Annotated in this window: 43 protein-coding genes and 1 pseudogene (2 of these 44 only partly in view); 11 read left to right on the forward strand and 33 right to left on the reverse strand. The window is 46.3% G+C overall.

What is annotated here, in order from left to right; genetic code table 11:
* Positions 1-606, forward strand: the end of a protein-coding gene (locus ACDJ59_RS21145; RefSeq protein ID WP_413405518.1) for an RCC1 domain-containing protein. Its footprint begins 963 nt before the window's first position; only the last 606 of its 1569 coding nucleotides appear in the window; the start codon falls outside the window, past its left edge; the stop codon is at positions 604-606.
* Between the two features lie 162 nt (positions 607-768).
* Here ACDJ59_RS21145 and ACDJ59_RS21150 read toward each other — a convergent pair whose 3' ends face one another.
* From ACDJ59_RS21150 to ACDJ59_RS21210, 13 genes are all read right to left on the reverse strand, one after another.
* Complete coding sequence (locus ACDJ59_RS21150) at positions 769-4251, reverse strand: glycoside hydrolase family 2 TIM barrel-domain containing protein (protein ID WP_413405520.1); 3483 nt, start codon at positions 4249-4251, stop codon at positions 769-771.
* 256 nt (positions 4252-4507) lie between these two features.
* Positions 4508-6355 carry an IucA/IucC family protein gene (locus tag ACDJ59_RS21155; protein ID WP_413405522.1) on the reverse strand — a complete coding sequence of 616 codons (1848 nt, stop codon included), beginning with the start codon at positions 6353-6355 and terminating at the stop codon, positions 4508-4510.
* Positions 6315-7694: a type III PLP-dependent enzyme gene (locus ACDJ59_RS21160; RefSeq protein WP_413405524.1), complete on the reverse strand. Its 1380-nt coding sequence runs from the start codon at positions 7692-7694 to the stop codon at positions 6315-6317. Before ACDJ59_RS21160 ends, ACDJ59_RS21155 begins: the two co-directional genes overlap by 41 nt.
* The gene (locus ACDJ59_RS21165; RefSeq protein WP_413405526.1) at positions 7691-8467 is read right to left on the reverse strand and encodes an HpcH/HpaI aldolase family protein; all 777 of its coding nucleotides are present in this window, start codon (positions 8465-8467) and stop codon (positions 7691-7693) included. The genes ACDJ59_RS21160 and ACDJ59_RS21165 overlap by 4 nt, the downstream gene beginning before the upstream one ends.
* The gene (locus ACDJ59_RS21170; protein WP_413405528.1) at positions 8464-10464 is read right to left on the reverse strand and encodes an IucA/IucC family protein; all 2001 of its coding nucleotides are present in this window, start codon (positions 10462-10464) and stop codon (positions 8464-8466) included. The genes ACDJ59_RS21165 and ACDJ59_RS21170 overlap by 4 nt, the downstream gene beginning before the upstream one ends.
* Positions 10439-12226: an IucA/IucC family protein gene (locus ACDJ59_RS21175; RefSeq protein WP_413409878.1), complete on the reverse strand. Its 1788-nt coding sequence runs from the start codon at positions 12224-12226 to the stop codon at positions 10439-10441. Before ACDJ59_RS21175 ends, ACDJ59_RS21170 begins: the two co-directional genes overlap by 26 nt.
* Entirely contained in the window at positions 12204-13637 is a 1434-nt protein-coding gene (locus ACDJ59_RS21180; RefSeq protein WP_413405530.1) for an MFS transporter, read from the reverse strand. Before ACDJ59_RS21180 ends, ACDJ59_RS21175 begins: the two co-directional genes overlap by 23 nt.
* Positions 13631-14986 (reverse strand): diaminobutyrate--2-oxoglutarate transaminase, encoded by a 1356-nt coding sequence (locus tag ACDJ59_RS21185; RefSeq protein WP_413405532.1) that lies wholly within the window; start codon positions 14984-14986, stop codon positions 13631-13633. Before ACDJ59_RS21185 ends, ACDJ59_RS21180 begins: the two co-directional genes overlap by 7 nt.
* Positions 14987-15152: 166 nt before the next feature.
* Positions 15153-16175, reverse strand: coding sequence for a hypothetical protein (locus ACDJ59_RS21190; RefSeq protein ID WP_413405534.1), 1023 nt, complete (start codon positions 16173-16175; stop codon positions 15153-15155).
* 573 nt (positions 16176-16748) lie between these two features.
* Entirely contained in the window at positions 16749-17570 is an 822-nt protein-coding gene (locus ACDJ59_RS21195; RefSeq protein ID WP_413405536.1) for an ABC transporter ATP-binding protein, read from the reverse strand.
* A gap of 13 nt (positions 17571-17583) precedes the next feature.
* Positions 17584-18627, reverse strand: a complete 1044-nt coding sequence (locus ACDJ59_RS21200; RefSeq protein ID WP_413405538.1) for a FecCD family ABC transporter permease — start codon at positions 18625-18627, stop codon at positions 17584-17586.
* On the reverse strand, positions 18624-19637 hold the full coding sequence (locus ACDJ59_RS21205) for a FecCD family ABC transporter permease (RefSeq protein WP_413405540.1): 1014 nt from the start codon (positions 19635-19637) through the stop codon (positions 18624-18626). The genes ACDJ59_RS21200 and ACDJ59_RS21205 overlap by 4 nt, the downstream gene beginning before the upstream one ends.
* A gap of 97 nt (positions 19638-19734) precedes the next feature.
* Positions 19735-20748 carry an ABC transporter substrate-binding protein gene (locus ACDJ59_RS21210; RefSeq protein ID WP_405171702.1) on the reverse strand — a complete coding sequence of 338 codons (1014 nt, stop codon included), beginning with the start codon at positions 20746-20748 and terminating at the stop codon, positions 19735-19737.
* A gap of 425 nt (positions 20749-21173) precedes the next feature.
* Here ACDJ59_RS21210 and ACDJ59_RS21215 point away from each other — a divergent pair, with 425 nt between their 5' ends.
* Positions 21174-21752: a hypothetical protein gene (locus tag ACDJ59_RS21215; RefSeq protein WP_413405543.1), complete on the forward strand. Its 579-nt coding sequence runs from the start codon at positions 21174-21176 to the stop codon at positions 21750-21752.
* A gap of 263 nt (positions 21753-22015) precedes the next feature.
* Entirely contained in the window at positions 22016-23788 is a 1773-nt protein-coding gene (locus ACDJ59_RS21220) for an alpha-glycosidase (protein WP_413405545.1), read from the forward strand.
* 480 nt (positions 23789-24268) lie between these two features.
* On the opposite strand, the gene ACDJ59_RS21225 is transcribed toward ACDJ59_RS21220, so the two are convergent.
* The 3 genes from ACDJ59_RS21225 to ACDJ59_RS21235 form a co-directional block, all read right to left on the reverse strand.
* Positions 24269-25648, reverse strand: a complete 1380-nt coding sequence (locus ACDJ59_RS21225) for an ANL family adenylate-forming protein (protein WP_413405547.1) — start codon at positions 25646-25648, stop codon at positions 24269-24271.
* Positions 25642-27060: a hypothetical protein gene (locus tag ACDJ59_RS21230; RefSeq protein ID WP_413405549.1), complete on the reverse strand. Its 1419-nt coding sequence runs from the start codon at positions 27058-27060 to the stop codon at positions 25642-25644. The genes ACDJ59_RS21225 and ACDJ59_RS21230 overlap by 7 nt, the downstream gene beginning before the upstream one ends.
* A gap of 69 nt (positions 27061-27129) precedes the next feature.
* The gene (locus ACDJ59_RS21235) at positions 27130-27744 is read right to left on the reverse strand and encodes an alpha/beta hydrolase (RefSeq protein ID WP_413405551.1); all 615 of its coding nucleotides are present in this window, start codon (positions 27742-27744) and stop codon (positions 27130-27132) included.
* Positions 27745-28191: 447 nt separating this feature from the next.
* Here ACDJ59_RS21235 and ACDJ59_RS21240 point away from each other — a divergent pair, with 447 nt between their 5' ends.
* On the forward strand, positions 28192-30348 hold the full coding sequence (locus ACDJ59_RS21240; protein ID WP_413405553.1) for an alpha-amylase family glycosyl hydrolase: 2157 nt from the start codon (positions 28192-28194) through the stop codon (positions 30346-30348).
* A gap of 326 nt (positions 30349-30674) precedes the next feature.
* Here ACDJ59_RS21240 and ACDJ59_RS21245 read toward each other — a convergent pair whose 3' ends face one another.
* The 4 genes from ACDJ59_RS21245 to ACDJ59_RS21260 form a co-directional block, all read right to left on the reverse strand.
* The gene (locus ACDJ59_RS21245; protein WP_413405555.1) at positions 30675-31961 is read right to left on the reverse strand and encodes an MFS transporter; all 1287 of its coding nucleotides are present in this window, start codon (positions 31959-31961) and stop codon (positions 30675-30677) included.
* Positions 31962-32109: 148 nt separating this feature from the next.
* Positions 32110-32946 carry a sugar ABC transporter permease gene (locus tag ACDJ59_RS21250; RefSeq protein WP_405158605.1) on the reverse strand — a complete coding sequence of 279 codons (837 nt, stop codon included), beginning with the start codon at positions 32944-32946 and terminating at the stop codon, positions 32110-32112.
* Positions 32943-34298: an ABC transporter permease subunit gene (locus ACDJ59_RS21255; RefSeq protein ID WP_413405557.1), complete on the reverse strand. Its 1356-nt coding sequence runs from the start codon at positions 34296-34298 to the stop codon at positions 32943-32945. Before ACDJ59_RS21255 ends, ACDJ59_RS21250 begins: the two co-directional genes overlap by 4 nt.
* A 257-nt stretch (positions 34299-34555) precedes the next feature.
* Entirely contained in the window at positions 34556-35842 is a 1287-nt protein-coding gene (locus ACDJ59_RS21260) for an extracellular solute-binding protein (RefSeq protein WP_413405559.1), read from the reverse strand.
* A 445-nt stretch (positions 35843-36287) separates the two neighbouring features.
* Between ACDJ59_RS21260 and ACDJ59_RS21265 the strand changes: the two genes are divergently transcribed.
* Positions 36288-37322, forward strand: coding sequence for a LacI family DNA-binding transcriptional regulator (locus tag ACDJ59_RS21265; protein ID WP_091034562.1), 1035 nt, complete (start codon positions 36288-36290; stop codon positions 37320-37322).
* Positions 37323-37495: 173 nt separating this feature from the next.
* On the opposite strand, the gene ACDJ59_RS21270 is transcribed toward ACDJ59_RS21265, so the two are convergent.
* Complete coding sequence (locus ACDJ59_RS21270) at positions 37496-38254, reverse strand: SDR family oxidoreductase (protein ID WP_413405561.1); 759 nt, start codon at positions 38252-38254, stop codon at positions 37496-37498.
* 192 nt (positions 38255-38446) lie between these two features.
* Between ACDJ59_RS21270 and ACDJ59_RS21275 the strand changes: the two genes are divergently transcribed.
* Positions 38447-39040, forward strand: coding sequence for a TetR/AcrR family transcriptional regulator (locus ACDJ59_RS21275; protein WP_076253452.1), 594 nt, complete (start codon positions 38447-38449; stop codon positions 39038-39040).
* A gap of 155 nt (positions 39041-39195) precedes the next feature.
* A complete protein-coding gene (locus ACDJ59_RS21280) occupies positions 39196-39735 on the forward strand; it encodes a hypothetical protein (RefSeq protein ID WP_413405563.1) in 540 nt (179 codons plus the stop codon).
* A gap of 121 nt (positions 39736-39856) precedes the next feature.
* Here the strand turns inward: ACDJ59_RS21280 and ACDJ59_RS21285 are convergent, their stop codons facing one another.
* The 7 genes from ACDJ59_RS21285 to ACDJ59_RS21315 form a co-directional block, all read right to left on the reverse strand.
* A complete protein-coding gene (locus tag ACDJ59_RS21285) occupies positions 39857-40996 on the reverse strand; it encodes a toxic anion resistance protein (RefSeq protein WP_017690481.1) in 1140 nt (379 codons plus the stop codon).
* Positions 40997-41015: 19 nt separating this feature from the next.
* Complete coding sequence (locus ACDJ59_RS21290) at positions 41016-42704, reverse strand: VWA domain-containing protein (RefSeq protein WP_413405565.1); 1689 nt, start codon at positions 42702-42704, stop codon at positions 41016-41018.
* 12 nt (positions 42705-42716) lie between these two features.
* The gene (locus ACDJ59_RS21295; protein ID WP_413405567.1) at positions 42717-43448 is read right to left on the reverse strand and encodes a hypothetical protein; all 732 of its coding nucleotides are present in this window, start codon (positions 43446-43448) and stop codon (positions 42717-42719) included.
* A 656-nt stretch (positions 43449-44104) separates the two neighbouring features.
* Complete coding sequence (locus tag ACDJ59_RS21300) at positions 44105-44548, reverse strand: hypothetical protein (protein WP_413405569.1); 444 nt, start codon at positions 44546-44548, stop codon at positions 44105-44107.
* The gene (locus tag ACDJ59_RS21305) at positions 44545-45153 is read right to left on the reverse strand and encodes an ATP-binding cassette domain-containing protein (protein ID WP_413405571.1); all 609 of its coding nucleotides are present in this window, start codon (positions 45151-45153) and stop codon (positions 44545-44547) included. Before ACDJ59_RS21305 ends, ACDJ59_RS21300 begins: the two co-directional genes overlap by 4 nt.
* Positions 45150-47048 carry a DUF1430 domain-containing protein gene (locus tag ACDJ59_RS21310; protein WP_413405573.1) on the reverse strand — a complete coding sequence of 633 codons (1899 nt, stop codon included), beginning with the start codon at positions 47046-47048 and terminating at the stop codon, positions 45150-45152. The genes ACDJ59_RS21305 and ACDJ59_RS21310 overlap by 4 nt, the downstream gene beginning before the upstream one ends.
* A gap of 174 nt (positions 47049-47222) precedes the next feature.
* Positions 47223-47573, reverse strand: a complete 351-nt coding sequence (locus ACDJ59_RS21315) for a hypothetical protein (protein ID WP_413405575.1) — start codon at positions 47571-47573, stop codon at positions 47223-47225.
* A gap of 219 nt (positions 47574-47792) precedes the next feature.
* On the opposite strand from ACDJ59_RS21315, the pseudogene ACDJ59_RS21320 reads away from it, so the two are divergent.
* A pseudogene (locus ACDJ59_RS21320) lies at positions 47793-48107 on the forward strand (GNAT family N-acetyltransferase); the annotation flags it as partial.
* Positions 48108-48207: 100 nt separating this feature from the next.
* Here the strand turns inward: ACDJ59_RS21320 and ACDJ59_RS21325 are convergent.
* Positions 48208-50529 carry a beta-L-arabinofuranosidase domain-containing protein gene (locus tag ACDJ59_RS21325; RefSeq protein ID WP_413405577.1) on the reverse strand — a complete coding sequence of 774 codons (2322 nt, stop codon included), beginning with the start codon at positions 50527-50529 and terminating at the stop codon, positions 48208-48210.
* 182 nt (positions 50530-50711) lie between these two features.
* Between ACDJ59_RS21325 and ACDJ59_RS21330 the strand changes: the two genes are divergently transcribed.
* Positions 50712-51476 (forward strand): AraC family transcriptional regulator, encoded by a 765-nt coding sequence (locus tag ACDJ59_RS21330; protein WP_413405579.1) that lies wholly within the window; start codon positions 50712-50714, stop codon positions 51474-51476.
* Between the two features lie 129 nt (positions 51477-51605).
* Positions 51606-52118 carry a GNAT family N-acetyltransferase gene (locus tag ACDJ59_RS21335; RefSeq protein ID WP_413405581.1) on the forward strand — a complete coding sequence of 171 codons (513 nt, stop codon included), beginning with the start codon at positions 51606-51608 and terminating at the stop codon, positions 52116-52118.
* 363 nt (positions 52119-52481) lie between these two features.
* Here the strand turns inward: ACDJ59_RS21335 and ACDJ59_RS21340 are convergent, their stop codons facing one another.
* Positions 52482-53525, reverse strand: a complete 1044-nt coding sequence (locus tag ACDJ59_RS21340; RefSeq protein ID WP_413405583.1) for a 2,3-butanediol dehydrogenase — start codon at positions 53523-53525, stop codon at positions 52482-52484.
* A 332-nt stretch (positions 53526-53857) separates the two neighbouring features.
* On the opposite strand from ACDJ59_RS21340, the gene ACDJ59_RS21345 reads away from it, so the two are divergent.
* A complete protein-coding gene (locus tag ACDJ59_RS21345; protein WP_413405585.1) occupies positions 53858-54769 on the forward strand; it encodes a LysR family transcriptional regulator in 912 nt (303 codons plus the stop codon).
* A gap of 155 nt (positions 54770-54924) precedes the next feature.
* Here the strand turns inward: ACDJ59_RS21345 and ACDJ59_RS21350 are convergent, their stop codons facing one another.
* The 3 genes from ACDJ59_RS21350 to ACDJ59_RS21360 form a co-directional block, all read right to left on the reverse strand.
* Positions 54925-56679: a methyl-accepting chemotaxis protein gene (locus ACDJ59_RS21350; RefSeq protein WP_413405587.1), complete on the reverse strand. Its 1755-nt coding sequence runs from the start codon at positions 56677-56679 to the stop codon at positions 54925-54927.
* Positions 56680-56859: 180 nt separating this feature from the next.
* A complete protein-coding gene (locus tag ACDJ59_RS21355; RefSeq protein ID WP_047841737.1) occupies positions 56860-57150 on the reverse strand; it encodes a hypothetical protein in 291 nt (96 codons plus the stop codon).
* A 20-nt stretch (positions 57151-57170) separates the two neighbouring features.
* Positions 57171-57671, reverse strand: the 3' portion of a protein-coding gene (locus ACDJ59_RS21360) for a WXG100 family type VII secretion target (protein WP_413405589.1). 807 nt of this gene lie beyond the right edge of the window; only the last 501 of its 1308 coding nucleotides appear in the window; its start codon lies off the right edge, out of view; the stop codon is at positions 57171-57173.

A 57671-nucleotide genomic window follows, 5' to 3' on the forward strand; every position in this document is an offset into this window, starting at 1 on the left:
GAGGTGTATAGCTATGGGAGGACAGTGACCGGAAAAGAAGGGAAAGTAAACCATTTGTCTGGCATTACCGATGTTTCAGCGGGATATCACCATAGTCTTGCATTATCCTCCGAAGGGACTGTCTGGGGCTGGGGAAGTGATAAATATCAGGAAGCGGGAGCACCTGCAACATCTTCTGGAGGCATGGTCTACAAACCGGTTCAGGCCAAGCTCGGCACAGATGTTTATCTGAACGGTGAGCTGTTCCAGTCGATGTATCCCGCGGTGGAAACGCCCCAGACCGTACAATTACCAATCAAAGCAATCGCCGCAGCAATCGGAGCAGAATTTGAGGTGCATAAGGGGGAAAATAGCCTGAGTTACTATACGTTGAAATATAACAATCGAACAATTACGATTACCCCTAACGAAGCACATTATCAAATAACTTCCATAGATTTGTCTAGTGAGCAACTCATAGAGCTATCTGAACCCATAAATAACTACTCAGGAGCAACCACCTTTCCTTTTGAAGTATTGCGTGGTTTGGGTTTGAACGTGTCTTGGGATCCAGAGAAAGTCAGGCTGTCCATTGACGATGTGGACAAGAAAAAGTCAGAGCTCTAAACGAACGCTTTTACACCATATGAATCCCTTAACATAGAAAAAATCCTCTTCAATTAAACGTCCTGTTCTTTACGAACATCGTTATTTGAAGAGGATTAATTTGTTTAAGCGCACAACGCTCAACGGAGCGATGGAGGATATTATTTTATTCCAACTATCGTCTTATTTCTCGAATCGGAACCAGCCGAAGTCAAACTGACTGCCTGGCAGGAAGATAAAGCTTACTTTCTGCACACCTTTCACCTGTTCAAGCTCAAACACCCGCTCCTCATATCCACCTGACTGTGTGAATTCAACCAACTGGTTGCTCTGTCCGTCCGCACCTGCGAAGCGAATATGAATCGTATTTTTATCGATCGGTGAATGACCGTAGATCACGAGCTTTGATGTACCTTCTGCCGTAAAGTCCATGTTTTCAAACTCCAGCGATACATTATTCCCGATGCCTTCTACTCGATCAGCCTCAATTTTAAATGTATCTCCATAGAGATGATCACAGGATGCAGCCGCATTCTGCTCAAAGGCCCGACTCTGGCGCTCGAAGGAGAACCCTTTAATATGAATCTTCTGTTTCAGCACAAAACAGATCGACGTAATCCCGCTAAGGCGTTTGGACAATTGGTATGTCTCTTCCTGGTATACATTCCAGATGGACTCTTTGTCATACACCACATCTGCGATCATCGTACTTCCCTCTTCATCCGGCATACCTTCCCAGATCTGAATGAAGTACTCCTCAGTGGACAACGTAAAGATCGGAATGGTAATCGTATCGGAGCCGTACGGTCCGAAGTCAATATTACGGAAGCCTACGTGCGTCTCTCCATCGCGACTTGTCGCTACCCCACGTTCGTTGCCGTTACCTACCTCACCTTTGGTGTAATCGTACAGTCCGCCCGTGATGAAGCCGTATGGATCTTTGTAGGCTGTGCCGAGACCGTCCGCCTTGAACTCCAACTGGGAGATGAGTTTCGTTTTATCCGTACCATTGGTACTGGTTGCGCGAAGCCGGAACTCCCCGTCACCTATAGCCGATACCTTCACCGCATGTTGATGCTCGCCGTTATCGCCCGTTTCCGCTTGAACAGCTTCCACTTTGGCAATATTGGACTCGATCCCCGCATCGTTAACAACAGCCCACTCGATATCTCGGTAGGAAGTGTTCTCCGGATACAGCTTGGCGGTTACAGTAAGCTCCGGGTTGGACGGATCAAGCAACTGTCCTGCATTACTGATAATCTCAATTTTCCGCAAAGGAATCTCCTGAGCATTCCCCGTTAGCACCGGACGTTCTTCATTGTTCATGAAGACAGGTTGCACTTGTTTCTCATCATTAAGTTCAGCCGCCACAACTAGAGATTCAAATTCAGCCACAGCTCCTTCCAACCCTTCGGAAGAAACTTCAATCCTTACCGTTCCAGCTTCATTTGTCGCTCCGATGATCGCCATCAGTTTACCGCTGAATAGTCTTCTGCTCAATCCTTTGTATGGATCATAGTCCGTGCTGTCCCCGTTATCCAGACCCAGCAATCGACCTGCACCCGTCACCTGAACTTGCACGCGGTTGTTCGCATTGTGAACCGGATTACCCGCTTCATCTTCCACATCAATTTCTACAAAAATCAGGTCTGTGCCATTCGCTTGTAACTGCCCCCGATCCGCTTTCAGACGGATCTTTTTCGCATCCGTATAGGATCTTTGCACATCGGTTGCAATGATCTTACCGGTCTCATCGTAAGCGATCGCTTTCAGCTCGCCCTCTTCATAAGGAACTTTCCACCAGCCGGATAGTTGTGTTCCATTGGCATGATCGATATCGTACGTACCAATGGTTTTACCATTGAGTTGCAGCTCAATCTTCGGCGCGTTGCTGCACACGCGTACATCAATAATCTGACCAGGGCTGAAATCCCAATACGGGAACAGGTGAACCATCGGACTTTTCTTATAATCCGTCCAAGCCGCTTGGTAGATATAATAAGAGTCTTTCGGGAAAGTTGCCGTATCCAACTGTCCAAAATACGAATTCTTCGTATGATACGGTGTCGGCTCTCCGATATAATCGAATCCAGTCCACAGGAACTGACCCAGCGAATACGGTGTATCCCGTTCTGCCAAGATGCAGTATTCTGCCGACTTCGCGCCCCAGCTGGTCGTGCTGTTACCCAAAGCCGAGCACTGCTCGTCGTCATCTGCCAGAATCGGCTGTTCGAACGGGAAATGATAAATGCCACGGCTCTGCACCACCGAAGACGTCTCACTACCATAGATGATCCAGTCCGGATGTTCTTCATGATGTTTGTCGTAATATTTTTCCGCGTAGTTGTAACCTGCCAGCTTCACGATATCCGCGCATTTTTGTGCATTTTCCCATGGCATGTAGTTCGAACCAATCGTCACGCCCGCATTACCTTTTGGATCAAATTCCAGCACATAATCCATCAGCATCCGGGTTACTTCCTGTCCACGCTCATCTGCATGAGTATCGTAAATTTCGTTCCCGATACTCCACATAATCAGGCTGGCATGGTTACGGTCGCGCTTCACCCAACTCTTCACATCGGTATGCACCCACTCCGGGAAAAATCTCGCATAGTCGTATGGCGTTTTGGCACGTTCCCACATATCAAAGGCTTCAGACACAACCAGCATACCCATCTCATCCGCGAGTTCCATGAACTCTTTAGCAGGCATATTATGCGCGGTGCGGATGGCGTTAACGCCCATTTCTTTGAGCAAAACGAATCTTCTGCGCAATGCCGTCAGGTTAAACGCCGCTCCCAGTGCCCCGAGATCATGGTGTTCGCACACACCGTTCAGCTTCATTTTGACCCCGTTCAGGTGGAACCCTTCATTGGCATCCAGCTTGATATCCCGGAATCCAATACGCTGTGATACCGATTCAACTGTCCGATGTTCCTGATCATCCGAGATCAATCGCAGCTCTGTCACCAGTTCATACAGATGCGGTGCATCCGTGCTCCACAAGTTTGGACTCTCCACAATGATCTGTTGGCTATCTGCCGATGCGGCCGCATTCTCAAGCACCGAAGCCGTAACATTCGCTTGGCTGGATGCCACCACCTTACCTTCATACCAGATCGTATGCACCAACTCTGCCTGCTGATTCTGTTCCAGGTTCAGCTCCGTATCCACTTCCACCTGCCAGCCACCTTGCTGCTGCTTGATAGATACATAGATTCCATCCGTAACAATATGGTTGCGGTCTCTCGTCTTCAGCCACACATGGCGATAGATTCCGGCCCCGGAATACCATCTGCTGTTCGGGCTCTGATGCACCACTTTGACCACAATCTCATTGTCGCCTTCTACCAGTGCATTTGTGATCTCATGTTCAAAAGCAGAATATCCATACTTCCACTCTCCAACCAGCTGCCCGTTCACATACACCGAAGAGTCCATGTACACGCCATCAAAACAAAGCAAAAGCTGCTGCTCATCCTTCGTGTAATGGAACGTCTTGCGGTACCATCCAATACTGTCCTCGTACAGTTCAAGCGTATTATATATCAGCCAATCATGGGGAAGCTCCACAGGTTCATACACCAGACCCGCAGGTTCCGTAACATCCAGCTTACTTTTCGCAAATTGCCATCCATCATTAAAAAGTCTCTTCTGATTCATGGTAGATTCTCACTTTCTTGAAGTAAATTATGATTGCGGTTACAACAGTAGATGTCTCTTTTTCCGAAAACCTTTTCGGTAATACACAAGTATGACTATAACACATAACCCGATTATATCATCAGTCTCTTCCCTGTAACTCCTTTTCATAAGATTTTTTAGCCATAATGATGAACATTTTATTCCTCCAAGCATTGTAACTTTTGATGACAACATACCAAAAAGGCAACCCGTCAAGCAGGCCACCTTCTGCATTCTATCCCTTGTAAAAAGGGTTCCACCCTATGCCTTTGCCCGATGGCATCGCGCCAGGCACTCCATCCGCTTCAAGCAGCGGACGGACAACTAACTTCACGGGCCACTCATTGCTCTCGAATATCGCATGAGCGAGCGCGGCCCGATCGGCTTCGGGAAGCTGCACATGTTGCAGCGCTTCCTTCCAAGCCTGCTCCGTGATCTCCCATAACTTCGTATCCGGGATGTGATACACCTCGCTAAGTGCCTCCATGATCGCAGCCAGATTCACCTGCGTCCCCAAAGACTGCACATAAAAGATCAGTTTCTGAATCGTCTCGTTATACAGGCTGTTCGAGTAGCCTGGACGAATATGATAGGCAGGGTCTTCAATGCCATGTTTGTGCAGATAAGGCTGATGCAAACGCACGGAATCATGATCGCGGAACAAGAGACCTTTTACCTCGTTATCCTTCAACACCAGACAGCAGTTCTGACCATGAATCTCAGGTACAACACCCACCTTGAACAGACGCATCACGATGTCATAAAACGTCGTAGCTATTCTGGTATAAAAGTCGAGGACATCCGTGCTACTCAGGTTATCCCCCAGAATCTCCGTTAATAGATGGTGCCCTTCCAGATTCACACCCAGTGCGGCCATTGGGATCACTTTATATGCTTCACCCAGCAACTCAGTGGGATACACACGAATCTGTGCAGCCAGATGCCGGGGATGATCATCGAACAGTCCCATGGATTCTGGCATGAAGCCCCACCAATTCTGCTCTTCGCACATATACACCTTGTCCTTCAACGTCTTGTCACAAGCAACGGCCTGCCTTAACATGCGTTCTCCAGCAAGACCATTCAGAAGCTTGACCACCGGAAGATAACGAGCAGCCCCCAACGACAGCACACTAACCGGTAGCTTGAGCATTAGGGTGGATTCAGTTGACGGAGCCATCGAGCGCAGAGAGGATGTGGCCTGTACGTCGCCCACTTCTATGTCCAATACGATAATGCTACCCGCTTCGATCTCTCCCGTGAAGCGAGGCAGAATCACATGTTCCACTTGCCACGGGTGAACAGGCATCGGCAGATATTCGTTCAACGTGATCCCTTTTCGGGCAAACTCAGCTTCCACCACTCCGCGCTGAACATCGTCTAACACATCCAAAATGGACAATCCATCTTCACACCCTTGCTGCACGGCATCCAGCCGTATAGCCACCCAGCGCAGCGAAATCACCTTCCCGAATTCTGCTGCATACCGTGTTACATCTTCTGCGTTGAATCCCACCTTGGCTTTGGACGATGGGTGAAATGGACGATCCCGCAATGCCGCAACACGTTCACCTTTGATAAACCATTCATACGCAGAAGCCGGGACGTTATCGGACAGATACTGGACTTGTTCCCAGCCCAAAGCATACTGCTCCACAGCAATGTCCAGACTAACCAGGAATTCCGCCACCCCAGGCTGCCCATAGGCCTTATCCGACAAAGCCCTCTGTAACACCGCACGTCCAACTTCTGCCGGAGTATCAAGGAGAACCCAGCTTCCATCAGTTTTCTCCTCGTAGATCGGTGAACCCTGAACCCACTGAGTCCCCTGTCTTACTCCTGTTTCAACCAGACACAGTACACCTTGAGTGTGCAATCTATAGCGAGAAGCTACATTCTGATTGTGCTCTTGGCTGTCATATCCCTTGTACAATCGACGGAACGGTGCAGGTGCTGCGGCAAAATCAATGAATGGGTTATCCTCCAGTGGGAGTAATTGCTCCGACAAAAATGAATTCATCAGATCCGCCATAATCCGGCGTTCAGCGGCTTGCAGACTGGAACGCTTCATCAGTGTTGACATGATTATTGTCCTCCGTTAGATAATGGAATGCCGGGTGCGGATGCCCCAGAAAATCATGATGCGAGATGGTCCAGCAATAAGCCCCAGACTTTTCAAACAAAACAATGTCTCCTACCCGTAGCAGTGCTACCTCCGCATCGGAATGCATGCGATCCTTCGGTGTGCATAGCTCACCTACAATATGGACTCGACGATCTCTTACCTCTGGACGGGCAAATGAATGCTTCCAACGATCCGTTGCCATGATCTGAAATGGGTGGTTATGTCCCCATGAAGCAGGCAGACGATTGTGGTGCGTACCTCCCCTTAACACGGCAAAATACTGATCATGAGAAGTTTTGATATCCGTAACCTCTGCTGCGTAATACCCATGGTCTGCTACCAGGAGTCGACCCGATTCGAAATACAACTCGCCTCCACATGAGGCAAGGCGTTGTCTGGCTTCACTTTGTTCCAGCAGGGAAGTGAATAAAGGCCAGTCGAATCCGGGACTGCCATCATACGTGACACCGAATCCGCCTCCTGCATTCACCACTTCCACAGGAAGATCATACTGCTGCTGCCACTGTTCCACCTTTTGCAAATACAACTCGATCATCTCGGCGTGCAGCCTTGCATCCATATTGTTGGACAAGGAGTGAAAATGGAACCCGCTTAACCGAACCACACCCGCGCCTTCCACACGAATGAGTTCAATGGCTTCTTCCACCGCCTCTTCATCGATTCCAAATGGACTCGGCCCACCGCCCATAACAATCTTCGTCCGAGGTAATGTGCTGCTTCGCAGATTGATTCGGAGCAGAATGCGCACCTCCTGCGCTTGCTTCTGTTTTTGCTTCTGCTCTTGCATCAGTTCCTCGCCGTATGCTTGCGTATATCTTTGCTCCGGGTTCTGCTCCCATTCTTGCTTCTGCCTGCTCTCCTGCACCTGCTCCTGCTCCATCGCCCTCTCTTTCGCAATCACAATGATACGCCGCAGCTCCAGCAAACTTTCCACATGAATGTAACTCACGCCATGTTCCATCGCTAATCTCAGTTCGCTCTCCTTTTTACCCGGACCTCCAAACAGAATCGGAACCTCGCAACTTACCGTTCTAACCTTAAGTAGCTCTCCAATCGAAGCCACTTCAAAACCCTTCACAAATGGAAGCAATGCCTCAATGATTCGCGGATCAGGATTCGCCTTGATGGCGTAGAACAAATCTGTGTTTCCGGGCATACTGTCCAACATCTGACGTACCTGTTCCTGAATGCCTGCCAGATCGTAGACATACGCACATACCGGGTCTTCCATTCTGCGTTGCAGTTCATCTATCGCATGCCATACACCAGGTTTCATATCTGCCCACCCGCATTCCTGTAGTCATTCCGTTTTTGGGCATATGCCCGAAACGCCGTATTCCGATCATCACCAAGCACGTATATATGTACTCCCCGCTCAGCCCAGAGCGACATATCATCCACACCTCTAGTGACCGTTGCATAAGGTACTTCGCACTGCTGGGCGGTAGCATGCAATTCATCCAGCGCACGTCTCACATCCGGGTGCTCGGTCTGCCATGGCACGCCGAGGGATTGCGACAGATCCGCCGCCCCTTCCAATACAAAACTCACCTGAGGGTGAGACAGAATTTGTGCACTCTGCTGCACGCCCTCCACACTTTCGATCATGGGTACAACCATCACCTGTTCATTGGCTTCCTCGATATATCCGGTAAGCGGATATTTACCGAACACACCGGGACGACCACTATTCAAGCTCCGCATGCCAACCGGATGATAGTAGGCGTAACGAACCGCTTCTTCCACCTGCTCCAGTTGCTCGACATGTGGAATGACGATACCTTGTGCGCCACAGTCCAGCACTTTAAGAATCTCCGCTCGCTCCACTTTCGAAATGCGAACCAACGCGGTAAGGCCGACCAGTTCTGCCGCCCTGATCAACTCTTCCACCGATTCCATCGATGTTGCGGCATGTTCCAGATCAATAATGACAAAATCAAATTCCGCATGTCCGATCATCTCGATAATGACCGGGTGCGGGATCGATACAAAAAGGCCATATACGGGCTGTTTGCGTGCAATTTTTTCCTTCAGCGTGTTAATCCTCATTCGACGATTCCCTTTAATTCGGGTGTTCTCTTTGATTCAAGTGCATCCTTTGATACCTTGAGTGGATTGCTCGCCTTGCGGAAATATAACTCTCCATCCCCATACAGACGGCGCTTGGTCATCTCTTCGATCAGTGCATCTTCGGCAAAAAGGTCAAATGCAGCGAATCGATCCGTGTACTCCGGGTGCTCTCGCTGATAATCCACAATTACACCTGCGCACAGCTGCCAGAACGCTTCCTCCGACAGACCAAACTTCTCCAAAGCCAGCGCAATATCCGTCATGCAGATAAAAAAGAACGCATCATACGTATAGTCCCGGACTTCCGACACATCTCCCGCATAGATGAAGGAATACCGATTGAACTTGCGATGAGTTTCCGGCTCGGGGTTCAGTTTCGGTGCCCGTTCCGGGAACAGAAGTTGATCCGGTACGTAGCGAACACCATCATGCAAATCCTTGATAATGATTCGTTTCGGCAGATCATCTTCCAGTACCAAAATAATATTCTGAGCATGAGATTCCAGCGCAATCCCGTGTGCATAGAGCAGATGGATAATCGGCAGTGTAACTGTGCGAACAAGGGCCTCGCTCCACTTTTCCACACCATGTCGGTCTACAGCATCCTGGATAAATGGAACACCATCCGGCTGCACCAACATCAGCGCGTTCAGCGGCCACGCCGTCTCGCCTTCCTTCAGATGAACCGATACATTCTCCCGCCAGATGGCACCGAGTGTACCGTAGGCTCGTCCATACTGAGTTGCAGGCAACTGCTCATAACGGAAAGACAATCCCATGATTTCTTTTAAAATGCCAAACTGCGCCTGCTGTAACAGCTCATCTTCACGAACAAGTTCATCCAGCCAATCGCTGATCAGCGGCGCGTTCTGAGTCGTATGCTGTGCCAGAATACGAGTGCTCGATGTGTTGGTGATACTGAGGGCCAGTTTGATGTAAGGGGCTTCCGGATTCATCCGGTTCGAGAGTGAACGGATCGACTGCTGCGCACGATAGGGCGAAGACGATGGACCGAGATATACAATATCTCCATCCATCAGTTGACGGGCATATACTGTCTCCAACTGGTGCTCCCACTGCCATGGATGAACCGGAATAAACACATATCGAGCACCAACGTCAGAACCTATTCCTATACCAACCTTGCCGTCTTCCCTACCCGAGCTACGGACTGTTTCGCCTTTTTCACGAACTCCCCCATGAAGCTTCGCTTGGATTGTCTCACCAACCTCGGCACTGCTCCCAAGCTGATCTGCACTCGTCGCATGTGCGTTAACGTTCTCGGCCATGTCCGTAAGACCTTGTTGTTGCAGGATCTGTTGAAATCGCTGCATATCCTCTGCGGTCAGATGTTGCCCCACCAGTTTTTCAGAGCTATACCCCGCGGATACAGCGGTCTGAGCAAATTCCTTTTTCACAGCTACCCAGACTAATGAAACCTCCGAGTTAAACTCAGGGCCATAGGCAAGATTGTCTTTCAGAGAAAACCCCAACCTCGACTTATAACTCGGGTGATACAGATGACCGTCAGTCATGTGACTTTCGAGCGCATCATAATACCGATCTTCATTCGGAATGTTCAAGGGCAATGTAGCCCGGCACTGACTGTCCTTTGCCATCGTTTCGAGCAGTTCCTGGATAAAAGCCGTGACATTTGCACCCTTCAAAGCATTCAACACGATTTCCTCCAAAAACAGATCCAGATCGGTGCAGAGTGCGCCTTCCCTTTGAATCGAACCCTTCTTCACCTTCACCCGGCCAAATGAAAACTTTCGCTCCGCTTCACACGTGTACGCCACAGAATCGCCGGAAGATGTAAGTCCTTCGGTTCGCCATTCGCTCCCACTTACATGACTGTCCAGAATGCCTTCGAACCACATCGCCTCCAACGTCTGCCGCAGAATCCGTTCCTGTACACCCACGTAGACTGCTTCTGTCCTGCCGCCTGCTTCAGCCCTGTATCCCACGACTCCCACGTACTTCACTCCCCATTCGTTTCATTACATTGCTCACCGGCACGTAGGCCGGGGTCTGGCTGATCCCCCTTAGACAACTCACCAAATTTTGTTTGGCCAGAAATGCATCCGTTGTCAGCAGATGTCGCACATATGCATTGCCCGTTCGTTCCAGTTCCTCCACAAGTACCTCACGTACCTGCTTCCAGAAATGCTCCTCCGGGACGTTCACATCTCGCGCCATCGCATGAATCAGAGACCCCAGATGATTGACGATAAAATAATACGATGTCCGCGCCCAGGCTTTCTCTCGCGAATAAAATAATAAATCGGACGCAGCACGATCCTGCTCACTTATAAGTTCCTCATCCACACTGACCCCTTCCAGATCGCGGACGATAAAATCAACAGGCAACCCATCCTTCAATGTCACAAGGGTATTCTGCAAATGGGCTTCAAAATGAATGCCTTTCTCACCCGCCGCCCGTACAATTGGCAGCAGAGAACATGCCAGATAACGATCCAACCAACGCTCGGCAATGTCACGTCCACCACCCAGCATGGTCATCAGTCTCGACCGCATCCCAGGAAGCGGTGCTTCAACCAGACTGGATAAGACATACGTATTCTCGACATCAAACTCAATGGGCCGATAAGCTATCGTAAACAGACTGGTTAACTCTTCATCTTCAAAAGCACAAGTCGCTACGCCTGTCTCATACGCAATATGTGTGTTCAGTTCAGTACCGAAGCAGTCATGCTGCCTGACATACTTGGAGGCATCTAGTGTTCTGCGCATCTGCTCAGCACTGTTGGTGCGAATCATGTTCGTGATCTGCATATTCAGTGACAGCTTGATATTGCAGTTCCATTCGGGAACATAAACCGTACGGACTGAAGAGGTTGGGTAGACGGTTGGCCCCGCACTACCGAGTAGTATTAATTTTTCATCTCGAAAATAGGACTGTACCTCGGACAACCGTGATATGTATGCGTATTGCCATGGATGGACAGGCAGCAGCCCATACATTTCACTCTTTTCTTTTAAAATAGGCTCCACATGGCTCCACAGTAAGTCTTGCAAATCCATTGCCGCCTCGTCATCGACCCATTCCTGCATGTAGACATCCTGCCTCACGGCGATATAACAGAGTTGAAATGATGTTCGTAACTCCGGACTGTACTTCTGTACATCCTGCTCGCTGAAGCCTTTGGAGTTCTTCGGAAACGGATGGAACGGATGACCATACAACAGTGACTGTTCCGATGTGCGATAATCGTGGATGTCGAGACCGGCTGCTTGTTCGATATACAACGTAAGGTTGCCCACACTGTTATCTACCTTTTGTGCAAAATCTCTGGCATACGCCAGCTCTACACGATTCATATTCTCACCCAATGGATGTACATTCTCCAGCTCAAGTGAACGCTTCATTTCCATCACACTTTTCATCATTCCATGTTGATCCGAACTCGCTCCCTGTTCCCCATTCCCGCTTAGCTCAGATGTGATCCAACGTACCAGGTCGTGATAATGCACTGTTTCCCCGCCAGATTCCATGCTGAGGTATTCATGCTCCCCTATGGCAGAGTAGTAAGACAAGCGTCCTGTCACCTTCACTCTACTGGCTTGAAAAGCAACAGTGTACGTCAGCGTATTTGGATTAATCCGAATATCGCTTTCTTTTTCTAGCGCAAGCTCACGGATGTAACAGTTCAACAGCAGCTTGCACGAATGTTCATGGGCCTGCTGCTCAGCCTCAGACCGGAGCTTGTTTTCCATCTCGAACAATGATGCCAACCTTCTTTCGGGTTATAAGTAAGACCAGGGGAAGTGTAAGCAGTATGGCGCAGCCAAGTCCGATACAGATCTCTTTGAGCGCTCCCCATTTTGCCATCTCCATGGACGTTCCTGCCCCGGCAAGCCATTGCCAACGCATATCGTAATACAGGGTCAAGCCCATCACCGCAAACGAAGAAGCCAGCCGCTCAATCGTGGTTGATAACACCGACCCTTCGTGCATGTCTTCGTCCGGTAATGCTTGCAGACCAATCGCAGAGATGCTCATACCTGACAGGCCAACGCCAATTCCCCGGCATGCCATGAGCATCCCTATGATCCAGATCGATGCTCCCAGGGGCAGAACCGCAAACGACAAGATCGATATCGACACCAGCAACGTCCCCCATGCGATAAAATGTATGGACCGACCGCGATCCAACAAGCTGCCGCCAATCCACATGAACAGACTTGTACAGATCGACAAGGGAATGAACAATGCACCGGATAGGGCCGGCGACAGGTGGAAGACGTCCTGGAACAATAACGGCAATGTAAAGATCACACCAAACATGACACAATCCTGAATAGTCGAGATCAGTACAGTCAGCGGAAAGACGGCATTACGCCGCAGCAACTGGTACCGGATCAGTGGTTCCTTGCGACCGTTCTCGGTCTGGACAAAACGAATGAGCAGCAACACACCGAGCGCAATCAGCATCCATGGTACCCATACTGCCACGACAGGACTTGCGTACAACTGTACCCCCAGACTAAGGGCACCTACCGCGCAGATGAGCAGCATGACACTGGTTGGATGCCATTTTTTCCTGCGGGCAGGGATATAGGTCTGAATGACTCGACCGCAGCCAATCAACGAGAATATAGCCAGTGGCACATTGAGCCAGAACAGCATTTCAAGCCGTCCATACTGAATGATGAATCCACCCAGCGTAGGCCCGGCAGCCGGAGCCAACATAAGCAGCAAGCCCCACGCTCCGGTAATTCGCCCTCGTACCTCCGGTCCGTATACATCAAACAGCAACACAAGTGATAACGGAATCATCAGCCCCGCGGCAACGCCATGCATGAAACGAACCAGCAACAGTACCTCAATAGAGTGATAAAACAACGCACCTGCTACCGAGAACAGTCCATAGATACTGATCCCCAACATATACGTCTGCTTACGCCCCAGTCGGTCCACAATCAGGGAAGCCAGCGGCATCGTTAACGTCATAGCCAGCATGTACAGCGCGATAATCCACCCGCCTGCTGTCGTAGAGATCTGATAATATTGCACAAAATAAGGCAGCAGCAGGTTAAATGCACTGTTGGTCAGTACCAGCGAAAAGGCACCGATCAGAATCGCGAGTAATACTGCATGCCTCTTCATCAGGGAAAGCTTCAGCATGCGGCTGTTGCTAAGGCAATCGCTTCAGCTACCGATTTCTCAAAGATCGCAAGGATTGCACCCGATTCTTGCTCCGTAATATTCAGCGGCGGCAAAAAACGAACAACCGCTGAATGACGCCCGCCCAGCTCTACAATTAATCCATTCTTGAAACATTCACGCTGAATAGACTCAGCCAGCGCACCATTAGGCAGATAATGTCCCAGACGATCCTTGCGTCCCATTGGATCAACCACCTCAACGCCAATCATCAGTCCTCTGCCTCGCACATCACCAATCTCTGCATACCGCTCTTTCAATGCATTCAGTTGATTCATGAATTGCTCACTGCGCAGATGTACGTTGTGCAAAACATCCTGTTCCCGAATATAACGAAGTGTCGCAAGTCCCGCAGCCATGGCCAGCTGATTGCCACGGAACGTACCTGTGTGTGCACCAGGCTGCCATTGGTCCAGTTCTTCTTGGTAGATGACAACAGACATCGGCAGACTTCCACCAACCGCTTTGGAGCAGATGATTACATCGGGTATGATTCCGGCATGTTCAAATGAAAACATTCGCCCTGTCCGTCCGATGCCTGTCTGCACTTCGTCGATGATGAGCGGAATGCTTCGCTCTGCTGTGATTCGGCGTAACTCCTTAAGCCATTCGATATCCGCCGGAATCGCTCCGCCCTCTCCCTGCACCGTCTCTACAATGACCCCACATGGTGCAGCAATACCGCTCTCGCAATCATCGAGCAAGTTCTCGATATACTGTGCGCTTAATCGGGCCGTCATGCCTTCACCAACACCAAATGGGCAGCGGTATTCATAAGGAAACGGCAGGAAATGCACATCCGGCAGGAGGCTTTGCAGATGCTGTTTCTTGCTCAGGTTGCCACTCATCGACATCGTCGCTTGTGTCGAACCGTGATAACCTCCCTGAAAGGCAAGAATGGATTTGCCACCTGTTGCATGTTTGACCAGCTTAATGGCTGCTTCTACTGCATCTGCTCCGGTTGGACCACAGAACTGGATTTTGGCTTTGTCTCGCATCTCTGCCGGAAGAATGGAAAACAGTTCTTGCATATATGAAAGCTTCAGCGGCGTTGCCAAATCCAGTGTATGAAGCGGAATCTGCTGATCCAGAACATCGCGAATAGCGTTGATCACCGTGTCATGGTTATGCCCCAGCGCCAATGTTCCTGCACCCGCTAGGCAGTCGTAGAATACGCGGCCTTCCGTATCGGTAATCTTCACCCCATGGGCCTTGTTAATGACAAGCGGGAAATGTCTCGGGTACGATCTTGCATTGGACTCCTTCTCATTTTGCATCTTCAGATATTCCGTCTGCACCTCTACTGACATAGCCCTCTAACGCTCCTTATAATCGATTCAGGCTGAACCTGCTGCCTGTGATTCTTGTTCTGCATTTTGCATATGACATGGTATTGGTTCAAAATCATGGTAAGGTCCGAATTAAATGATGGTATCCGTTATCTGTTATCCGTCACATATTGTCATCTATACGTTGTTATAAGCTATATATCTTATATTCAAGTTGCTCCTGACACAGGTATTCCAGGTATAACCGAACCACATCACGAGTTGTTCCACCATGGGGAAAGACGTGGTGTGTCAGATCTGGCAAGGCGTTCACTTCCAGGATGCCTCCCTGATCTCTGGAGATCGGGGTGCGGATATCAAAACAACGAACATCGACTCCTGCTACATCGATCTGAAGAGTCTTTGCCGCCTGAATGATCATTCGGGCATTTTCGGGATGAATGATTCCGGTACAATCCTTGTAGAATTCACTGATTTTTCCGGCGGCAGAATTGCGGAGATTGTATAACTCAATTTCTTTTCCGGCGGTAGGAACTTCATCCAGTGTTGTCCCTTGTGCATGTAATACCTCCAGCAGTCGTTCCGTTTCTGCATTAACCTCGGGAAATGCTTCATACTCCCCAATGTGCGTCATCTCTATTCGTTCCTGATTCAACTGCTCAATTAACGCCCGAACGGTTGAAGTTCCGTCTCCCTCAACATAGACAGGCCGATACTGGTTCACAGCCGCCACTTCTCCGTTGATGATCAGCACTCTGTAATCGATCCCGGTCACATATTGCTGTAACATAATGCTGCTGCCGTGGACACTCGCAAGATGAATGGCTGTCTCCAGTTCTTCTTCAGTACGCACATCCAGCGTCACGCCCATGCTGCTGCTCGCATCCAGCGGTTTCACTACAATAGAGCCATACTTTTCCAGAAAATCTGTTGCTTCGCTTCCCATCTCCGGGATCACGATAAATGACGGCACAGGCATTCCTTGTTCATGCAGCAACATATTACATGCCTGCTTGTTCTTGGCGAGCAGTCCAGCGATTAACGGCAGACGATGAGATCTGGTTTTGTTAATGATGATCTCTTGGTCCCCTACAGACAGCTTCAGAAAATCTTCGCATCCCTCAAGAAGTGGCTCACAGGTGATACTCATTTCTCTCGCTTTGCTTATAATGAGTCGGTTTTGCAGATTATGAATCCCTTTCGGAAACACTGAAAATCCTCCTCGATCGAATGAAGGTACTCGCTCCTATATAAGTTGAATACTGTTTTTACACGAAATCACTGCGCGGTCAGAACCATCTTCCGATCGCTGTTATCCCCAAATTTTTTTGAATCCCTTATACAAAGGGGAAAATCCGGTGATAGCGTATGCTTTCGATGCAGCTTTCTTGCAGAAAACTTGTAGCTCCGCTTCTTCAGATCTGTTCTGCTCCCTCCGTTAACGTGTGAAATTTGAATTCAACTTATATTGCTCATACGTTCATCAATTTTTATTGTAGTTTAATATTGATAATGATTATCAATATCATATAAAATCTATTTTATGGCAATTCGAGTTATATTGTCAATAATAAACTTTTAAGGAAAAATAAGATTTAATTTAGTGTGAGTTTGAGTCGATGCAGGTATGCTTTTATCAAATAATAGGCACAACAAACCGGGCAAGTTTGGAACATGGTTTTACCAACGGCTTGCCTAATTTGTCATCTGCATGATCATACAATGGAGTTGATGTGGAGTTTTGAATAACTATTAATCGAATCAAAAGCGGACTTTTTGATCCTCAAGCCAGTTGTGTATAACGCTGTTCCCCATTCAGCTTCCTTCCTCTTCCATGTGGGATGCAGGTTGGTGTGCCAAACAGTGGATCGACCGCAATCTCACACTCCATCTGGAAAACCTTACGAACCATCTCCTGTGTAACAATATCTTCCGGTTTGCCTTCTGCGTAGATCGACTTGTTGTGAACAGCCACAATGTGATGCGCATAACGACATGCCAGATTCAGATCATGAAGTACCATAACAATCGTGCGTCCTTCCCGTTCGTTCAACTCAAACAACAGATCGAGGATATCAATCTGATGTGTCATATCCAGATAGGTTGTAGGTTCATCCAAGAGCAGCGTTTCGGTACCCTGCGCAAGTGTCATCGCAATCCAGGCACGCTGACGCTGTCCACCGGACAATGCATCCACAGGTCGATCCGCGAGTTCTGTCAGATGTGTGGACTCCAGTGCCAGCTTGACCATACGCTCATCCTCTCGTGACCATTGCTTCAGCCATGTTTGATGTGGATAACGTCCTTGCTTAACCAGTTGGTTCACCGTCAAGCCTTCCGGAGCGGTCGGGCCCTGCGGCAGGATGGACATGCGTCTTGAAATTTCCTTGGTCGGCAGCTTTGCAATCTCTTCGCCATCCAGCAGCACCGAACCAGAGCTGGATTTCAGCAACCGGGCCATCGTACGCAGCAGCGTAGATTTGCCACAGCCGTTGCTGCCAATGAGGACGGTAATCTGTCCCTTGGGAATGGTCAGGTTCAAATTTTCAATAACGGGATCTGCTCCATAGGAGATCGTAAGCTCCTTGGCTTCCAGAATACTCACAGCTCTCTCCTCCTCAAAACTGATTTCGATTCTTGAACAACAAATACAGGAAAAATGGTGCGCCTACGCCTGCGGTGAATACCCCTGCGGGAACATCCAGCGGTAGAAAGGCAGTGCGGGCAATCAGATCTGCCGCAAATACAAGCAGAGCACCAACCAGTCCAGACACAATCAGCATACTGCCAAACATCCGTCCAACCAGCTTTCGGGCAATATGTGGAGCGATCAGACCTACAAAACCAATGGTTCCGGCAACCGCAACGGCGATTCCCGCCAGCAGTACACTGCATAACAACAACGCTGAACGATGCCGCTGTACAGTTACACCCAGCCCTGTGGCCAGATCATCCCCGAACTCCTGTGCATTCAGGCTGCGAGCGAACCAAATCCCCAGCGGTATAACAATTACGATAACCGGTAAAATCGTTCGGACATCGGTCCACGATGCTCCGTATACACTTCCTGTCAGCCAGATATAGGCTTGACCTGCCGTGTAGAATGGACTCAGGATCAGCATAAAGGTCGTTCCAGCTCCGGTAATGGCTGACACTCCAATCCCGATCAGCACCAGCCGGATCGGACTGACTCCCTTTTTCCAGGCAAGCACATAGATGATCAAAGCCGTCACAATTGCGCCAGCGATGGCGAACAATGGCAACAACTTGATACTTACCGCTCCACCTAACAGCGTAACAAAACCTACAGCTGCAACGGCCGCGCCGCCGGTGATGCCGATGACATCCGGTGAGGCCAGCGGATTACGGATAATGCCTTGCAGAAGTGCGCCTGACATACCGAGGGCTGCTCCTACGAGCAGAGATAATAACACCCGTGGCAGTCTTAAGGTCAGCACGACGAAGTCATGCTCTCCAGCATTCAGACCAAATATCGTTCGAAGCACATCCAGCGGAGAAATAAAGTCACTGCCCACACTGGTACCAACAACCCCTGCCACTAGGAACAGAAGGATACATATGCCGATGACAAACAATGATTTTCGTTCCATTTGCACCGAGACGGTGTCTTTTTTGTTGCGGGAAGTCAACACCTTCCTCATATCTTCGTCACCCCCTTGCGGGCAATATACACGAAGAAGGGTCCGCCAATCAGTGCAGTCATGACACCGAGTGGAACTTCCTGCGGCATGATCACCAACCTTGCAACAACATCCGCGGACAGCAGCAGAATCGCTCCCCCTACAATAGAGTAAGGAACGAGCCAGCGGTAATCATTTCCTACCAGTGCACGCATGATATGCGGGACAACCAGACCAACCAAACCGATCGAACCAGCTATGGCAACAGAACCACCCGCGAGCAATACGGTAACAATACCCATGAGCACCTTGACTAGAAGTACATTCTGTCCCATGCCTTTGGCGATATCATCACCCGTCAAGAGCAGATTGATGGCTCTACCCATGAACAAAGAGACAATAGCTGCGGCTGTCATGTACGGGAGAACAGGATATAACATTTCCAACGTCCGACCACTTACTGAACCGGCAAGCCAAAACAGTACATCCTGCAATCCGGTTCCATCGAGCACCAAAATGGCCTGTGTGAACGAGGCAAATAACGCGGAGATTGCCGTACCTGCCAGTACAATTTTGATCGGTGTCAGGCCATCACGACCGAGGGAACCTAGCCCATATACAATTGCCGCGGCTACAGCAGCCCCTGCAAAACCAAACCACATCATGGTGGTGAGCGAAGACACGGACAATACAACAATGGCAATAACAATAAAAAAGATCGCACCAGAATTGATCCCGAACACACTCGGTGATGCCAGCGGGTTACGTGTCAATGCCTGCATCAGTCCACCCGCCACGGCCAAACTTGCTCCTACAACAGCAGCAATAACTGTACGTGGTAACCGTTCCGTCAGCAGAACCACATGTTCCACAGAACTCTCGTCATAGAATTGCAGTGCTTCCCATGCCATCTGAAACGTGATATGCGTACGTCCCAGAATCATACTGGCTAGGCAAGCAAGTAGAAGTAATATGAATAAACCAACCAGTCCATAGATCTTGGCGCTTGCCTTTGTAAAAAGGGGAAACATACTCTCACTCTTTCATCTGTAAAATGACAAAAGACCTGCCTGCCCATACACTTCGTTAACGAATGTCCTGGTGCATGGCAGGTCCTGCTCCTGTTAGTTAGTTCAGGTTGAACTGCTTATATAGATCGTCCAGCATCATGTTGGCCGATGTGTATCCACCTGCCATGTTCCAGGCCACTTCATCGACCTGAACCAGTTGGTTGTTCTTGACTGCATCAAGGTTTTTCCACAGTGGACTGCTGGTCCAATCATCATAATTTTTCTGAATGGCATCTGTTTCTGTGCCTGAATTGAAGTTGAAGATCATGTCTGCATTCATATCTGGAATGTTTTCTTTGGAAGTCAATTCAACTCCCCATGTGTCTGCGTCATGTCCGGCAGGTCTGGTGAACCCAAGTTCATTCAGAATCTTACCTGCATATCCCATGTAGAAAATACGAACCTGATCGGCTCTAAAGTTCGTGATGGTTGCTTCAATTGGCAGACGATCCCCCATTTTTTCTTTAAAATCAGCTACACGGCCATCCCAATCAGACAACAATTTATCCGATTGCTCAACCCTATTCATCGCTTCTCCAACAGTTTTCACCGTTTCTTTCCAGTCAAACAGCGTCTCCGTCACTACCGTTGGTGCGATCTGCGACAGTTGCTCATAGATCTCTTCATGTCTGATCTTCGTAGCAATAATCAAGTCGGGTTTCAACTTGTTGATCTCTTCCAGATTGGGCTGCGATTCCTGTCCTACTTGTGGAACTCCGTCCAGATCTGCTCTCAGATATTCATAGACTGGCTGCTGAACCCAGGATTCCACCACGCCTGTCGGTTTAACGCCAAGTGCAACAACGACATCATTCGCACCCTGGAACAGTGTCACGATCTTTTGCGGGGTTCCCTTGATTGTGGTTTCGCCCATGGCATGTTTGATCACTCTGGACTGGTCTTCAGTCGCACTTGCAGTTGTATCACTTTCATTATTGCTCTCATTACTGCTTGCAGCTTGGCTAGACGTATTTGTAGTCTCGGCACTTCCACCCGAAGCACAACCAGCAAGTAGTGAAATCATCAGAATAAGTGCTGCATAAATGTATAGCTTTTTCTTTACTTTATACATGAAATCCGTCTCCCCTTTTTTATCTAAATGATATTGAATCTCATTATCAATTGTATTGTAATGGAGATGAAATCATTATACAAGCATTTTATTTGGAAAAACTTCTCACTCCCTATCGAACCCTATAACTTCACAAAACAACATTAAATAAAGATATATTAACTAAACCAATACAATATATATCGATACAATACGCCTCCACACAAACCATATATGTAAATTTTTTCTCTGTAACTTAACATGCACATTTCTCTTCTAACTTCTAGCTTCATCTAATACATGTCCTTTTTGCTGGTGAATCATTATTCATTCATATGCATCCAAGCGAGTTATTTACTGTAAAAAAATTCCTGTAATTTCTTGTCGCACTATGTTAGATTATCCATTGGAATAAAATCACATCTATAGATAGGGGAAATTAGCACGTGAAGAAATCATGGGTACTATCAATCATTATGAGTTTTGTTTTGCTCGGCGGGGTGTTCGCACCTGCAGGCTCCTATGCCGCTGCTGCGGATGACTTAACCAATACATATTCGGAAGACGAATACTATGAAGTTGACACGTCAGAAGAAGAACCGGAACTTACAGCCGAAGAAGAAGATTTCCTGAACTACCTGGATGCATTGACCGATCCTGCGGTATACGAGAAGAAAGCAATGGATGCAGTAGGTGGCAATACATACATTACATCTTCCAATCGCAAATCCTTCTATCTTAAACTGAACAATACAGCAATCCCTAACTACACCAAGTATGTTTCCATGCTGAAACAGATCAAACCGGAGAATGCTGAACTGAAAAAAATCCATGCCAAATTGGTTAAAGGCAGCTATGCTCAGCTTGAAGGATATCAATTGTTCAAAAAGTCTGTTGCCAAAACGAAAGTAAACAGCAAACTCCTTAAACAAGGTAATGACAAGATTGCATCAGGGATCAAAAGCATTCAACAATATCATGCTGAAATCAAAGCCTACGGCGAAAAACTGGGCTACCAAATGTAAAACAGCCACACATGTATAACGTCAGAATGCACTATTCCGGCGTTCACCGTGTGAATGGAATCATCGCTTTATCCGTTTTAAACAATTTTGAAATTTAAGGAAAAAAAGTGTTTTCTTTTGCTGCGTTAGTTCGTATAATAGCACTATAATCAAAAGGCTATGCTGCCGAAAGGTACAACCTCGTGAACAATTGAGGTTGTGCCTTTTTTGCGTTTAATGGCCACTTTCATCTGAATTTCATCATCTGACGAGGAGTGATTTACATGATTCTTGAAGCCATTTACCACCGCCCCAAACTCAATTGGTCCTATGCTTATGACCGCTCAACCATGCATTTGCGACTTCGGTCCAAACGTGGGGATCTGGATGCGGTGATTGCCATTACCGGGGACAAATATGCCTGGGATCGGACGATCACGCACATCCCTATGCACATCTTTGCCCGGGATGAAATGTTCGATTATTGGGAAGCCGAGACTTCACCTCCCTATCGCAGATTACGGTATGGTTTCCAATTGATTCAGGGAGAGGAATCCGTCTGGATGACGGAGCGTGGATTCGAGCAGGCGCTGCCTGATCATCCACTTGAATTCTTTGATTTTCCATTTATGAATCCGGTCGACATTTTTGAACCGCCTGCTTGGGTTAAGGACGCCGTGTTTTATCAGATTTTCCCGGAACGTTATGCCAATGGCGATCCCTCCATTAGTCCCAACAATGCTGAACCCTGGGGAGGAGAGCCTACACCGGTGAACTTCTTTGGCGGCGACCTCCAAGGTGTACTGGATCATCTGGATCATATAAGTCAGCTTGGCATCAATGCCATCTACTTCTGTCCGCTGTTCGAGGCCACGACGAACCACAAATACAATACAGGCGATTACATGAAGGTTGATCCTCACTTTGGAACCAATGAACAGTTCAAAGCGTTCGTGGACGCCTGTCATCAGCGCGGCATACGCGTTGTTCTGGATGCGGTGTTCAACCATTCCGGCAGAGAGTTCCCTCCTTTTGTCGATGTCATGAAGAATGGAGCCTCTTCCATCTACGCAGATTGGTTCTATATCAAAGACTGGCCGCCACGTGTGGAGGATGGCATACCGACTTATGACACCTTTGCCTTTGAACCGCTCATGCCGAAACTGAACACGGAACACCCTGAAGTGAAGGCATACCTATTAGAGGTAGGACGTTTCTGGATTGAGGAGATGGACATTGACGGATGGCGGCTCGATGTGGCGAATGAGGTGGATCATCAGTTCTGGCGCGAATTCCGTCAGACGGTAAAAGCCATTAAACCTGACGCCTATCTGCTCGGCGAGATCTGGCATGATTCGCTCATGTGGCTTCAGGGAGACCAGTTCGATGCCGTGATGAATTATCCGTTTACCAACTCGGTATTGGACTATACGGTGCACGGCAAGCTCGACGGACTCGCATTTGCCAATGAGATTGGCAAACTGCTCGCAGCCTATTCACAACCTGTAACGGAAGCGGCCTTCAATCTGCTCGGAAGTCATGATACCCCCAGACTGCTGACCTTATGTGATGGAGACGAGCGCAAGATGAAACTTGCCGTTACGTTGTTGCTTACGTATCCAGGTGTGCCATGTATCTATTATGGAGACGAAGTCGGTCTTGATGGAGGATATGATCCGGGTTGCCGCAAGTGTATGGAGTGGGATGAGACCAAGCAGAATCGCGAGCTTCTGGAATTCTTCACCCGTACAATTGCACTTCGCAAACAGCACCCTGCCCTACGCAGCACAGAACTGAAGATTGTATATGCAAAAACCGGAGACCCTTGTCTTGCCATCGAACGATTGGATTCGCAGACGGGAGAGCGCATGCTTCTTGTTCTTAATGCGGGTGATGAACCATGCACCCTTGAACTCCCCTTGGGAGATCGTAACATCTGGCGAAATCTGTTCACATCAAACACCGTGGAAGCTCGGCAAAATAAACTGACCCTCGATCTGGAAGCATACGGATTCTCCCTGATGCAACTTGAGGTGAAACAACCAGCTGAGGCCTGAGATAAATACAGCTAACAAGGGAAAATAACTTCAAAGAGGCTGTCCCCTAGGTGATATGCTCCCCATAAAGTAGACAGGTAAAATAATAAAATCCTGTTACTGTATGGGTAGCATATCAGACCAAGGACAGCCTCTTCTGTATCTTATACGTCATATCCTAACGAACCCAGCACACGTTATTTGCTTCATTATACGCGGGCTAAATGCTTAACGAATTAGAGAGACCTTATTTCGTCCAATAAGTCGATTTTCGAGACTAGAAGCCGTATTTTTGAAGCAATAACGTTACTGAGATTCGTTAGGTTTTACTTTCTTGATTATCCCCTCAATACGATGTTTGAGGTTCGTTAGCGATACCGATTCAAGCAAGGTGAAACTCTTCGAGGCAGCACCTTTTCTGTTCCCTTTTGTGTTTCCAGATAGGTTAAAGTTCACTACTCTACTCTACTCTCCCGCCTGATAGTCGTTAGGGGCAGCGACCTATTTCCCAGCCGAGGCGAAGGGTATCGAAGTCATCGGTTTTCGTATTTTCTTCATTCTTGAACTTACGAGCGCTCCCTGTGTAATTACGATTTTCTGCGGAATCTTGTATGAAGGCAGCTTGTCCTGACAATATTCCCAGATGGATCGCCGCAGATCGGTGAGAGTACATTCTGTGGCCAGGCGGATAGTCACCTTCACCCTCTGACCAGTGATACCACTCTGTTCCCCCGAAACTACGGCCGCTTCAATACATTCCATCTCTTCCAGAACACCCTCGACCTCGGCAGGATACACTTTCCGTCCCCCTACGTTAATGATCTCGGAACGACGTCCTAGAATACGAATGTACCCCTGCTCCAGCAAGGCTTCATCCCCAGTACGTAGCCACCCGTCCTCTGTAAAGGGTGATGGTGCATTCAAATATCCGATCATCGCGGTTTCCGTACGAATCTGCAATTCTCCTTCCACGACCCGGTACTTGACCCCTTCATCTTGAATGGAAAACAGCAACGAGCCTGGCTCTTTGGAGCGGGTTGGCAGAATGCCAAGTTCAGACATGCCATAGGCTTGTATCGTCCTTAACTGTGGAAATCTCCGGTTCCAGGCTGCCAGTACGGATTCAGGCATCACTTCCGATCCGTATGACACAACTTCGAGACTCGACAGATCATATCCCTCATCATTTCTACCCAGCAGTAAAAGATTCATGAATGTTGGGGAGACAGGCAGCGCCTGTACACGAAACTTCTCAATCGTTCGGCACACTTCTTCGGGTGATCGATCCGCAATGATACAGAGGCAGCCCCCACTGGACAGGGATTGAAGCATGGTATTCACACCGCCGATATGATCAAACATCATAAAAGGAATCGTTCGCAAAGGCCTAACCTGCCGCCGAAAACCATGTAACAGCCGATCTGCACGATGCACAGTCGCTTTACTCACTCCGGTTGATCCGGATGAAAAGAGTACAAGTCCGCCTACGCCTTCTTGTGCCAGCGAGGATAACAACACAGGAACCTCTCCAGATAATTCACATGTTTGCCGAATGCACAACTTGCCTTCTTCAATGCCCAAACGCCATTTCACCTGTGCCAGCTGGATATATTCCTCTCGTTTGGCTTCAACCAGGTTCCGATCCATGGGGAGCACGATACACCCTTGTCCGAGCAAAGCAACCAATGCTGCCGCTGCATAGGGGGAATAGTCTTCCTCCAGCGTTACAAGTTGCCCAGTCAGCCCTTCTGCTGTAATCCACTGACTCATGATGCCAACCTGTTCCAGCAGCCAACGGTAACTGTACTCCTGTTCCTTCCAGATCAGCGCAGGTTGCTGTCCCTGCTCCGCGAATCGTTCAAGCAAGAATTGGTTCAACATCTTGCATCCTCCTTACCGGCAGGCGCCCATTGCTGTGCGAGATAATCAACAAGTGAATCCACGGTCTGATATGGGCTTTCCGGCATGGAAGCAGCAGCCATCTCCGCCAGTGCGGCTCCCATCCCCGTTCCCCATCGATCTTCGATTCCCTGCTCTACCACTGCAAGCAATGACACGAGTTCCAGCGAATCCAGTTGCCCACTTCGTCCGTACAGTGGAGCGTTACCACCCTCACCAAGTGGAATCGTTGTATTATGGTACGCGTTTAACTCCCGGCAACTATCCAATACGATACGGAGCAAATCCTCCCTGTGTTCTTGTCCAATCATCAACACGGCCTGACGTGGGAAGCAATCTGCCTGAGGTATGGACTGTCGAAGTGACTCATACCATTGCCATTCATCGGTGACCAACATTTTAATTACACTTGTTAGCTGTACTTTCCACTGCTCACGCTGTTTTATCCGACTGACCTGAAGCATATTATAGGCCTTCTCCCAACGTACAATGATCTCGCTGAATTCTCTCGCATATTGATCAAGTGGAGAACCTAGCCATAAGGCAGACTCCTGAAGAAGATCTCGAAGAAAATATCGACTCCATCGCATATTAAACAGCAGACTCGATATTAACATTTCATTGGCCAGATCCCCTTCATTCGCCCCATGCAATGCACCTAAGAGTCGCAGAGACACCGCATGTCCAAAATGATAATTACGCTCTCCTTGCGTAATCGTCCGGCCTGTCAGAAACTCTTCAATCTGCGTTGTAAGCGCTTGGGTCAACATTTCGCGGTAACCCGCAGAGTCAAGCTTCACAGTCGCCCGAATGTCCATGGTGCCAAACGTTCGGAGTTCTTCTTTGCGCTTGGCCTGAGCAAGCTCGGGTATGTTCTGGTTACCTTTCCAGAAGTCATGAAAGGCCCTTTGAGCAACCTTCCCCTTATACTTGGAGGGCACGGGATCGTAGACGTGAACATGCTCATCTTCCAAACCATATACAGCAATCCAATGGTCTACCAGATGCAGTCGGGTGCCTTGCTTCACATGTTTGCGAATGTACTCGGGATTCTGATAATCCTCACAGTAAGGCAGATGATAACTGGTTCCTGTAGCCAAAAATAGCTCACCTTCGCCAATATGCTGCCGGATCTGCGTCTTGCCTTCCTCGAAGCTTTCCAGCTGTCGCTGACCATACATCTCCCAGATCGGCTCTACATAATCCAGTTTGTGAAAATAAGGCTTCACCAGTCCGTTATCCCCGCACGAAGGAAGGCTGTACAACCGACTTGCCGCCAGCAGTGCCAGACTTGTGATGGATCCTTGTCGATGGAGCACTTCATGAATCAGAGGAAAATTGCAGGGATAATAATAAGGAATGTCCAGCACTGGAGCGAATGAAGGAATGATCATTTTGGGCCTCCTGTTCCCGTTTTGGCCGACGTACTGCCCCAGGATTGGATTAGGTAATGCACAGACATATCATCTGTCGCTCGAAATACCCGCTTCTGGCAAGCGATACATGTTTTCTTCCAACAGTCCGCTTTCCGATGTTTCGTCCAGCTGCACATCCACATAAAATGGCGACATCATGATCAGTTTTCCGAAAACATCCGGATTTCTCATCCCCATGTGCAATGTACAAAGCGCCGCGGCAGATGAACCCAACAGCCCGGTATTCGACTTGTCCGGCAGTGTACGGTAACGATGATCAATGATCGGCTTGAGCTCATGAATGATGAAATGCTCATAGTCGATGCCTGAGCACCCCACACTCACGGCCTCTCTCTCAGGAGCAATGTAGTGGTAGAATTCGTTGTGCGTGACTGGACGGACATGTGCAATACCGACAATAATCAGTGATTCAATCTGCCCGGAGGCAATTAGTCCGTCCGCTGCCTGATCCATGTTCCATGTTTCATTGCCTGTCCGGGATGGACCAAAAGCCCGCTGCCCCGCATGAACGTACAGAACCGGATAATGCCGAGCTGTCTGCTCATGGTAACCGGGCGGGAGGTACACATAAATGTTGCGGATATTGCCCAGCCTCGACGCCTGAATGCCTTCCAAACATTCGATGACAGAATGGGTACTCAACGATTATCAACCGCCTCTCTTCTCCCGATTCGACTGCATAATACAAACAACCCCGCCTCAGAAGAGACGGGGTTGTCCCAGAACACACTTAAGTGTCCCGGGATACATAGCCCTTATATTGTGAATCTGCGAATAGTTTAAATCCCCGGACATGCTTTTGTAAACATAAAAATAGAAAATAAATGCTCTCAAAAAAGTTATTGACATAAGATCCATTATTTCTTACGATAGCGTTGTGATCATAACTCGAGGGCCATGCTTTTAAACCAGAGCGGTTTAGGACAACCCCGGTAACTCCCGAAGGAGATGCCGGGGTTGTTGGCGTGTCAAAAGGAGGGAAGTCTTCAATCCACTGCGTAACATCCTGTTGTATTGAAAGCGCTATTATTCAAGATCCAGGTTGGTTGTTTATCTAAACTACTACATTCACGAGAAGGGTGGATTACTATGTTTCAAATGGCCAAACGCGTACTCCTCAGCACAACACTGACACTCAGTTTACTTGCAGGGGGCGCACTTCCCTATCTGCCTGCTTCAGCGATCCATGCCGATGCGGATACCGCAGTTACCAACAAGCAGAACTTTAGTACAGACGTCATCTATCAGATCTTTACAGACCGATTCCTGGACGGCAATCCTTCCAACAATCCTACCGGAGCTGCCTACGATGCCACTTGTAGTAACCTGAAGCTGTATTGTGGCGGCGACTGGCAGGGTTTGATTAACAAAATCAACGATAACTATTTTAGCGATCTGGGCGTTACGGCATTATGGATCTCCCAACCGGTCGAAAATATCTTTGCCACGATCAACTACGGCGGCGTGATCAACACAGCGTATCATGGCTACTGGGCACGTGATTTCAAGAAGACCAATCCGTATTTCGGAACAATGGCTGACTTTCAAAATCTGATTACGACTGCTCATGCCAAAGGCATCAAGATCGTAATTGACTTTGCACCAAACCACACGTCTCCTGCCATGGAAACCGATACGTCCTTTGCTGAGAATGGCAAGTTATATGATAACGGTAATCTTGTTGGCGGATACACGAATGATACGAATGGATATTTCCATCACAACGGCGGCTCCGACTTTTCCTCCCTGGAGAATGGAATCTACAAAAACCTCTACGACCTCGCTGACCTGAATCACAACAACAATACCATTGACCAATATTTCAAAGATGCAATCAAGCTCTGGCTTGATATGGGCGTGGACGGCATTCGTGTAGATGCGGTGAAACATATGCCTCTCGGCTGGCAAAAGAGTTGGATGTCCTCCATCTATGCACATAAACCTGTATTCACCTTTGGTGAATGGTTCCTGGGATCTGCTGCATCCGATGCGGATAACACGGAATTTGCCAACGAATCCGGGATGAGCCTGCTTGATTTCCGCTTTAACTCTGCCGTACGTGATGTCTTCCGGGATAACACGTCCAATATGTATGCTCTGGATTCGATGATTACAGGCACAGCGGCAGATTACAATCAGGTGAATGATCAAGTTACGTTCATCGACAACCATGATATGGATCGGTTCAAAACAAGTGCCGTCAACAACCGTCGTCTGGAACAAGCGCTGGCCTTCACGCTGACTTCACGCGGCGTACCTGCCATCTATTATGGTACCGAGCAGTATCTAACGGGTAACGGGGACCCTGATAATCGGGCCAAAATGCCTTCCTTCTCCAAAACAACCACTGCCTTCAACGTGATCAGCAAGCTAGCCCCTCTGCGCAAATCCAATCCGGCGATTGCCTATGGCTCCACTCAGCAACGCTGGATCAATAATGATGTGTACGTCTATGAGCGCAAATTTGGTAAAAGTGTAGCTGTTGTTGCGGTGAACCGTAATCTCTCCACACCAGCAAGCATTGCGAATCTAAGCACTTCACTGCCAACAGGCAACTACACCGATGTATTGGGCGGTGCACTGAACGGTAATAACATCACTTCCACCAATGGCAACGTCTCTTCCTTCACACTGGCAGCCGGTGCAACAGCGGTATGGCAATATACAACGAGCGAGACAACACCAACGATCGGACATGTAGGTCCGGTGATGGGCAAACCGGGTAATGTCGTTACGATTAGCGGACGCGGATTCGGTTCCACCAAAGGCACGGTATACTTCGGTACATCAGCCGTTACCGGTGCAGCCATTACATCCTGGGAAGATACACAGATTAAAGTTACGATCCCAGCTGTTGCCGCAGGCAATTATGCTGTAAAAGTAGCTTCGAATGGCGTCAACAGCAATGCGTATAACAACTTCACCATCCTTACGGGTGATCAGGTCACTGTACGATTTGTCATTAACAATGCTTCCACCACACTGGGTCAGAACATCTATCTGGCAGGTAACGTGGCAGAACTGGGCAACTGGAGTACGGGTACAACAGCTATTGGCCCTGCTTTCAATCAGGTTATCCACGCCTACCCAACTTGGTACTATGATGTGAGCGTGCCTGCCGGGAAACAACTGGAGTTCAAATTCTTCAAGAAAAATGGTGCAACCATTACGTGGGAAGGTGGTTCCAACCACACGTTCACCACACCAACCAGCGGTACAGCGACTGTAAATGTAAACTGGCAATAGGATATTCAGTCCACAAGGTAACCCGGAGTTACGCTAACGCAGCGTATGCTCCGGGTTTTGCTATTGGATTATAATATATAAGTTGAACAAATGACTTTACACTTGACCACTATACAGCCAGAACCATCTCCCATCGCTGTTACCCCCAGTTTTTTGATTCTCTTCTATACAGGGAAAATCTGGGGGTAACCTATGCAACCAATGTAGCTTTCTTTAAGAAATCTTTTAGGCGAACGCTTCGCTTTTCCGGATTGCATCTGACTACTCCGTTATCGTGTAAATGTTTATTATTCAACTGACATAGATTGGATCTATATCTCACAATTCTAATGATAGGTTCGAATTGACTTCAATGTTGTTGCTGCCAGAATACCTGTTGCCAGCAGTAATATGCCCACGCCTTGCAGCACAGAAGCTGCCCCCCATTGATCTGCCAATACGGAGACAACAGTCAATCCCAGAATAGGCGCTGTACTGGTGATTGTTCCAACTACACCATAGACCCTTCCTTGCAGCTCGTCCGGAACGGCTGTCCTCAGCATAATCTGGGTGAGCATCGTACAGCAGGCGAACATCGCACCTCCGCCCACGATGAACGGCAACGCCATGATTGGCGAGGATACATTTGCCAAAAAAATATAGAGTGGCCCCAACACAATCAGACCGATAAATACCCACCTCCCTCTTCGCTTCAATCGTTTTCCCGAAGCAATCAACAATGCAGAACCAATCATATATCCCAGCGGAATACAGGTCTCAATTAATCCAAACTGTACCGGATTCGCCTCCCATACCTTGACCGCCATCACTTGAACCAGCATCATGGCCGACATGAAAAACAAAATCAGTACGGGATTGAGCAATACGATGGAACGGATCAGACGTTTCCGATAGATGTAGGCAAACGAACTACGCCATTCCTGAGCAAACGTGGTCTGCTGACTAACGGATCGCTGTACCTCAGGAAAGCGGCCCGCCATCAGCACACAGACTGCGGACAACAGGAAGGTTGCTCCTGTAATTAATATGGCAACGAACCCGCCAAAGGCAGCAACAGCCACTCCCGCAGCGGCTAGTCCACTGATTCGGGCAAGATTATCCACCATATGAATGGTTCCGGTCGCTTGTTGAATATGTTCTCTGCCCACCATACTTGCTACAGAGGCGTGGAATGCAGGGGCCTGAAACAGGCTTGAAAACATGGAGAGTGAGAGCAACAGCAGTACCACCGGAAACGGAGCATGCCAGCCGAACAAGCTTACCGCAATCAGTACAGCCATTACGCCCCGAAATACATCCGAGGTCAGCATCAGCTTCCTGCGATCCAATCGATCTGCAACCGTACCCGCCACCGATCCAAACAGAAAGCTGACGGCCATATTGCAGATCTGTACGGCCGCCATGCTCTTTGCACTCCCTGTGGTCTGTAACACCCACAGACTGATCGCAATCCCATTGAAGCAATCCCCAAAGACCGAGATGCCATAGCCGTACAATATCCTCCGAAAGGTAACATTACGCCATAGTGTTCGCGGAGCTTTGGTATTATGCAATGCAGCTTGTCCATCTTGGTATCCAATGTTCTCGGGCTCACTGGATGGTATCATGCCCATACATCACGTTCCTCCCTAATCATGATTCGAGCCCATGCAGAACCAGGCACTTCCGCAGCATTGCCAGTCGATAAAGACATGACATCACGGAAGTGCCTGGTTTGCGTGCCGCAGGTATCGCGGCTGACTATGCTGTTATGGCACAGGATTACCCTTTCGAAGCTCCTGCCGTCAGACCCTGAACCAGGAATCGTTGCAGGAAAACAAACAGCAGGGTAATTGGAATAGCAATCAGTACCGCCCCCGCAGCAAACATCGTAAAGTTACTGTCCTGATAACGGTTGACCAGATCCCACATACCCACCGCAAGCGTCCAGTTCTCTTTCGTCCGCAGCACCAGCCGGGCGAAGATAAAGTCCATCCATGCACCCGTGAAGCTAGTCAGCGCTACATAAGTTAACATTGGCTTGGATAAGGGCAGGATGATGCTGGTGAATACACGCAGGTGACTTGCACCATCCATGCGGGCTGCTTCGTCCAGACTGCGGGGAATCGTATCAAAGAAACCTTTGACGATAAATCCGCCCAGTACCGCCCCTGATGAATAGACCAGGATAAGCGCAGCGTGGGTGTCGAGCAATTTAATTTGCAGCAAAATGATATAGATTGCGATCATGCTCATAAAGCTCGGGAACATGCCGAGGATCAGCATGGTGGAGAGAATCGTTTTACGTCCACGAAAGCGGAAACGGGACAAGGCATACATCCCAAGTGTCACCATCAGCGTGGAGAAGATCATCGTGAAAAAGGCAATTTTCAGCGTATTCATATACCATCTGCCGTACATAAAAGACGGGTTATTGAACAGTTCCCCGTAATGGGTAAGCGTGAATGCTTCCGGCCACAACCGTTCACTGAACAATGCCGCACCAGGTCTCAGAGAAGAGAGAAAGATCCAGAGCACCGGGTAGATGGAGACAACGGCGATGATCAGCAACAGCACATAACTCAGGGCCAAACGCAGCGGATTATTACGTGTATTCATTGAATCATGTCCTCCTCCTTGAATGATTTGGAGCGGCGGAAGTTCCAGATAGAGAATGAAGCGATAATAAGGAAGATGATAATGCCTACCGCTGAAGCCATGTTGAATTTGTTATTGTCGAGTGTGAGCTTGTAGAGCCAGGTTACCAGCAGGTCCGTTGCCCCTGCGTACTGGTAGTCTCCCCGCAGTGGATTTCCGTTGGTCAGCAGGAAGATGACATTGAAGTTGTTGAAATTTCCGGCGAACTGCATGATGAGTACTGGAGTTGTGGCAAAAAGAATGAACGGCATCGTAATGATCCGGAATTTCTGAAACGCAGATGCTCCGTCCACTTCGGCAGCCTCATAGAGGTCACGAGGGATGGCTGTCAATACACCCAGAATCAGCACCATACTGACCGGAATACCGATCCACATGTTGACAACAATGACGGTGACTTTAGCCCAGAACGGATCTGTCAGCCAAGGTAATCCCTCCAGCCCAAATGCTCTCATGTACGTATTGATCGGACCAAACTGACCATTGAACAAATTACGCATAAGCAGCAAGGAGATGATCTGTGGGATCGCATAAGGCAAAATAAAGATCGTCCGCCACAGCTTTTTGAAGCGTATGCCCCGCTGTTCAATCAACAGTGCTACAAGTACGCCACCAAAATAGGTGGTGACTGTAGCCAGGATGGCCCAGATGACCGTCCAGGTCAGCACACCGTAGAATGTCTGGCTCCAGGATTTCAACTGGATCAGATCGCTGAACGTCTTGAAGCCCACCCAGTCCACGAGTTTGGCTGGCGGAATATGATCCGGGGCCGAATAGTTGGTAAACGCAATTGTGATCGTAAACAGGATGGGCATAACGGTGAAGAAAAGAATGCCCAGTGCCGGGATGGACAGGAACAGATACGGAAAGTTTTTGTCCATCATGTTCCGAAGCGAAGCCGCTGCGCCCAGGGTCTGCTTGCCTTCTTCCCTCGCAAGTCCCGTGACGTACGCATCCCGGATATTCAGGATATAGATCAGGATAAACACAAAAAACACCAGCAGTACGATAATGCCATCAAGCAGCAAAAAGATGGAATGGTCTCCCCTTTGAAGTACAGTGGACCCATTCACTTTGACAAAACGCTGTGTATTTTCCCCCAGTGTCCATATGCCCCATACGGCCTGTGACAGGCGAGGAAGCAGGTACGCAAGCCCTGCTCCCTCCAATAACAGTAGACAAATCCCCTTAATCCATTGTCGATTGTACAGCTGTCCAAGACCTTGCAGTATGATGGAAAATATGGCCGCTGTCATCCGGTGCTGTCTTTCCCTGTTCGGTCCAACGGGCACCGGGACATGCTGCTGTTGCATTCGCTCTCTCCTCCCCGCCTCTTGATAACCTGTATACATTGAACAAAAGTGTACTTACACTGACCACTTCGATGACAGAACAAGCTTCCGATCGCTGTTATCCCCAGATTTTTTTGATTCCTTTTCCAAAAGGGAAAATCCGGTGATAAAGGCGCACGTTTTACTTCTTCAGCTTTCTTCTGTCCTCTCCGTTTTTGTGTAAATATGAAGTTCAATCTATGCAGCCTTATGCATATCTTCGCACTCGTCGTTCGTCCTTATTGGACAGTTGCAAGGCTTTCCTGGATCTGTTTCACGGCATTATCCAGTGACGCCTTCACGTCCTTATCGGTATCCCATATGTCCGTAATGGCCGACGTGATCGGTCCCCATACACTGTCCATGGCAGGAAGCGAAGGCATTGGCGTAGAGTTGTTGAACTGTTCAAGGAAGGCCTTATTGATCGGGTCCTCCTGCAACTTCGGATCAGCAGCCACGTTTTTGTTCGCAGGAAGTGTGCCGTTCAGGTCAAAGTTCTCCATTTGAGCTTCTTCATTGGAAAGGAACGCTGCCAAGAGCTTCGACGCATTCGGGTATTGTGTAAATGCATTCACATAATAGGCTTTAACACCTGAGAAGGAGGTCATCGGTTTGCCATCGATTGCCGGAAGCGGAGCAACGCCAAAATCAATACCTGCATTGCGATAATCGGAAATGGTCCACGGTCCGTTAATGTCCATAGCCAGCTTGCCACTGGAGAATAAGCCTTTTTTGATATCATAGTTCACGTCACCCATCTTAAGCGGCAGTACTTCCGACTTCAGCGTCTGCAAGAACTGTCCACCCTTCTGGGCTCCTTCGTTATTCAGACCGAGATCCGCGCTATCCATCCCGTTATCCCCAAAAATATAACCGCCCTGTGACGCTAAGAAAGCATAGTTATAGTAAAATTGCTGCAATTCCCACATCAGCGCATACTGATTGGACTTCACATTATTGAAAGTCTTGGCGAAACTGATAATCTCATCAAAGTTTTTCGGAGCTTCTGGATAGAGTGCCTTGTTATAGAAAAGGGCGTAGGTCTCCACGCTGTACGGATAGCCGTACAGGATATCCTTGAACGTCACTGCCTTCAACGCGTTGTCACTGGTGTTCTCTACGGTCTCTGCTTCGAATATGTCATTGGGCAGAATAAGTCCCGCTTCTGAAGCGCTACCAATCTTATCGTGTGGGAAAACAACCACATCTGCCGCCAGACCCGCTGGGCCATCCGTCGTCAGCTTGGTTACCTGATCGGTTGGAGGTAATTCCTCCATTTTGACCGTTACCCCATATTTTTCTTCGAATTTTTTGGCTCTTTGTTCAATAAAGCTGCTTTGATTTTTGTCCTCCCAGATGACCAGGGTTGCACCTTCTTCAGGCTGAAGGTTCTCGGATGTCAGCTCTACAACTTCCTCCGGATTCTCACCTGCCGTAGTTGGAGATGGACTTCCACCTCCAGCCCCGCACGCAGCCAGTGTAAAAGCCATCATGACGGACAATGTTGCCCCTTGCCATTTTCTCATGTAAAATGTCCCCTTCCCTCTGCTTGGTCCAACAAAGTTCGCGCTTTTCACCCTTTTGTCTGCGTATGTTGTCAGGTTTTGCACCCCATATTCCCTTTTGTACAAACGTTTGCTCAAATGGAAGACAAGATGACCTCTCCGTTCAATATGTAGGGGTAAACAAGTCAAGAAGTATGTAAATCCACTGATGTAAGCGCTACAATAACAATCACATCATACAATAACGAACTTTATTTGCACAAACGTTTGCACAAGCCATATTTGCTCAATTTTAACCATTTTCTTTCTTCTACCTACAGTAATTTCCTGTTTCCTTGTTCTGACTCTTTCTTCCTTAATTTTACTTCACGTGCATCCCTTACTCGGCAGTTAGCAATTGATTTCTCGTATCCTTTGGATTACCATAGGAGAATATTTATACGATTGTTCAGAAGGGATTTTTTACATGATTACGATCAAGGATATTGCCAAATTGGCGGGTGTTTCCCCTTCTACAGTGTCACGGGTGATTTCCAACCATCCTAGAATCAGCACCAAAACGTCTCTCAAAGTGAAGCAAATCATGAAAGAATTAAACTACCATCCCAACATCATCGCGAAGAGCCTGGTTTCCAAAACAACACATACCCTTGGGATTATGCTTCCGCGTCCTGCAGAAGAGTTGTTTCAGAATTACTTTTTTGGGGAACTGCTGCGAGGTATTATTACACATGCCACCCGTATGAATTATGAATTGCTGCTAACAACCGAAACATCATCAGACAATGAATTGCATGCGATATCACGCCTTGTGCATGGCCGTAGAGTGGATGGCATTCTGCTGCTTGGGTCCAAACGAGATGATCCTATCATTTCATTTTTGGAAGCGGAAAAGTTTCCTTTTGTGTTAATCGGTCGCAGTGAAGCTCATCCAAATGCCCCCATGGTGGATAACGACAATGTGCAGACTGCTTATGATGCAACGCACCATCTGATCGCCCAAGGGCATACGCGAATTGGATTTGTCAGTGGCCCACCGGACATTACGTTATCGCATGATCGCATGTTAGGATACCAAAAAGCGCTTGCCCAAGCCGGGCTGGATGCGGATAGTGATTGGATTGTGGAAGGCGAATTTCTGCAGGAAAGTGGATTCAGAGCGATGTCGCTGTTCATGTCCTTGCCGGACAGACCCACCGCAATTGTTGTCATCGATGACAATGTGGCCTTTGGGGTATTGAGAGCTCTTGCTGAGCTTCATTATCTGGTGCCTGAAGATATCAGTGTGGTCAGTTTTAACAATATTGCGTTATCGGAACTGGCTTCACCCCCACTAAGCTCTATAGATATCGGAACCTATCAGCTTGGTTATACAGCCGTTCAGGTATTGTTAAAAATTCTTAGTGGGGAACCACAGCTTCATAATCCGGTCATTATCCCCCATCGTCTGATCGTGCGTGAATCCTCACTCTTTTCCAAGCCAAAGCCACCCTCAGATTGATTCATTTCGAGTATCCGTGTAGTAATGCAAACGTTTGTCCTACACGGAATATGATGCTGTTATCCACCGTACGTAGGTGCATAGGTGCAAAAAAAGAAGCCGCATATACTCATGCGGCTTCCTTAATTCACACACTATTTCCGTACTCCATGCTGGACTGCACTTGAATGGATTTAGTAAGAGCTCCAGCCAGCATCTGCTGTAACGACAGTTCCGTTCACGAAGCTGGACTCGTCAGATCCAAGGAACAAGGCTACCTTGGCGATCTCTTCGCTCGTCCCAATCCGTGGGTTGATTGCCATGCCCAGTTGTTGCCGCCCTGCACCGTATGGGCTAATGCCAGTCATGGATGCGCTGATGTTGGTTGCAACGGCACCTGGGGCGATCGCATTACAACGAATGCCTTGCTCAGCATACATGTACCCTGTATTTTTGGTGAATCCTACGACCGCATGTTTGGACGCCGTATAGGCTGCTCCTGCACGTCCGCCATGTAGGCCCCCTGCCGAAGCAATGTTCACGATAATACCTTTTTGTTTTTCCAGGAAGATCGGCAATACTTTACGTGTTGTCCGCATCACACTGGTCGTGTTTACAGCAAACAATCTCTCCCACTTCTCATCCGTTATATCTGCTGCCGGCTCCATGCCATCCATAATGCCCGCGTTGTTAATCAGAATATCTACTGTACCGTATGTGCTCACCGTCGTATCGATCAGATTTTGCACATCTTCTTCTTTAGCTACATTGGCCAGAACGACAATCGCTTCTCCACCCTGTGCCTTAATATCATTCACTACCGCTTGTGCGGATTCTTCGTTAATATCCGATACAACGACTTTCGCGCCTTCTTGGGCATACAACGTGGCAATTGCTTTCCCCATACCTGAACCAGCACCTGTAACAACTGCAACTTTATCTTGAAGTTTCATTCCATGTATCCTCCTTTGTGTATTCGTTTACAATAAGTTAACAAACAAATGTTCATTAACTCCTATCCTTAGTATAATAAGTCATAGCGTTTCACTTCAATCAGTAAAAGCTTGTCCAGTTGTACGTTAAACAACACTATTAAGCCTGAATGTACTTTAACTAATAAAGTGAACTCGCGAGGAGGTAAATAGATGTCTGAAACTCTGAATTCGATGGACCGAAGAATTAAAAAATCAAAAGCTGCACTGAAAGATGCACTCATTCATTTGATGCAAAAACATCCCTTTAAAGAAATTTCCATCACGGATATTGTGCAGCGAGCCGACCTGAATCGGGGAACTTTCTACAGACATTATCAGTACAAAGAAGACCTGTTCAACGAAATTATAGATGATGTAATTCAGGATCTGGTAACTTCTTTCCGCAAACCTTATCAGGATGAGGAAGAGTTCGAAGTCAATCTGATGCCCTCTTCGGCGATCACTATATTTGAGCATGTGCACCAACATGCACAATTCTACACACTGGTTGTAAAATCTGAGGCTTCCTCCAACTTTCAGCGCATGATCTGTGATGTCCTTCGGGATCTCGCTTTACAGGATCTGAACCATATCTTCCCTCCGCACATCAACCATGAAATATTGGCAAGCTACCAATCTCATGCCATATTTGGCATGATCATGGAGTGGATCAGACAGGATTTCAAGCACAGCCCCGCCTACATGGCCGAGGAGTTGTTCAAGATCATCCATTACAAGCCAGATAATGTCGTGTTAAAAAACTGAAATTTTGAATCATCTTACTTCCCTTTAGTAGGGTGATTGAGATTAATTTCAAGAAAGCTTCCCACCAAAATTATGTAAATGTATTCCTGTAATTTCTGGTAATGATATGTTAGGTTATCCAATGGAATACAAACAAAAGGAGGATGAGATTACATTTGAAGAAGTCGTGGATTATATCATTGATTACCAGTTTTGTTTTGCTTGGCGGAGTGCTTTTCTCTCCAGCCGCTTCTGCTGATGCAGCCAAAGTAGCAACCTCTACATATTCAGATTCAGATCAGAGTTATGCAGAATTTAAAGAGTACACTAATCAGTTATTTGCTCTTGAAACTTATGAGGCCAAAGCCTTTACCGCTTTGGAAAGTATCGACACCCAGGTAACTTCAACAAACCGCAAGTCCATGTACCTTAAACTTACGAATACGGTGATCCCCAATTATACGAAATTGGTATCCAAGGCAAAACAAATCAAGCCTACCAACCCGCAAATCAAGAAAATTCACGCCACATTTGTTAAGGCAAGTTACACTCAGCTCGAAGGGTACCTGTTGTACCAAAAGGCAGTATCCAAGAACAAAGTGAATTACACGTTACTAAAACAGGGTAATGCCAAAGTAAACACCGCTAGTGTTCTAATGGATCAATGCGAACAACAGTTATACGCCTATGCAAGAAGCTTGGGGTATGACAGTTAGTACCTATCTTCATAGAAGCCAAAAAGCGACCATTCCCCATGCTTAATGAGGAACGGTCGCTTCTTCTAATTATAGAAATAAAGATAACAATATAATGCGTATTTATTTCTCTCTCTTCTGATCACAGCCCCAGCTTCTGCCCTTTCTCCAACCGCTGAATCTGCTGCTCTCCGGTATCCGCAAGTTCACGGAACTGGTTAATCGTCTCGCGCATTCTTGGCAGAGCTTCCTGCTTATAAAGACTGATCGAATCAAGTGCTGACAGCACATCGGTGAACGCCTGTTTCATCGTATCCACGGAGATGCTGGCTTCATACGCCTGCTTCTGGATGGCAATCCCCTGATCCTTGAGCATCTTGGATGTTCCGGCGATCAGATCGTTGGTTGTCTGGTTCAGCAACTCAATTTTCTGCAATACAATCTTCTGATTATACAAAGCGCTTGCTACTGTAACGGCAATTTTCAATGCCGAGATCGTTACATTCTTCGCACGGTCTACGCCTCGAATTAGTTCCTTGTTGTTGCGAATTACCACTTCAATCGCCATGATGCCCTGCTGATTCACGACCAGCATTTGTTGTAGATCCATCACCCGCTGACGGAGTGGGAACAACACTTCTTCCGTAATAAACCGGACTTTTTCAGGGTCTTCATTCCGAACCTTGGCAGCTTCAATCTGCGCATCGATGGACTCATCCATGAGCACGCCAAGTTGAATTTCCTTTTGCAGTCGTTTGGTGAGTTCCCGCAGGTTCTGCTGTTCAATCTCCAGCGTTGTATTATCGTTACGCAGGGTAGATCTGCCTTTATCCAAAGAGGTTACGATGTCAGCGATGACTGCGTCAGCCTTCTGGTATTTCAGGAAATAGGCGCGCAGCGGATTGAACAATTTCCCGAGAAAACCGGTCTTGGCAAAGTCGACCACGCTCGGGTCGAGATCCTTCAGTTGCATATGCAGCTCGGTCAAACCTTTGGCGACCTGACCGCCCTCGTCTCCCGTCTTGGACAGATGTCCAACGGAGACTTGAAGCAAGGCGTTTTTCTCAGAAGAGGATCTCATCGTGTTCATGCCAAAGCCGTCAATGGATTGCAGAATCTCTTTGCGTTTCTCCAGGGATTCGAGATCCAGTGTCATGATCATCTCTACGTTGGCATTCGCCACTTGCTGAAGCTCCGCGACCTCGGCGGGCACGGGTTTCACTTCTTCTTCGATCACCTTCTGAATTTCCTTCTGGCTCGGTATTTCCATTGAAAATGACATCTACAGTTCCCCCTTTAGATTACATCTGTACGTTAAACAGGTTTCCGATTTTGTACACGACATCGTCGGTATCGGCATTGATGCTTGCGGCTTCGTTAATGCTGGAGATGCTCTCCAAAGCCTTGATGTCCGCGTTGTATCCAATCGTATAGATTGGCACTTTGTACGTCTCAACCAGATCCCGAATATCCTTGAGGGTATGACCTTCATTGGTCTCGCCATCACTCAGGACAAAAATCAGCGGCTTCACATTTGGATCAGCAGCCATATAATCTTCCAGCATCTTCATCGCCACCACGATCCCGTCAAAGGTCGCTGTACCACCGCCAGCTTGCAGACTATCAACTGTTCCGACAAACATGGACTGCTGGTTCGTATCATACTTGGCAATCGGCAGATTCACGGTTACCCCGCTAGAATAAGAGACCAGGCCAATACTATTCTCAGTGCCCAGGTACTTCTGACCTTTGCGTAGGGACTCCTTCAGTCGGTTAAGCGGTTCGCCGTCCATGCTTCCGGATACGTCTGTCACAAACACGGCAGCAATAGGTTTACTGCCATTCTTCTTCTCTTTCCATACTTTCTGTGCAGACAACAACGTGCCGCCATCCACAGTAGCCAGTTCGGATTTGTAATCCTGTAACCCGTTGAAACCGAACTCCACCGCCGATTGTTGGTACTTTGCTTGGGTTACGAATTCCGCGAACTTCTGGATGATTTCCTGTTTATTCTGCGGCAATTGTCCCAATGCATACAGCGGGCTATCATGTCTCACACCAAATGGTGTAAAGACGTATCCACTCTTCAGATCAGCGGTATTCACATACGTCTGGTATTCGAGTACAAAGGCATCCAGTCTGCCGGACTTGGCAGCCTCCCTCATCTGAATCGTTGTCGAAGCTGTAAACGGTACATTCGTCTGGAATTTTTCGAACCCTTCAATAGCCTTCTCGCCAAGCGGGTTGGCGCTGTCATACGTATTCAGTGCAGTCACCAGGAAATTCAGTCCTGTGGAGCTGGCAAATGGATCGGTATATCCCATCGCGAGTTCATTGTTGGCAATCGCTTCGGTTACGGTTTTTACATTAACGGAGCCGTACGTATCAACCAGTGCATCATATTTGGCTTTGGAGATGACAATACCCGGAACATTCCCAACCAGTCGCTCGGACACCATCTCGGTCTTCACCCCACTGGCCTCGACCATCTCTCCCCACAGTTCATTGGAAGGTGTGAAGGCATCCGGCATATACTTACCAGACTTGATATAATCGGTGGCCGTACCGGAGGCAATGTTGCGGATTTTGACCGATACCTGTTTCCCCCCAACGGTAATATTTGCTTTGTTGAACTCCTCGCCCACTTCGGTTAACCAGCCGTCTACCCCGCTGCCCGACTTCTCCGGGGAAGAGAAGATTTCGACGTAATCATTTGTTGTATTCTCTACGGCAATTGCAAATTTGGAGATATCCGGCAGTGATTCTGCCACATCGACCGGGTCGAGATCAATCTGTCCTTTGACCGGTTCCGCCGTCGCTGGCGCAATGTCCGCGTACAGTTTCCCCAGTTCCTTACCTGCATTCTCTGTGCTCACCTGTGTAGTCGACTTGCCAAAGTTCGACGTCAGTGTAATCCCTGCATAGACCAAACCAAATACGAGCACCAGCATTACAATCGATATGAAAAAAAACTTTCCCTTCTTGGCCATACGAGCAACCCCTCACTGTCTGTATAATTTGGTGTGCTTGATTAACTGATCAATTTCCTGCATACAAGGCATCTGTTCAATATCTCCGGCTTCAAAGCTGTCGAGGCGTGAAATCTCGAGTAACAACTGATCGAGCTTGAGCAAAATTTCCTCATTGGTGTGTAATGCATTTTTCACATAAGACAGATAATCGTTGTATACCTTGGTTTTTTCCTGAAAAAGCTTCTGGGGAATGCTTTCGGATTTGGATTTCATCATGTTGGCATAGTCAGCTTCATCAAATACATTCAACCGGTTCAGCACACTGCGGATGTTCAGATATAACAGCTTCTCCACTTCCAATGTGACCGAAGCAAATTTCTTGTAGCTCAGTTCCCCGGGATCAAACCGTTGATGAAGCACGTTCAGGAGGGTTTCTTTTTTCTTTTTCATCCGGCTAAGTTGGGACAGCCCCAGCGTAATATCTTCTTCGAGGACTTTGATGCGTCTATAAAAAGATAGTGCTTCCACATAATCTTCATGCGTTTCGATATGCTTCACGGGCAGGACTACCGGTTGTCTGAACAGCAAGGTGTAACTTCCATATAAGAGTGCCATTGCACTGCCAAACAGAAGGGTAACGGATAGCGCAGTTATGAATGCACCCTCCTCGAAATTCAGCCCGATAAAGCCGGGTGAGAATGCCAAAACATTCACAGCCACAATACCGAGGATTAATCCCAACAATTTTATGTACTTGATCATGTTCAATCATCCGACCTCCTTTCATGTTATATATTGGTGCTTCATGTCGTAATTTTCCTATTCAACTTATTCTTATTGTACATGATGTTAACGCTCTCAGGTGGATATGATTGGATATTTGAATACTCATAATATACGTGGTTTGGGCTTATCCCATTTCATATTTTCAGGGACAACGTGGAACTTGGCAGGAAATTTTGTGGTCAATCCATAAAAAGTGAGTTTTACGAGACAGCAGATTGTGGAGATGAAATGTTATCAGGTAATACGTGGAAAATAGCTATGCGTGTCATTTTTTATATAAGACTTGTCTGAAAAAGGAGCACAATAATTACCCCGGCGAAGGTGCCGGAGTATATGAGACAGGCAGATGCGTTGCTGTCCGTTGAAGGTGCTTAAAATTGAAAAGTCAACGGTGTGAGTATAAATTGATATATGCTTAATCAGATTATCTACACATTTGGGATTGAGGAACGAGATTCAATCCGAAATTAACATTCTGAAGCCTTGTTAAATGTTTCCGTTTGGATGTTGTCTCTTGACCTTGAGCTAAGAAATTAATTTTAACAATAAAATGACCACTACAATTTTTGATTAGAAAATGTAGTGGCCATTTTTATTGTTGTTGAGGGACGACCTTTTGATAAAAAACAAAATTATTCTAACTCCCAAACTTCACGGGCTTTGGCGAACAACATTTCCATTTGGGGTTTGTATTCGTTAATTTTTTTATTCTCAGGTGAATCAACATTAACAATAGGCTCAAGATTCTCGTTAATCATGCTTTCAAAAGCAAGTCCGTCTTTCTCCAATCTAACACCATACTCGTTTTTTTCAAATAAGCTTGGCCATATGATTAGTGATGCCGTACCATCTTCATTGACCACTCCAAGATTTCCTGTATAACTTAGGAAGTCAGGCTTTTTCACATTGAAATAATAACCATCTTTTTTAAAATGGTTGACGCCAAATTCATTCTTTGGTACTGCATCGGTATAAGGCTTGTATTGGACAGTAACAATGCTAAACCAGATGCCAACATAGACAACTGCAACAGATAATATTGTAAGTGATATATTTCTGAACTTTTTGGATTTCATAAACTAATCAGTCTTCCCCTCTGTTTTTTTATCTCATCATCGTGCGTTACTAGAATAACAGTTTTTCCACTTTCATTTAAATCGTTCAAAATACCGAGTACGATCTCAGCGTTTTGACGATCAAGTGAACCTGTCGGTTCATCTGCTAAAATGATGTCGCATTTCTTTAACATTAGACGAGCTAAGGCAACTCTTTGTTGTTCGCCACCTGATAAAGTATAGACCTTTTTTTGTAGTTTACTTTCTAAACCTACTCTAGAGAGTGCTTCTTCGATTGTTAATTCTGTTTTGCATTCTTTACGAATCAACTTCAAATTTTCATTAACCGTTTTATTCTCAATTAAGGCAAAATTTTGAAAAAGAAACCCAATTTTGGTCCTAAAGTAATGTAGATGGTTTTTCTTTGATTGCAAATCAATACCATCAACAACAATAGTTCCTTCATCATAACTTTCTATGGCACCAATCATATTTAATAGTGTTGTTTTTCCGCAACCAGACGGTCCTGAGAATATTACAAATTCCCCGTCTGGAATAATTAAATTGAATTCAGAAAACAATAAACGGTCTCCAAATTTTTTGCTTAAGTTTTTAATCTCTATCATGAAGTCTCTCCTTTAAGCACTCTCTGAATATTCAGTCTTTCAATTTTTGCTACATAGTAGGATATAACTAGAATTTCAGTCAAGAAGATAAGACAGCCACCCACGGCTATATGAACTGGGTTTCCGATTGAAGCGAGAAATGAAACTAAAATTGCCAATAGTAGAGTTAATGAGTTTGTTATTATCGTCATCAAATATATCTTTTTATTTTTTTGAAAGAGTGTATATCCAAAGACCTTTTTAAGTGAAAGCTCTATAGCATTAACTTGATATTCAAGCTTAACGATGGATATGATCATTATCAGTTCCAATGCTAAAATAAGAAGTGTGAAAATAATATTCATATACATGAGACGCTTGGCGACGGACCAATACTCATTGAATTTTTCAAGAACGTTGACCTTATTTACGGTTTGAGTTGAATATCCGTTTTTTGTAATAAAATCATTAAATTCATTATCTGAAATACGATACATAATGTCATTGAAGAAATCCAGTTTAGGTATTCGTGGTGAAATTTCACCCACTAATTGATCACTAGAGATATTATTATATAGAATAATTGGATTGAGCAAGAATTCACTACCAAATGGTTTAAGGTCATCTATACTGATCAATTTTACATTCTCTTTGTAATAAATAACATCATATTTATCTGTTTCTAAATTGTTCCCCTCATAGAATTCAATAGCATGTGTCAAGTTTGGCAGTAGATCTGTCTCTGATGATTTATAAGATTCTGGCACAATGAAATAAAATTGTTTACTCGAGATGTCAGTTGTTAGAGAGTGGATGTGCTCTTTTAAATACGCCAGAGTATTCTTATTAGCATAAATAGCTTGTTTACCAACTATCCCCGAAATATCTGTTAATAATGTAGCGTCAGCCTTCTTGAAGAAGGTCCTATAAAATTTTTCTTGTATGACACTGTCTTCATCAGTGTTGCCCGTAATATTGCCATCTTTCGTAACTTCCAATTTGTTTTCTATCCGTGTGTAAAAATAATTCTCATGCTTCTCAAAAAAAGGTTTCTGTTTATACATTTCATAAGACTCGAATATAACTGCAATATTACTTGAGATCAGCAGTATAGTTAATACAGCTGTTATACTTTTTAGAACATAATTTAGTGATAAGATTTTTCTAGATTGCTTAGAATTCTTTAAAGTTTCATTTATTCGATAAGAATACAGATTTAAAAAGATAATTGAGTTAATAACAATTAGTAAACCAAACAATAACAAAGCGAGAGTGAACTTGTAAAATATGAAAGTGAAATTGTTTAATATAACAATAGCTATTAGAAAGGATAGGACATATGCCAATATGTCTAGTGATATATTTTTCACATAAATGCGGTGTATACTTTCTCCCATTGTAACTCTTACAACATTTTCTTTTTTTTGCAATAACACATCATAGAAAGATAAAACAATAATGATTCCGATAGCTACAATCCAAGATATTAAAACCATAAATTCCGAATTATGATATATGAAACCCTCTTGTGGAAAATTGCCAGCATATTTATCAATTAACTCAATCTTAAATTGATCTGCCTGATCTTTATCACCCATAATATAATAATCATAGACATTACTGATATCTTTTAATTCATTTAAATCGTGAAAATCAAAACTTACCTTACCTAAAAAAAGGCTCGAATATTCCTGAGTATAGATATTTAAGTTTTCATTAATTTTCTTTTCGACATTCTCAGTCCCATAGATGTGATAGCTTGAGTTTAAGGGAGAAGCAGATTGTCTCTCATATACAAATACCTCAATACCATTTTTTTTTGCAGCTTCTTTGATTTCGGTAATCATTTTGTCTTGTGTTGTATTTTCAGGTAAAAAGAAAGTTGTACTATAGTATCCTGTGTAGAAATTTTCCAACTTGAATATATGGCTTTCTCCGCTTACCAAGAAAACTATGAATATAGTGATAAAGCTTATTAAGTACTTGATTGATTTCAAGGAAAACACCTCAGATAACTATTATGAATGTTTATACCACAAAAGGAATCGATAATGAGTATAGTCATTATCGATTCCTTTCTATTCTATCTCTTACGGTGTGTAAACGATGGAATATGTAACATATGTGCCTTGATGACTTACATCTACTTCTGCCCAGTTACCTGCGTTAGCACTATTGGAATAGTTTGATCCATTGGAAAGAAGTGCAGTATGTGAAACCCCTGAATGTTTGGTATGGACATAATCTTCATCGATTGCAAATTTGTTGAACCCGTATTCCATAATCCAGCTTGGCCCCGAGGCAACTAACTCCCAAGATTTTGTGAAACCTTGACCAGAACTATTTTTTGAAGTTGTAACTGGGGATGCTAAAGCAGAACTCGCAACAGATAACATAGCAATTGTAAGACCAGCTGTAGCTAACAGTTTTTTTATATTCAATCTAATCTCTCCCTTGAAAAAAAGTGAATTGTTTACTTATTTAGTAAATACAATCCCTGACAAAACAATACATTATATTCCACTTTTTTTGTATGTAGTTCAATTTTCCTAGTCCTAAATACGTGTAAGTTTCAATTTAATAAAAGTTTAAATCTTAATTATTGTTCAATGCATTGATTACAAAATTTAGGAAGAATCTAAATGTAGGCGGTGATCTAAATCGGAGAGTTATTTCATCTAAAAGAAGAGCCAGATACATATTCTATTGGTTGGAACTTCAATGCTCAATATGAAGGTAAAGGTTACGCCAGCGAAAGTGTGGAGACTGTTTACTCTTATCTATTCCTGCAAGAAGGTGTCAGAAATCTTTATGCATATGTTGAGGATGATAACTATAGATCACAGAAATTATGTATACGAGTAGGCATGCGTAAAAAAGGGTGTTTTGTTGAATTTATTTCATTTACCAAATATGAAGACGGCACACCTAAATATGAGAACACTTTTCAATGCGCATTGCTGAAAAAAGAATGATTAGATAGAAACTCCAATTTGTAGACTTCCAGGGCGAATCGTATGCGACTCGCCCTAAAAGTTCACATTACTATGGATATCGTTCTATCCAATTCCTGACTTACAAGATCAGGGATTCCGGTTTGCTTCGCGTGGTGCGCACCTCTACAACTTTCCCGGCACATCCATTGTCGCCCTTCGCCTGGAACATTACCTTAACGCTGTCTTTACCTGATGTTACGGCCTCAGGAATATCGTAGGTCACATAGAACACTTCGCCAATCTTGTTCATATGAATTCGCTGCTCACCGATGAGTGTTCCATCCACGGTAATAGCGAATTGTCTGTCATATAACGTACCTTCCCGTTTAAACGCGGAATGATCTCCGCCCCAATAGGCCACACATAGATAATTGGTTGCCTCACGATCCACTGCCAGTTGGTAACTGAAGTAAGCCCCACTGACGCCAAAAGCTTCTCGCCACATATGCAACTTCTTACGGCCATCTGTGGTTGAACCGTTGTGGTGCTCCCCACGGCAGTTGCTATCCAGTTGATGTCCAATCTCATCCTGCTGACCGTCAGCCTCAACCCTGTCGATCGTGATATCGTTCAACTCTTTCTCCAGCGCATCTCCTTCATCGTTAAACGGCCAGTACACGGTATAAAATTCGTGATGCACATCATAGAACGGAATGAGCTTCACGGCTTCGCCTGTGGAAGTAACATCTTTGCTAAGTTCAAATGTTAACGTGTCTGCATCCACAACCTTGATCCACTCTCGTACATCATCCTGCTCCGTCCAGATCACAGGCACAGGTGCAGTCTTGGGATTTAGAGCTGTTTCATCCACAATCGTATCCTCCGGAAGACCCTCGTTTCCTAGTGCACCAGCGAGTACTATCGGGCCGTACAGGAATGCCACTTTGTGGGAATCATCCCGGGCAGTGTACTGGCGGAGTGACATCGGCAGTGTGATGGTGATGACATCGCCCGTTGTCCATGTGCGGTCGATGGAAAGATAACCGGGTTCCATCCGTGTATACGGATGTTCCGTATCCCCGTTAACTGTTGCCGTCATTGGCTCTTGCAGCCATGAGGGCACACGTAATCTTAGATGAGCCGAGGCGTTGCCTCCGGTGATCGTCAGGGTTACCTTTTCCGAATAAGGAAAGTCGGTTTCAAGCTTCAGGGATAATCCCTGTGACGCCCAATCCAGTTGGGAAGCGATATACAGATTGACGTACAGGTCCTGTTCATCCTCAAAATAAATCGCCTCGGCATATTTGCCCGGGTTCTCCATGCCTGATCCTGTGCAGCACCACCAAGCGGTATCGTGAGTACCATAGATTTTGTAGTGGCCTTGCAGCGTTGATGCAAAATACGTTTTGTTCCCCGTATCGGGGTCCTGCGTGCCGAGGATGTGATTATAGATGGCGTTTTCATAATAGTCCATGTAGGCGCTATCGTGATTCCAGGCGAAGAGTTGCTTCGTTAGATGTAACATGTTGTGAGTACAACAGCTCTCTCCTGTTTTGATGCCAAGACTCTCCATGCCCTTTGCTTCGTAATGCTCCGAAATACTCGTCGCACCAAATACATAAGAACGATGATGCACCGTGGTGTTCCAGAAAAACTCTGCCGCTGTCCGATAACTCTCATGAGTATGGTCCTGATTGTAGATTTCGGCTGCACCGATCACTTTGGGAATCTGCGTATTGGCGTGTTTGCCTTGAAGATCGTCTTGCTTGTGCTCCAAAGGTCTCAGGATCAATTGATGGGTGAACTTATTAGCGATCTCAAGATATAAGGCTTTACCGGTAATCCCATACAAGTGTGCGAATACTTCATTCATGCCCCCGTGTTCACTTTGAAGCATCGTCTGCATCTGTTCTTCTGTCATCGGGAGCAATCCTTCGACCGCCCAGTCTGCAAATCGAGTAACCACCTCAAGTGCCTGTCCGTTGCCAGTCAGTTTATAGGCGTCAATCAGGCCGCGATAGATTTTGTGCACACTGTACCAGGGAACCCAGTATTCACCGATATTGAATCCACCGATATTCTCTGCTCGAAAAGCCATGTGGAAAGGTTCTTCGGACAAACCACCGATATACCCGCTCCCCGTGGTCTGCTGGATTCTCGCCAGTTCGGTGACCGCATAATCCAGTCTTTCTTTTAACGTGATATTCCCGGTTGCCTGATACGTCACAGCCAGGGCAGACAGATAATGTCCGAGGGAATGTCCGCTGATGGTACGTGCCTCCCAACCCGCGTAACGCTCTTTTCGGGCAGGTAAACCATGCGCTTCGAAGCATGGAGCCAGGAATCGATCAATATCCAGCGATAACAGGTAACGCTCCCCAACCTCTTGTGATGTTTGAAACACACCATTTAACAGATCTACATGTTCCGGTCCCAGAAATCCTTTTTTCGTATCAATCATGATACTCACTCCTTCTCGGGATGTAATAGATATCCATTGATTCTTGAGGGGTAAAATCCGTTTTTTTAGCTACAAGACTAATACTCATCAATCTACTGTAAAGCTTGAATATCCTCATATTATCAAATAAAATAAAATTACATCAGACTCATAATCCAAGAAAAGGTGGATAAATCCGTCCTATGCAAAAGCCACTGGAACATTACCTGTGCGGCAAGTTCATATCCGAAGGCAACTGGAGCCACATGAGACGCAGCATGCCTGTGCATGAGATCATTTTGATGCTGGAAGGTGAGATGTACATTGCGGAAGAAGAGGAACAATATGTAGTTCGTGCCAACGATCTGTTGTTTCTGCGCGCCGGTCGCACCCATTACGGCTACCAGATTAGCGACACACCCGTCAGTTTCTACTGGGTTCACTATGATGCCGTGCAGGCAGAATTCAACCAGTTTAGGACACATGCCACCATTCAGGTACCTTCCATGGCCAATCAGTTATTCAAGCAATTGCTGCATGTGTCATCCTTCTCACCAGGAGAAGCCGACGCTGCTTTGTTACTGTTGTTCAAGGAGCTGGAGCGCAATATAGAGGCGGATTATCGCCCGCATAATGCAATTGTGGACCATATCTGCAAGTGGGTCGATATTCATCTGCATACAAACATCACGGTGAGTCAGATTGCAGAAAATTTTAATTTTAACAAAGACTATATCTCCAAAATGGTGAAACGTGAGAAAGGTACTGGACTCAAAACCTATATCCTCACAGAACGTATTCGCCGGGCAAAACAATTGCTGCTGAACACCAATTCCAGTGTAAAAGAAATTGCCGGACAGTGCGGCTTCTCCGACTACAAGCTGTTCCTGCGCATGTTCAAGCAATACGAAGGCAATACGCCAACCGAATATCGCAATCATCTGTATTCCACACAGCTCAATCGCTGATATGTTTTGATCTATAGAAATGACTGAGTTACCTATAGAAAATTTGAATGAATCGGATTGAATCCGTTATGGTAAAATGCAAGAAAACTATATTCCATACTTAACCCATAAGAGAAGGGGAATTATAAAATGACAACGGCTGCCGTTACGATTCATCCTGCCACAGAAGCAGACCATCCAGAGATTGTAGATATCCTTGTTGCAAGTTATGCCGAGTATCGGGAGACTTTTGAGCAAAATGAACGATGGGAGGCCTACCTAAAAGATATTCGAGAGTCTGTGGTTAATCCGTACCTGACACAATTATGGATCGCAAAGATTGATGATCAGATCGTTGGTACAGTTCAATTATTCGAAACAGCACGCAAAGCTTATCCAAACTTTGAATTGCCAATCGATTATCCGTTTATTCGGCTGCTGGGTGTTGATCCAAAATGGAGAGGTCACGGGATTGCCAGAGTATTGCTCCAGCAATGCGTAGATTCTGCCAAAGAAATGGGCAAAAATACAGTGTATTTATATACAGGCGGTCAGATGGTCAATGCCATCCGTTTGTATGAGCGTTTCGGATTTACAGAGGATGAGGAGTTCAGCTCCGAGAGTGGCGGGGGCAAGGCAATATGTTTCCGTTATGATTCCTAGTGTTGGGTAACAGCAACACGGGATCAGGGAGCGGAGAATGAAACGTAAAACAGACCGTTCATCATCATGAACGGTCTGTTTTACGTTTATAAATGTCAACTATATAAGTTGCACTAATCATTTACACGATAACGGAGAGGACAGAAAAAACCTGAAAAAGCGAAGCGTTCGCCTAAAAGCTTTCTGAAAGAAAGCTGCATCGGAAGCATACGCTATCCCCGGATTTCCCCTCGAGAAAAGGGAATGGAAAAAAAATCTGGGGATAACAGCGATTGGAAGGTTATTCTGTCATCGTAGTGTCAGTGTAAATAAATTTTAGTTCAACTTATATAACATTTGAAATGGTACATCGCTATTGATTTTTTAGCCGCCAATCTCTACCAAAATCTTCGCATGGCTCTTGTCGCTCATCAACAGCTCAAGCCCTTCCTGCACGATATCGTCCAGTTTGATTTTCTTGGTGATTACCTGTTTCACATCGAGCGACCCTTCAGCAATTAATGAAATCACTTCAGGGAAAATGTGGCGATATGCCAGCGTTGCCGTTAGATTCGCTTCTTTGACCAAAAGATCGAAGAAGTTCACTTGAAGCGGATTTGGTATCGCTGCGATGACAACAACTTCTCCGCCTTTTTTGACAACCGCAATGGCGCTATCCATCGTTGGTTGCACACCCGCTGCTTCATAAGCTACATCAATGCCGCCTGATTGTTTCAAGATTACCTCTGTTGCATTAACTTTGGCACTGTTCACTGGAATGGCTCCCAGCTTGGCTGCCAGGTCGAGACGTTCCTCAAATACATCAACTGCATAGATTTCAGAGGCTCCTGCTGCTTTGGCAGACAGGATGGTTAATAATCCAATTGGACCGGCTCCGTATACGGCTACCTTATTCCCCACTTTCAGCTTGCTGTGACGAACCGCATGGAAGGCTACTGCTGTAGGCTCTACGAGCGCACCTTCTTCGAAAGTGACGTTATCCGGTAAGGGATGAACCATGTACGCTTCAACAACAACATACTCTGCAAAACCACCATCACCATTCAGTCCAACGAATCCAAATTGAGTACATTGGTTGTAACGCCCCTGGATACAGTACTCACATTTTCCACAATGGTACAACGGCTCCACCACAACACGGTCACCTGCACTGATACCGCTTACATTACTCCCCAATTCACTGACGGTTCCTGCAAATTCATGACCTAATGTCAACGGTGCTTTCTGTCCTGAAAGCGGATGATTCTCGCCTTCTTGAATCCCCACACCATGATGATAGGCATGCAAGTCACTGCCGCAGATACCCGCATATTCCACTTTAATTTTGACCTGATCCGCTTGAGCGACCGGAAATTCCCGTTCTTCTACATGAACGTCTTTATGGCCGTACCATACTGCTGCTTTCATGAAGTTCATCCCCTTTATATGCTTGTCTATATAAGTTGAACTAGAAATGTTACACCTAATTACGCTGATTGCAGTACCATCTTTCGATCTCTCTTATCCCCAGATTTTCTTCATTCCCTTGATCCAAGGGAAAAATCCGGTGATAAAGGCGCACGCGCTGCTTCTTCAGATTGGTTCTGCACTCTGCGTTTCTGGTGTAAAAGTAAGGTTCTACTTATATAGTAAAGAACTATAACGCTTGTCTATATATTATATCGCTGTTCATGTATTATTCATATTTATAGATACTAATGTTAACATTAGTTGTATTAATGCTAAACGGAGATGAAATCATGAATCTGGAACAGCTCGAATATGTCGTTGAAATTGCTAAAACGCAGTCATTCTCCGCCGCCTCGGAACATCTACATGTCACACAATCGGCGATCAGCCAATCGGTTCATCGTCTGGAGAAAGAATTGGGTATCATCCTGTTCGAACGCTCGCGGCAGGGAACTCACCCCACTCCCGAAGGCAAACAATTCATTGCCAAGGCACTGGACATTTTGCAGCGGATTGATGAATTGAAATCCCTGAACGCCGAAGCCTCCTCTCTTAGCGGAGAGCTTTATGTGGCTACTTTTCCAAGTGTCATGCCCTATCTTGTCCAGTCCGCTGCGGATATGAAGCGTGAGCACCCGCAACTTAACATCTCCATTGAAGAGAAAGGGTCCATGGAAATTATCGAAGATATTCGCAATAACAAAATCCATCTGGGCTTTATCGCGATCTACACCAAACAATTGCGGGAATTCGATGGACTTCACTTCAGTCGCATGTACTCGGGCAAGCTGGTAGTCGGTACTCATCACCTGTCTGAACTTGCCAAGCACAGCCGCGTTACACCGAATCAATTAAAAGAACACAAGCTCGCACTTTATCGAGACGGTTTCATCGAAGACTTCATCCAGGAATTCACCTATGATCATGGACCTCTGTCCATTCTGTTCAAAACAAATAATTCAGAAGCGATCAATATGGTATTAAGAAACGATATAGCCGCCACGATTGGTCATGACTTTTCCTTTCACCAAAATCAATTATGGAAAGAAGGTCTGGTGAAGATGGTTGAGATCGCTGGGATTGATCAACCGAAAATGCAAATTGGCTTCGTGCAGACAGAATCCAAGGAGTGCGCCGTAGCCGCAGAACGATTCGCCCGACGCTTCAGACAGGCGATTGAGCTGGATCATTTAATGGTTTAAACGTACAAAAAAGTGCTCCACGCTTTAAAAGAAGTTTTGGATGAACACCAACTTCTACAAAAGCGGAACACTTTTTTTTGCTTTGTATGGTTACACAACAAACCAAACTCTTTTCTAACTACCTCTTGCTTTACTATTATTACATTTTACTCAAGTTATACTTTCACTTTTCGCACGGCTTCGCTCATTTCATTGGTCTGCTGCTCCAGCATGGTCGAGGTCTGCGCCACCCTGTTGAACATGGCCGATTGCTCACGCATCAATCGATAGATTTCATCCGAATGATCTGACACCCCGGCTGAAATCTGGGAGATCGTATTGACCGAGGCTGCGGCCTCTTCCGATCCTGCCGAGATTTCCTCTGCCGCCGCAGAGACTTCCTGAATACGACGGGTCACCAGTTGGAACGCATCAACCACATGGGCGAATGCTTGCTCCGCTTCTGCGGTAATCGTAACACCTTGCCCAATCTCCGTTGCGGTAACCCCCATCTGTGAGCCGATCTGCTGTGATTCTTGTTGAATGCGAAGCAGCAGGTTCGAGATCAGTTCCATGGATGTGCTTGAGGCCTCCGCAAGCTTCCGAACTTCGTCCGCTACAACCGCAAAACCTTTACCGTGTTCTCCTGCATGCGCTGCCTCAATGGATGCATTAAGCGCAAGCAACTTCGTCTGACTCGCAAAATCACGAACCGTATGCAGCGCACCACCAATTTCCTCGGAGTAGTTGTTCAGCACCTGAACCATCGCTACAACTTCACCTGAGACATTCGAGATGCTCTCCATCTGTGTTTTCATCAGTGTCATGCTCTGTTTACCCGACTCCGCCGTAGCAAGCGCACTTGTTGCCGCATCCGATACAACCATCGAGGATTCGGATATATCCGTTATGCCTTTTGCGATCTCTTCCATTGCATGCGCGCTATCGCTCGCACCCTGCTTCTGCGTATGTGCACCCTGCCTAATCTGTTCGACAGATTGGTCAACCGTCTTGCCCATCTCAAGCATCTCTTCGGTACTGCGATTAAATTCCTTCGTTGATTCCGATAAAATATCTGTGGTTACTGCTACGCCTTCAACCATGTTACTCACAATCTTATTCAAGTTACCGGACATATGTATCATCGCTTGATATGTGGTTCCAATCTCATCTTGGCTGCGCAAACGATACGACGTCAAAATTTGGTTCGCTTCTGCAAGCTCACCCTGTGCCATTTTTTCCACACTCGCCTTCAGCGGTTGAAGTGGCCGCAGTCCTCTTACGATAAACCACGTGACAACAGCAATGCCTATAAGTGTAATTAGTAGCAACAAAGCATAGAAGGGAATACTCGATTTCATTATATCTGACTCAATGCTTCCGATGACCGATACCGCCGTATCGATACCAATTACACCTGTTACAGCACCGTTACTATCCAGCATGGGAGCGTAAGAGGAAATATAGTCGCCATACTCCTCATTGTTAATGATCGAAGAACTGGCTGTTTGCCCCTGTAACAGCTTCTGAACAGCCTCCTGAGGGACATCCGTAACTTCATTAATCGGTGAGGCTTTATCTGCATCCTTCATACCGTCCACCATAATAAGTGGCGTACCTTTGTCATCTATTTTGACGAAATACACATACATTGCACCAATGCTTACGCGAAAGTCATCCAGTTCATCACGAATCTTCAAGAATTCGTCATTCTCCTTGGGGTCCTTGGCAAACTCGGCATAAGATGCTGTATCCAGCTGATTCACATAACTCTGAGCAATCTGGATGTTGTAACTCGAAATGGCCTCCTGCGCAGCTAGTTTCATATTGGCCACCTGTAACAGCATGCTTCCAACGGCTATAATCGTAATGACCAGTGTGACTACTGCAACAATGCGCACAACCAAACGTTTTCTAAAAAAACCAATCATCCGCTCCTCTTCCTCTCCCGTGAACCCAAGCCTTTTTGACTAGGCGCTACCCAAAAAACGCATGCTTGAAGCACTATGTATGGGAAAATAGTAAACGAATATGTCGAATTAGGCAAGAAAATATTGGGTTTACATAAAAACGCTATCATGGCCGTGGTAGCTTTGTTCATTGGATCAGTATTAGGAGTTTTGTGTATACACTACTGAGTTAATAGGGATCTCGGATTGGCTTATTGATTTACCAACACATATACCAATACTTTTTTTATTCATTAACGAACTTGAGATTTGTATTGAAACCACTTCTATTGAAAATTCTTTATTGTCAGGTGTTCGTACAAAAATATAATTATTGATTCGCTTTTTAATTTGATCATGGCTCAGATTATCAAGATCAGGATTGATTCCCACTAAAATAGTGCCATGTTCTGACGATTCAAAAATATCTCCAACATTCATTAATTTATACATAATTACAATCCCTTCTCCTTCTATCTATGTTGAATATAAAGTTCGTTTTTTACATCCTTTACACGGAGATCTGCATTTTTCAATCTCGTAATCGCATCTCTGAGTAGTGTCATTCTCTCTACAGAAGTTAACTCTGGGGCAAATCTCGCCGCTCTTATACTGGCTTGTGCTTCGTCCAACGCAAAATTTCGCGCATAGGTTGCATCATCAAGATTATATAATTCGAAAGCTTTTCCGCTTTTAAACGCTTCATAATGTCCAATAATCTCATGGGCTATAGTAGCTCTACCCGAAACACGTGTATTCGCACTTAATGTGCCTATTCCAAGAGACTCTGCTGGTAAAACATCTGTATTGATATACAGTCTGTCATACATCATACCGGTATTCCAATGTTCTCGAAATACTATATTCTCTTCCGGAAAACCTAATCTTACAGAGTAACTAACCAATTCAGTTTTCTGAGCATCTGTTAGTTCTATTTCATTTCTTAAACCATCTGATGAAATTTGTCGATAATC

It is taken from the genome of Paenibacillus amylolyticus (assembly GCF_047302515.1).
Classification (GTDB): domain Bacteria; phylum Bacillota; class Bacilli; order Paenibacillales; family Paenibacillaceae; genus Paenibacillus; species Paenibacillus amylolyticus_G.

Excerpts from the sequence above, each read along its gene's own strand:
- ACDJ59_RS21350 (WP_413405587.1), bottom strand. The coding sequence starts at position 56,679 with ATGATTGGTTTTTTTAGAAAACGTTTGGTTGTGCGCATTGTTGCAGTA.
- ACDJ59_RS21200 (WP_413405538.1), bottom strand. The coding sequence starts at position 18,627 with ATGAGGAAGGTGTTGACTTCCCGCAACAAAAAAGACACCGTCTCGGTG.
- ACDJ59_RS21210 (WP_405171702.1), bottom strand. The coding sequence starts at position 20,748 with ATGTATAAAGTAAAGAAAAAGCTATACATTTATGCAGCACTTATTCTG.
- ACDJ59_RS21250 (WP_405158605.1), bottom strand. The coding sequence starts at position 32,946 with ATGAATACACGTAATAATCCGCTGCGTTTGGCCCTGAGTTATGTGCTG.
- ACDJ59_RS21255 (WP_413405557.1), bottom strand. The coding sequence starts at position 34,298 with ATGCAACAGCAGCATGTCCCGGTGCCCGTTGGACCGAACAGGGAAAGA.
- ACDJ59_RS21230 (WP_413405549.1), bottom strand. The coding sequence starts at position 27,060 with ATGATCATTCCTTCATTCGCTCCAGTGCTGGACATTCCTTATTATTAT.
- ACDJ59_RS21150 (WP_413405520.1), bottom strand. The coding sequence starts at position 4,251 with ATGAATCAGAAGAGACTTTTTAATGATGGATGGCAATTTGCGAAAAGT.
- ACDJ59_RS21355 (WP_047841737.1), bottom strand. The coding sequence starts at position 57,150 with ATGTATAAATTAATGAATGTTGGAGATATTTTTGAATCGTCAGAACAT.
- ACDJ59_RS21340 (WP_413405583.1), bottom strand. The coding sequence starts at position 53,525 with ATGAAAGCAGCAGTATGGTACGGCCATAAAGACGTTCATGTAGAAGAA.
- ACDJ59_RS21240 (WP_413405553.1), top strand. The coding sequence starts at position 28,192 with ATGTTTCAAATGGCCAAACGCGTACTCCTCAGCACAACACTGACACTC.
- ACDJ59_RS21305 (WP_413405571.1), bottom strand. The coding sequence starts at position 45,153 with ATGATAGAGATTAAAAACTTAAGCAAAAAATTTGGAGACCGTTTATTG.
- ACDJ59_RS21275 (WP_076253452.1), top strand. The coding sequence starts at position 38,447 with ATGTCTGAAACTCTGAATTCGATGGACCGAAGAATTAAAAAATCAAAA.
- ACDJ59_RS21300 (WP_413405569.1), bottom strand. The coding sequence starts at position 44,548 with ATGAAATCCAAAAAGTTCAGAAATATATCACTTACAATATTATCTGTT.
- ACDJ59_RS21330 (WP_413405579.1), top strand. The coding sequence starts at position 50,712 with ATGCAAAAGCCACTGGAACATTACCTGTGCGGCAAGTTCATATCCGAA.
- ACDJ59_RS21295 (WP_413405567.1), bottom strand. The coding sequence starts at position 43,448 with ATGATCAAGTACATAAAATTGTTGGGATTAATCCTCGGTATTGTGGCT.
- ACDJ59_RS21345 (WP_413405585.1), top strand. The coding sequence starts at position 53,858 with ATGAATCTGGAACAGCTCGAATATGTCGTTGAAATTGCTAAAACGCAG.
- ACDJ59_RS21325 (WP_413405577.1), bottom strand. The coding sequence starts at position 50,529 with ATGATTGATACGAAAAAAGGATTTCTGGGACCGGAACATGTAGATCTG.
- ACDJ59_RS21185 (WP_413405532.1), bottom strand. The coding sequence starts at position 14,986 with ATGTCAGTAGAGGTGCAGACGGAATATCTGAAGATGCAAAATGAGAAG.
- ACDJ59_RS21270 (WP_413405561.1), bottom strand. The coding sequence starts at position 38,254 with ATGAAACTTCAAGATAAAGTTGCAGTTGTTACAGGTGCTGGTTCAGGT.
- ACDJ59_RS21245 (WP_413405555.1), bottom strand. The coding sequence starts at position 31,961 with ATGGGCATGATACCATCCAGTGAGCCCGAGAACATTGGATACCAAGAT.
- ACDJ59_RS21285 (WP_017690481.1), bottom strand. The coding sequence starts at position 40,996 with ATGTCATTTTCAATGGAAATACCGAGCCAGAAGGAAATTCAGAAGGTG.
- ACDJ59_RS21175 (WP_413409878.1), bottom strand. The coding sequence starts at position 12,226 with ATGGAAAACAAGCTCCGGTCTGAGGCTGAGCAGCAGGCCCATGAACAT.
- ACDJ59_RS21160 (WP_413405524.1), bottom strand. The coding sequence starts at position 7,694 with ATGAAACCTGGTGTATGGCATGCGATAGATGAACTGCAACGCAGAATG.
- ACDJ59_RS21155 (WP_413405522.1), bottom strand. The coding sequence starts at position 6,355 with ATGTCAACACTGATGAAGCGTTCCAGTCTGCAAGCCGCTGAACGCCGG.
- ACDJ59_RS21165 (WP_413405526.1), bottom strand. The coding sequence starts at position 8,467 with ATGAGGATTAACACGCTGAAGGAAAAAATTGCACGCAAACAGCCCGTA.
- ACDJ59_RS21265 (WP_091034562.1), top strand. The coding sequence starts at position 36,288 with ATGATTACGATCAAGGATATTGCCAAATTGGCGGGTGTTTCCCCTTCT.
- ACDJ59_RS21205 (WP_413405540.1), bottom strand. The coding sequence starts at position 19,637 with ATGTTTCCCCTTTTTACAAAGGCAAGCGCCAAGATCTATGGACTGGTT.
- ACDJ59_RS21220 (WP_413405545.1), top strand. The coding sequence starts at position 22,016 with ATGATTCTTGAAGCCATTTACCACCGCCCCAAACTCAATTGGTCCTAT.
- ACDJ59_RS21225 (WP_413405547.1), bottom strand. The coding sequence starts at position 25,648 with ATGTTGAACCAATTCTTGCTTGAACGATTCGCGGAGCAGGGACAGCAA.
- ACDJ59_RS21180 (WP_413405530.1), bottom strand. The coding sequence starts at position 13,637 with ATGCTGAAGCTTTCCCTGATGAAGAGGCATGCAGTATTACTCGCGATT.
- ACDJ59_RS21335 (WP_413405581.1), top strand. The coding sequence starts at position 51,606 with ATGACAACGGCTGCCGTTACGATTCATCCTGCCACAGAAGCAGACCAT.
- ACDJ59_RS21260 (WP_413405559.1), bottom strand. The coding sequence starts at position 35,842 with ATGAGAAAATGGCAAGGGGCAACATTGTCCGTCATGATGGCTTTTACA.
- ACDJ59_RS21290 (WP_413405565.1), bottom strand. The coding sequence starts at position 42,704 with ATGGCCAAGAAGGGAAAGTTTTTTTTCATATCGATTGTAATGCTGGTG.